The 56,476-nt window shown below is 67.3% G+C and carries 49 protein-coding genes, 1 other RNA gene and 1 riboswitch (2 of these 51 only partly in view); of the genes, 13 read left to right on the top strand and 37 right to left on the bottom strand.

Translation table 11 applies throughout. From position 1 onward, the window contains the following. The 14 genes from ftsZ to mraZ form a co-directional block, all read right to left on the bottom strand. A protein-coding gene (gene ftsZ, locus XcuCFBP2542_RS04150) for a cell division protein FtsZ (protein ID WP_104602348.1) crosses the window boundary here: on the bottom strand, window positions 1–1,216 show its 5' portion. 17 nt of this gene lie to the left of the window's left edge; the window shows 1,216 of its 1,233 coding nt (coding positions 1–1,216); its start codon is at window positions 1,214–1,216; its stop codon lies off the left edge, out of view. 289 nt (window positions 1,217–1,505) lie between these two features. Further along, on the bottom strand, window positions 1,506–2,741 hold the full coding sequence (gene ftsA / locus XcuCFBP2542_RS04145; RefSeq protein WP_003485272.1) for a cell division protein FtsA: 1,236 nt from the start codon (window positions 2,739–2,741) through the stop codon (window positions 1,506–1,508). Next, entirely contained in the window at window positions 2,738–3,574 is an 837-nt protein-coding gene (locus tag XcuCFBP2542_RS04140) for a cell division protein FtsQ/DivIB (protein ID WP_104602347.1), read from the bottom strand. Before XcuCFBP2542_RS04140 ends, ftsA begins: the two co-directional genes overlap by 4 nt. A 106-nt stretch (window positions 3,575–3,680) precedes the next feature. Next, the gene (locus XcuCFBP2542_RS04135) at window positions 3,681–4,637 is read right to left on the bottom strand and encodes a D-alanine--D-alanine ligase (RefSeq protein WP_104602346.1); all 957 of its coding nucleotides are present in this window, start codon (window positions 4,635–4,637) and stop codon (window positions 3,681–3,683) included. Then, entirely contained in the window at window positions 4,634–6,067 is a 1,434-nt protein-coding gene (gene murC / locus XcuCFBP2542_RS04130) for a UDP-N-acetylmuramate--L-alanine ligase (RefSeq protein WP_104602345.1), read from the bottom strand. The genes XcuCFBP2542_RS04135 and murC overlap by 4 nt, the downstream gene beginning before the upstream one ends. After that, window positions 6,064–7,344 carry an undecaprenyldiphospho-muramoylpentapeptide beta-N-acetylglucosaminyltransferase gene (gene murG / locus XcuCFBP2542_RS04125; protein WP_104602344.1) on the bottom strand — a complete coding sequence of 427 codons (1,281 nt, stop codon included), beginning with the start codon at window positions 7,342–7,344 and terminating at the stop codon, window positions 6,064–6,066. Before murG ends, murC begins: the two co-directional genes overlap by 4 nt. Beyond that, the gene (gene ftsW / locus XcuCFBP2542_RS04120) at window positions 7,341–8,720 is read right to left on the bottom strand and encodes a putative lipid II flippase FtsW (RefSeq protein ID WP_104602343.1); all 1,380 of its coding nucleotides are present in this window, start codon (window positions 8,718–8,720) and stop codon (window positions 7,341–7,343) included. Before ftsW ends, murG begins: the two co-directional genes overlap by 4 nt. Continuing rightward, a complete protein-coding gene (gene mraY / locus XcuCFBP2542_RS04115; RefSeq protein ID WP_104602342.1) occupies window positions 8,720–9,805 on the bottom strand; it encodes a phospho-N-acetylmuramoyl-pentapeptide-transferase in 1,086 nt (361 codons plus the stop codon). Before mraY ends, ftsW begins: the two co-directional genes overlap by 1 nt. Continuing rightward, window positions 9,795–11,315 (bottom strand): UDP-N-acetylmuramoyl-tripeptide--D-alanyl-D-alanine ligase, encoded by a 1,521-nt coding sequence (locus XcuCFBP2542_RS04110; protein ID WP_104602341.1) that lies wholly within the window; start codon window positions 11,313–11,315, stop codon window positions 9,795–9,797. The genes mraY and XcuCFBP2542_RS04110 overlap by 11 nt, the downstream gene beginning before the upstream one ends. Further along, the gene (locus tag XcuCFBP2542_RS04105) at window positions 11,312–12,787 is read right to left on the bottom strand and encodes a UDP-N-acetylmuramoyl-L-alanyl-D-glutamate--2,6-diaminopimelate ligase (RefSeq protein WP_208800616.1); all 1,476 of its coding nucleotides are present in this window, start codon (window positions 12,785–12,787) and stop codon (window positions 11,312–11,314) included. Before XcuCFBP2542_RS04105 ends, XcuCFBP2542_RS04110 begins: the two co-directional genes overlap by 4 nt. 8 nt (window positions 12,788–12,795) lie before the next feature. Continuing rightward, entirely contained in the window at window positions 12,796–14,658 is a 1,863-nt protein-coding gene (locus XcuCFBP2542_RS04100; protein ID WP_104602339.1) for a peptidoglycan D,D-transpeptidase FtsI family protein, read from the bottom strand. 142 nt (window positions 14,659–14,800) lie between these two features. Then, a complete protein-coding gene (gene ftsL / locus XcuCFBP2542_RS04095) occupies window positions 14,801–15,064 on the bottom strand; it encodes a cell division protein FtsL (RefSeq protein ID WP_055850917.1) in 264 nt (87 codons plus the stop codon). Beyond that, window positions 15,061–16,119, bottom strand: a complete 1,059-nt coding sequence (rsmH, locus tag XcuCFBP2542_RS04090; protein ID WP_170066945.1) for a 16S rRNA (cytosine(1402)-N(4))-methyltransferase RsmH — start codon at window positions 16,117–16,119, stop codon at window positions 15,061–15,063. The genes ftsL and rsmH overlap by 4 nt, the downstream gene beginning before the upstream one ends. 14 nt (window positions 16,120–16,133) lie before the next feature. Beyond that, on the bottom strand, window positions 16,134–16,589 hold the full coding sequence (gene mraZ, locus XcuCFBP2542_RS04085; protein WP_005910933.1) for a division/cell wall cluster transcriptional repressor MraZ: 456 nt from the start codon (window positions 16,587–16,589) through the stop codon (window positions 16,134–16,136). A gap of 312 nt (window positions 16,590–16,901) precedes the next feature. Here mraZ and XcuCFBP2542_RS04080 point away from each other — a divergent pair, with 312 nt between their 5' ends. From XcuCFBP2542_RS04080 to XcuCFBP2542_RS04070, 3 genes are read left to right on the top strand one after another with little or no spacing between them, the layout of a single operon-like run. Continuing rightward, window positions 16,902–17,690 (top strand): NRDE family protein, encoded by a 789-nt coding sequence (locus XcuCFBP2542_RS04080; RefSeq protein ID WP_104602376.1) that lies wholly within the window; start codon window positions 16,902–16,904, stop codon window positions 17,688–17,690. 26 nt (window positions 17,691–17,716) lie between these two features. Continuing rightward, window positions 17,717–17,968 (top strand): type II toxin-antitoxin system CcdA family antitoxin, encoded by a 252-nt coding sequence (locus XcuCFBP2542_RS04075; protein WP_029219051.1) that lies wholly within the window; start codon window positions 17,717–17,719, stop codon window positions 17,966–17,968. Continuing rightward, a complete protein-coding gene (locus XcuCFBP2542_RS04070) occupies window positions 17,965–18,282 on the top strand; it encodes a CcdB family protein (RefSeq protein WP_104602338.1) in 318 nt (105 codons plus the stop codon). Before XcuCFBP2542_RS04075 ends, XcuCFBP2542_RS04070 begins: the two co-directional genes overlap by 4 nt. Before the next feature lie 497 nt (window positions 18,283–18,779). Here the strand turns inward: XcuCFBP2542_RS04070 and rnpB are convergent. Continuing rightward, window positions 18,780–19,209: RNase P RNA component class A (rnpB, locus tag XcuCFBP2542_RS04065), an RNA gene on the bottom strand. A 130-nt stretch (window positions 19,210–19,339) separates the two neighbouring features. Beyond that, on the bottom strand, window positions 19,340–20,161 hold the full coding sequence (gene rsmI / locus XcuCFBP2542_RS04060; RefSeq protein ID WP_104602337.1) for a 16S rRNA (cytidine(1402)-2'-O)-methyltransferase: 822 nt from the start codon (window positions 20,159–20,161) through the stop codon (window positions 19,340–19,342). An 82-nt stretch (window positions 20,162–20,243) separates the two neighbouring features. Here rsmI and XcuCFBP2542_RS04055 point away from each other — a divergent pair, with 82 nt between their 5' ends. The 3 genes from XcuCFBP2542_RS04055 to XcuCFBP2542_RS04045 are packed head-to-tail and all read left to right on the top strand — an operon-like array spanning window position 20,244 to window position 23,763. Then, window positions 20,244–21,974: a penicillin-binding protein activator gene (locus XcuCFBP2542_RS04055; RefSeq protein WP_104602336.1), complete on the top strand. Its 1,731-nt coding sequence runs from the start codon at window positions 20,244–20,246 to the stop codon at window positions 21,972–21,974. Window positions 21,975–21,979: 5 nt separating this feature from the next. After that, window positions 21,980–22,348, top strand: coding sequence for a YraN family protein (locus XcuCFBP2542_RS04050; RefSeq protein ID WP_104602335.1), 369 nt, complete (start codon window positions 21,980–21,982; stop codon window positions 22,346–22,348). 29 nt (window positions 22,349–22,377) lie between these two features. Next, entirely contained in the window at window positions 22,378–23,763 is a 1,386-nt protein-coding gene (locus tag XcuCFBP2542_RS04045; RefSeq protein ID WP_104602334.1) for an FAD-binding oxidoreductase, read from the top strand. Window positions 23,764–23,890: 127 nt separating this feature from the next. Here XcuCFBP2542_RS04045 and XcuCFBP2542_RS04040 read toward each other — a convergent pair whose 3' ends face one another. Beyond that, window positions 23,891–24,592, bottom strand: coding sequence for a TetR/AcrR family transcriptional regulator (locus XcuCFBP2542_RS04040; RefSeq protein ID WP_104602333.1), 702 nt, complete (start codon window positions 24,590–24,592; stop codon window positions 23,891–23,893). 50 nt (window positions 24,593–24,642) lie between these two features. Between XcuCFBP2542_RS04040 and XcuCFBP2542_RS04035 the strand changes: the two genes are divergently transcribed. The 3 genes from XcuCFBP2542_RS04035 (at window position 24,643) to XcuCFBP2542_RS19790 (ending at window position 27,163) form a co-directional block, all read left to right on the top strand. Further along, complete coding sequence (locus tag XcuCFBP2542_RS04035) at window positions 24,643–25,725, top strand: aldo/keto reductase (protein WP_208800454.1); 1,083 nt, start codon at window positions 24,643–24,645, stop codon at window positions 25,723–25,725. Between the two features lie 280 nt (window positions 25,726–26,005). After that, window positions 26,006–26,533: a hypothetical protein gene (locus XcuCFBP2542_RS19795; RefSeq protein ID WP_211292974.1), complete on the top strand. Its 528-nt coding sequence runs from the start codon at window positions 26,006–26,008 to the stop codon at window positions 26,531–26,533. 12 nt (window positions 26,534–26,545) lie between these two features. After that, on the top strand, window positions 26,546–27,163 hold the full coding sequence (locus XcuCFBP2542_RS19790) for a metallophosphoesterase (RefSeq protein ID WP_211292973.1): 618 nt from the start codon (window positions 26,546–26,548) through the stop codon (window positions 27,161–27,163). A gap of 150 nt (window positions 27,164–27,313) precedes the next feature. Here XcuCFBP2542_RS19790 and XcuCFBP2542_RS04025 read toward each other — a convergent pair whose 3' ends face one another. The 11 genes from XcuCFBP2542_RS04025 to XcuCFBP2542_RS03975 form a co-directional block, all read right to left on the bottom strand. Next, window positions 27,314–28,030, bottom strand: coding sequence for a response regulator (locus XcuCFBP2542_RS04025; protein WP_104602331.1), 717 nt, complete (start codon window positions 28,028–28,030; stop codon window positions 27,314–27,316). After that, on the bottom strand, window positions 28,020–30,680 hold the full coding sequence (locus XcuCFBP2542_RS04020) for a sensor histidine kinase (protein WP_104602330.1): 2,661 nt from the start codon (window positions 30,678–30,680) through the stop codon (window positions 28,020–28,022). The genes XcuCFBP2542_RS04025 and XcuCFBP2542_RS04020 overlap by 11 nt, the downstream gene beginning before the upstream one ends. A 56-nt stretch (window positions 30,681–30,736) precedes the next feature. Next, complete coding sequence (gene kdpC / locus XcuCFBP2542_RS04015; RefSeq protein ID WP_104602375.1) at window positions 30,737–31,366, bottom strand: potassium-transporting ATPase subunit KdpC; 630 nt, start codon at window positions 31,364–31,366, stop codon at window positions 30,737–30,739. Between the two features lie 30 nt (window positions 31,367–31,396). After that, on the bottom strand, window positions 31,397–33,445 hold the full coding sequence (gene kdpB / locus XcuCFBP2542_RS04010; protein WP_104602329.1) for a potassium-transporting ATPase subunit KdpB: 2,049 nt from the start codon (window positions 33,443–33,445) through the stop codon (window positions 31,397–31,399). Between the two features lie 9 nt (window positions 33,446–33,454). After that, window positions 33,455–35,242: a potassium-transporting ATPase subunit KdpA gene (gene kdpA / locus XcuCFBP2542_RS04005; RefSeq protein WP_104602328.1), complete on the bottom strand. Its 1,788-nt coding sequence runs from the start codon at window positions 35,240–35,242 to the stop codon at window positions 33,455–33,457. A 15-nt stretch (window positions 35,243–35,257) separates the two neighbouring features. After that, entirely contained in the window at window positions 35,258–35,350 is a 93-nt protein-coding gene (locus tag XcuCFBP2542_RS04000; protein WP_006452907.1) for a potassium-transporting ATPase subunit F, read from the bottom strand. 461 nt (window positions 35,351–35,811) lie between these two features. Continuing rightward, window positions 35,812–36,786, bottom strand: a complete 975-nt coding sequence (gene thiL / locus XcuCFBP2542_RS03995; RefSeq protein ID WP_104602327.1) for a thiamine-phosphate kinase — start codon at window positions 36,784–36,786, stop codon at window positions 35,812–35,814. 115 nt (window positions 36,787–36,901) lie between these two features. Then, window positions 36,902–37,381, bottom strand: a complete 480-nt coding sequence (gene nusB / locus XcuCFBP2542_RS03990) for a transcription antitermination factor NusB (RefSeq protein ID WP_104602326.1) — start codon at window positions 37,379–37,381, stop codon at window positions 36,902–36,904. Then, complete coding sequence (gene ribH, locus XcuCFBP2542_RS03985) at window positions 37,378–37,842, bottom strand: 6,7-dimethyl-8-ribityllumazine synthase (protein WP_104602325.1); 465 nt, start codon at window positions 37,840–37,842, stop codon at window positions 37,378–37,380. The genes nusB and ribH overlap by 4 nt, the downstream gene beginning before the upstream one ends. A 219-nt stretch (window positions 37,843–38,061) precedes the next feature. After that, on the bottom strand, window positions 38,062–39,201 hold the full coding sequence (gene ribB, locus XcuCFBP2542_RS03980; RefSeq protein ID WP_104602324.1) for a 3,4-dihydroxy-2-butanone-4-phosphate synthase: 1,140 nt from the start codon (window positions 39,199–39,201) through the stop codon (window positions 38,062–38,064). Continuing rightward, window positions 39,198–39,800, bottom strand: coding sequence for a riboflavin synthase (locus XcuCFBP2542_RS03975; RefSeq protein WP_104602323.1), 603 nt, complete (start codon window positions 39,798–39,800; stop codon window positions 39,198–39,200). The genes ribB and XcuCFBP2542_RS03975 overlap by 4 nt, the downstream gene beginning before the upstream one ends. A 167-nt stretch (window positions 39,801–39,967) precedes the next feature. Continuing rightward, a riboswitch (FMN riboswitch) is annotated at window positions 39,968–40,138 on the bottom strand. A 220-nt stretch (window positions 40,139–40,358) separates the two neighbouring features. On the opposite strand from XcuCFBP2542_RS03975, the gene XcuCFBP2542_RS03970 reads away from it, so the two are divergent. Next, on the top strand, window positions 40,359–40,982 hold the full coding sequence (locus XcuCFBP2542_RS03970; RefSeq protein WP_104602322.1) for a hypothetical protein: 624 nt from the start codon (window positions 40,359–40,361) through the stop codon (window positions 40,980–40,982). An 87-nt stretch (window positions 40,983–41,069) separates the two neighbouring features. On the opposite strand, the gene ribD is transcribed toward XcuCFBP2542_RS03970, so the two are convergent. The 5 genes from ribD to XcuCFBP2542_RS03945 form a co-directional block, all read right to left on the bottom strand. Then, window positions 41,070–42,134, bottom strand: a complete 1,065-nt coding sequence (gene ribD, locus XcuCFBP2542_RS03965; RefSeq protein WP_104602374.1) for a bifunctional diaminohydroxyphosphoribosylaminopyrimidine deaminase/5-amino-6-(5-phosphoribosylamino)uracil reductase RibD — start codon at window positions 42,132–42,134, stop codon at window positions 41,070–41,072. 41 nt (window positions 42,135–42,175) lie between these two features. After that, a complete protein-coding gene (locus XcuCFBP2542_RS03960) occupies window positions 42,176–42,661 on the bottom strand; it encodes a GNAT family N-acetyltransferase (RefSeq protein ID WP_104602321.1) in 486 nt (161 codons plus the stop codon). Next, entirely contained in the window at window positions 42,658–43,182 is a 525-nt protein-coding gene (nrdR, locus tag XcuCFBP2542_RS03955) for a transcriptional regulator NrdR (protein WP_104602320.1), read from the bottom strand. The genes XcuCFBP2542_RS03960 and nrdR overlap by 4 nt, the downstream gene beginning before the upstream one ends. Before the next feature lie 94 nt (window positions 43,183–43,276). Next, entirely contained in the window at window positions 43,277–44,530 is a 1,254-nt protein-coding gene (gene glyA / locus XcuCFBP2542_RS03950) for a serine hydroxymethyltransferase (protein WP_104602319.1), read from the bottom strand. 187 nt (window positions 44,531–44,717) lie between these two features. Further along, window positions 44,718–45,230: an RcnB family protein gene (locus tag XcuCFBP2542_RS03945; RefSeq protein WP_104602373.1), complete on the bottom strand. Its 513-nt coding sequence runs from the start codon at window positions 45,228–45,230 to the stop codon at window positions 44,718–44,720. Between the two features lie 226 nt (window positions 45,231–45,456). Between XcuCFBP2542_RS03945 and ettA the strand changes: the two genes are divergently transcribed. Beyond that, window positions 45,457–47,118 (top strand): energy-dependent translational throttle protein EttA, encoded by a 1,662-nt coding sequence (gene ettA, locus XcuCFBP2542_RS03940; RefSeq protein ID WP_039408257.1) that lies wholly within the window; start codon window positions 45,457–45,459, stop codon window positions 47,116–47,118. Between the two features lie 95 nt (window positions 47,119–47,213). Here ettA and def read toward each other — a convergent pair whose 3' ends face one another. Next, window positions 47,214–47,729 carry a peptide deformylase gene (def, locus tag XcuCFBP2542_RS03935; RefSeq protein ID WP_104602318.1) on the bottom strand — a complete coding sequence of 172 codons (516 nt, stop codon included), beginning with the start codon at window positions 47,727–47,729 and terminating at the stop codon, window positions 47,214–47,216. 442 nt (window positions 47,730–48,171) lie between these two features. On the opposite strand from def, the gene XcuCFBP2542_RS03930 reads away from it, so the two are divergent. Then, window positions 48,172–48,594, top strand: a complete 423-nt coding sequence (locus XcuCFBP2542_RS03930; RefSeq protein WP_104602317.1) for a post-PEP-CTERM-1 domain-containing protein — start codon at window positions 48,172–48,174, stop codon at window positions 48,592–48,594. Further along, window positions 48,587–50,245: a PA domain-containing protein gene (locus XcuCFBP2542_RS03925; protein ID WP_104602316.1), complete on the top strand. Its 1,659-nt coding sequence runs from the start codon at window positions 48,587–48,589 to the stop codon at window positions 50,243–50,245. Before XcuCFBP2542_RS03930 ends, XcuCFBP2542_RS03925 begins: the two co-directional genes overlap by 8 nt. Before the next feature lie 194 nt (window positions 50,246–50,439). Here the strand turns inward: XcuCFBP2542_RS03925 and XcuCFBP2542_RS03920 are convergent, their stop codons facing one another. The 3 genes in view from XcuCFBP2542_RS03920 to bcsB are tightly spaced (each overlapping or abutting the next) and all read right to left on the bottom strand, a layout consistent with a single transcriptional unit that may run on beyond the window. After that, window positions 50,440–54,966, bottom strand: coding sequence for a cellulose synthase subunit BcsC-related outer membrane protein (locus XcuCFBP2542_RS03920; RefSeq protein WP_104602315.1), 4,527 nt, complete (start codon window positions 54,964–54,966; stop codon window positions 50,440–50,442). Then, window positions 54,948–56,129, bottom strand: coding sequence for a cellulose synthase complex periplasmic endoglucanase BcsZ (gene bcsZ, locus XcuCFBP2542_RS03915; protein ID WP_104602314.1), 1,182 nt, complete (start codon window positions 56,127–56,129; stop codon window positions 54,948–54,950). The genes XcuCFBP2542_RS03920 and bcsZ overlap by 19 nt, the downstream gene beginning before the upstream one ends. Continuing rightward, window positions 56,126–56,476 carry the final stretch of a cellulose biosynthesis cyclic di-GMP-binding regulatory protein BcsB gene (gene bcsB, locus XcuCFBP2542_RS03910; RefSeq protein ID WP_104602313.1) on the bottom strand. 1,950 nt of this gene lie beyond the right edge of the window, so 351 of the gene's 2,301 nt are visible here — the last part of the coding sequence; the start codon falls outside the window, past its right edge; its stop codon occupies window positions 56,126–56,128. The genes bcsZ and bcsB overlap by 4 nt, the downstream gene beginning before the upstream one ends.

The following is a 56,476-nucleotide window of genomic DNA, read 5'->3' as shown; positions in this document are numbered from 1 at the left end:
GCAGGAACGCCGGGATATCCAGGTAGTCGTTGGGCAGATCGGCTGCCGGCGGCGCCGAGTTGCCGGCAGAACTGCTGCCGACCGAGTCGCTGCTCGGACGACGCAGGCCCAGGCCCATGCTGCCGCCGACGGCCTTGGACACCGCGTCGCCGCTGCTGGTGTCGAAGTCGCCGAATTCCGGCTGGCCGGTGGTGGCATTGCGCACCAGCTTGATCGGCGCGCGCTGGTCCGGACGCTGGGTCTGGCGGGCAACCGCACGGTTCAGGCCGGTGGCGACCACGGTCACGCGCACTTCGTCCTGCATGTCCGGGTCGAGCACGGTGCCGACGACCACGGTGGCATCTTCGGAAGCGAACGCTTCGATGGTGCGGCCGATTTCGTCGAACTCGGACATGGTGAAGTCCGGGCCGGCGGTAATGTTGACCAGGATGCCGTTGGCACCGGCCAGGTTCACATCGTCCAGCAGCGGATTCTGGATGGCCGCTTCGGCAGCGGCCTGCGCGCGGTCGTCGCCGCGTGCCGAACCGGTGCCCATCATGGCCAGGCCCATTTCCGACATCACGGTGCGCACGTCGGCGAAGTCGACGTTAATCAGGCCCGGACGCACGATCAGGTCGGCGATGCCCTGCACGGCGCCCTGCAGCACGTCGTTGGCAGCGCGGAAGGCCTGGATCATGGTGGCGTTGCGGCCCAGCACGGTGATGAGCTTTTCGTTGGGGATGGTGATGAGCGAGTCGCAATGCTGGCTCAGTTCCTCGATGCCCTTCAGTGCCACCTGCATGCGGCGGCGGCCTTCGAACGGGAACGGCTTGGTGACCACCGCCACGGTCAGGATGCCCATTTCCTTGGCCAGCTGCGCAACGACCGGTGCAGCACCGGTGCCGGTACCGCCGCCCATGCCGGCGGTGATGAACACCATGTCCGCACCCTGCAGCGCGTCCATGATGCGCTCGCGATCTTCCAGCGCGGCCTGACGGCCGACTTCCGGATTAGCGCCCGCGCCCAGGCCCTTGGTGACGTTGGTGCCGAGCTGCAGCTGCAGCTTGGCACCGCAGTTCTTGATCGCCTGCGAGTCGGTGTTGGCGGTGATGAATTCCACGCCATCGACGTTGGTGTTGACCATGTGCGCCACCGCGTTGCCGCCGCCGCCGCCCACGCCCACGACCTTGATGACCGCGTTGGGAGCCATTTTTTCAATCAGTTCGAAATGTGCCATGTCAGTGTCCTCTCTAGATGCCGTGAATGGGGAATCGGGAATGGGGAATCGGATTGCTCCGTTCGCCAGCCCAACACCCGCATGTCGGCGAATGTTGTTGTTTGAATGCCGGGAATCGGGAATGGGGAATGGGGAATCGCAACAGCGAATCACCTCCACACCAACCACTGCCTCCTCGGCGGAAACACAAAAAATTACGCCCTATCCGCTCTCGCCGCTCTCCACTCAAACCTGCTGCAACCGCTTTGCTTTTGCTTCAACCGATTCCCGATTCCCGACTCCCGATTCGTCAGAATTCGCCGCGATACCAATTCTTCAATTTCTTGAACAAGCTGCCCGCACGCCCGGTCGGGATCGACGGGCGACGCGGATGTTCGATCTGGCTGCCCATCAGCAACAGGCCCACGCCAGAGGCGTGCACCGGGTTGCCGACGACTTCACCCAGGCCGGTGACGTGTTGGGGAATGCCCACGCGCACCGGCATCTGCAGCATTTCTTCGGCCAGCTCCACCACGCCTTCCATCTTCGAGGCGCCACCGGTGAGCACCATGCCGGCGCGCACCATTTCCTCGAAGCCGGAACGGCGCAGTTCGGCCTGCACCATTTCGAAGATTTCTTCGTAACGGCCCTGTACTGCCTGCGCCAGCGCGTGGCGCGGCATGCGACGCGGTGGGCGGTCGCCCACCGACGGCACCTGGATGCTTTCTTCGGCCGTTGCCAGCTGTGCCAACGCGCAGGCGTAGCGGACCTTGATCTGCTCGGCTTCCGGCGTCGGCGTGCGCAGCATGTGCGCGATGTCATTGGTGACATGGTCGCCGGCAATCGGCAATGAAGCGGTGTGGCAGATCGCGCCCTGCACGTACACCGCCAGATCGGTGGTGCCGGCGCCGATGTCCACCAGCACCACGCCCAGCTCGCGTTCGTCGGCGGTCAGCACCGCCACCGAGGAGGCCAGCGAAGACAGCACCAGATCGTCCACCTGCAGGCCGCACTTCTGCACGCACTTGGTGATATTGGCGGCGGCCGACTGCGCGCACACCACCAGGTGCGCATGCACCTCCAGGCGCACGCCGGTCATGCCGACCGGGTTGCGGATGCCTTCCTGCGAATCGTCCAGCACGTACTCACGCGGAATCGCGTGCAGAATGCGCTGATCGGCCGGAATGGCCACCGCCTTGGCCGCATCCAGGACGCGTTCCAGATCGCTCCAGGTCACTTCGCCATCGCGGATCGGCACGATGCCGGGCGAGTTCTTGCACTGCACGTGGTTGCCGGAAATGGAGGCATACACCGAGCGGATCTCGCAGCCGGCCATCAGCTCGGCCTCTTCGACCGCGCGCTGGATCGACTGCACGGTGGACTCGATGTCCACCACCACGCCGCGCTTGAGGCCGCGCGATTCATGCGAACCGATGCCGATCACTTCGATCGGATTGCCGGGCGAATACTCGCCGACCAGCGCAACGACCTTGGAGGTGCCGATGTCCAGTCCAACGATGAGGGATTTGTCGCCTTTGCGATTCATGTCTTAAAGCCGGGAATAGCGAATGGGGAATGGGGAATCGTCAACAGCGGTGCACGAATGCGGGGAGAATTCAGAACAAGTGCATGAGGCGCAGCGGGCGATGCCTGCTTGGGCTTCTTCTCCATTCCAGATTCCCCATTCTCCATTCGCCGTTCAACGGTAAATCCGTTGGTGTAGCGCAGGTCGGCACGCGCGATCGGGCGCTGCGGGTCGGCCAACTGCGGCAACACGCGGGCAAACCGCTGCAGGCGGGCGCGCGCATCGTCGCGGCCGATCATGATCTGCACGCCATTGCTCAGCCCCAGCGACCAGCTGCCGCGTGCGTCCATTTCCAGACGTTCCACGTCCAGGCCGGTCGGTGCGAACAGCGCGCGCGACTCGTTGTACAGCGCCACCACGTCCTGGGTCTTGCTGTCCGGGCCACCGAGTTGCGGCAACTTGAAATCCTTCAACAACGGCGGGGTGCGGAACAACCGGCCCTGTTCGGACAGCATGCGGTCGGTGCCCCAGCGCGCGAACGGCTTGTGCTCGGTGACATGCACTTCCAGCACGTCCGGCCAACGCTTGCGCACCTGCGCGCTTTCCACCCACGGCAGCCGGGCGATGGCGTCCTGCGCCTGTTGCAGCTTCACCGCAAAAAAGCCGGCGCGCGCATACGGCAGCACCACCGCGCGCAACTCTTCGGCCGGCACCCGCTTGAAATCGCCGGACACCCGCAACTTCGCCAACGGCCAGCGCTCGGCACCGACCCAGCCATTGAGCACGGCCACCACCGGCAACGCGACCAGCGCCACCGCCAGCAGCCAGGCGAGGATGCGCAGGGTGGCGTTCATTGGTGTGCTCCGCACACTGGAATTGGGAATCGGGAATAGGGAATCGCAACGGCAACAGCGCATCCGCTGTTACCCATTCCCGATTCCCGATTCCCGATTCCCGGCTTCACAGCGTCTGCTCCAACACGCGCCAGACCAGTTCTTCGAACTCGATGCCGAGCTGGCGGGCGGCCTTGGGCACCAGCGAGTGGCTGGTCATGCCCGGGGCGGTGTTCACTTCCAGCAGATAGAGCTGACCACTGGCGCGATCGCGCATGACGTCCACGCGGCCCCAGCCGCGGCAGCCGGCAGCACGGAAGGCGTCCAGGGCGAGCTGGCGGATCTGCGTTTCGGCCTCGCCTTCCAGACCCGGGCACAGATACTGGGTGTCCTCGGCGATGTACTTGGCGTTGTAGTCGTACCACTGCCCCTTGGGCACGATGCGGATCGACGGCAGCGCGGTGTCGCCGAGCACGGCCACGGTGAGTTCGTCGCCCTCGATCAATTGCTCCATCAGCAACGCGCCGTCGTAGCGCGCAGCCAGCCGCACCGCTTCTTCGAGCTGGGCCTGGTCGAACACGCGGCTGACGCCGACGCTGGAGCCTTCATTGGCCGGCTTGACGATCACCGGCAGGCCGATCTGCCGGGCAGCGGTGTGGATGTCGGCGGCGCTGGCACCGGCAGCCAGCCGCGCATAGCGCGGCGTGCTCAGGCCCAGCGACAGCCACACCTGCTTGGTGCGGATCTTGTCCATGCTCAGGGCCGAACCCAGCACGTCCGAGCCGGTGTACGGGATGCCGAAGGCTTCCATCAAGCCCTGCACGATGCCGTCTTCGCCGCCGCCGTTATGGCCATGCAGCACGTTGAACACGCGATCGAAGCGGCCGGCGACCAGCGCCTGCGCCAGCGCGGGAATGCCGTCCACCGGCTGCGCATCGACACCGCGGGCGCGCAAGGCGTCCAGCACGTTGCTGCCGGAATTCAACGACACCTCGCGCTCGGACGAGGTACCGCCCAGCAGCACGGCGACGCGGCCGAACACGGCCGGACCGTTGCTGCGTGCGGCGGCGATGGCCGCGCTCATGCCTGCTCTCCGACAAAGCCGTGATGGATGATGTGCTGCGCCACGTAACCGATGTCGCCAGCACCCATCATCAGTAACAGGTCGCCATCCTGCAGCACGTCCGGCAACACTTCGGCCAGGCCGGCGATCTGCCCGACCACTACCGGCTCGCTGCGGCCGCGTGCGCGGATCGCACGCGCCAGTGCGCGCGAGTCGGCGCCGGGAATCGGCGCTTCGCCGGCCGGGTAGACCTCGCTCAACACCAATGCATCGACGGTGCTGAGCACGGCGGCAAACGCATCGAACTGATCGCGGGTACGGCTGTAGCGGTGCGGCTGGAAGGCCACCACCAGGCGTTTGTCCGGCCAGCCGCCACGGGCGGCGGCAAACACCGCTTCCAGCTCGCGCGGATGATGGCCGTAATCGTCGACCACCCGCACGCGTGCGCCGTTGCTGGTGGTGACTTCGCCCAGGTCGTTGAAGCGCCGGCCGATGCCGGCGAAGTTTTCCAACGCGCGCGCAATGGTCTCCGGTGCCACACCCAGCTGCCAGCCGATCGCGGCAGCGGCCAAGGCGTTGAGCACGTTGTGGCGGCCCGGCAAGGCCAGCGTCACCGGCGTGGTGGTGCCTTCGGGCAGGCGCAGGGTGAAGCGCATGCGCGGGCCATCCTGCACCACGTCTTCGGCGCGCACGTCGGCGTTCTCGCTCATGCCGTAGGTCATCACATGACGCGGCGTCTTGCCGGCCAGTGCGGCGACTTCCGCATCGTCGATACACAGCAGCGCCAGACCGTAGAACGGCAGGCGCTGCAGGAATTCTGCGAATGCCGCCTGGATACGCGAAAAATCGTTGCCGTAGTTTTCCAGGTGGTCGGCGTCGATGTTGGTGATGACCGCCATCAACGGATTCAGGCGCAGGAAGCTGCCGTCGCTCTCGTCGGCTTCAGCCACCAGCCATTGGCCGCCACCGAGCTTGGCGTTGGCACCGGCGGCCAGCAGCTGGCCACCGATGACGAAGGTCGGATCCAGCCCACCTTCACTCAACACCGCTGCGGCCAGGCTGGTGGTAGTGGTCTTGCCGTGCGTGCCGGCGACGGCGATGCCGCGACGGAAGCGCATCAGCTCGGCCAGCATTGCGGCGCGCGGCATGATCGGAATGCGCTGGCTGCGCGCTTCCATCAGCTCTGGGTTGTCTTCGCGGATCGCGCTGGACACCACCACGCAATCGGTTCCCAGCACGTTGGCGGCCGAATGCCCACGCATCACGCGCGCACCCAGCTTGGCCAGCCGTCGCGTGGCCGTGTTATCGGAGTTGTCGGAGCCGGACACTTCATAGCCCAGCGTCAGCATCACCTCGGCGATCCCGCTCATGCCGGTACCGCCGATACCCACGAAATGCACGCGCGGGAATGCACGCACCAGATCGCCACTATCCTGCAGACGGCGGATCACTGGGCACCTCCGGTGGAGGTGGGAATCGGGAATCGGGAATCGGGAATCGTGTGGAGCGGAGCGCCAACGGCAACGGATGCTTGGTCGGTGCGCTTGTCTGCGTGCATCGAGATAGGTTCCTGCAAGTGTTCTGAGCTCTGCCGATTCCTCATTCCCGATTCCCCATTCCCGGCCTCTTGCAGAATGATGTCGGCAATGCGCTCGGCGGCATCTGGCTTGGCCAGGGTGCGGGCAGCTTGCGCCATCGACAGGCGGCGTGCGGGGTCGGCGAGCAGGGTCTGCAGGACCTGCTGCAGGCGCACCGGCAAGCTGTCGTCCTGCTTGAGCAGCACCGCGGCATCCGCGCCGACCAGGTATTCGGCATTGCGGGTCTGGTGATCGTCCACGGCGGCGGCAAAGGGTACCAGCACGCTGCCGACACCGGCGGCGCATAGTTCGGCCAGCGTGGAGGCGCCTGCACGGCACACCACCAGATCGGCCCAGGCGTAGGCAGCGGCCATGTCGGCAATGAACGGTTCGACGCTGGCATCGACGCCGGCCTGTGCATACGCCGCATCGGCTTCGCCGCGCAGCTTTTCGCCGCACTGGTGGCGCACCTGCACGTCGGGGTGAGCGAGCGCGGCCAGCGCCAACGGCACCGCTTGATTGAGCACGCGTGCGCCCTGGCTACCGCCGAGTACCAGCACACGTACCGGCCCACTACGACCGACCAGGCGCGTGGCCGGCGCGGGCAGCGCGGCGATTTCCGCGCGCACCGGATTGCCCACTGCCTCTTCGCCTGCGAAGCTGCCGGGAAATCCGGTCAGCACGCGGCGCGCAAACCGCGACAGCACCTTGTTGGTCATGCCGGGCGCGCGATTCTGTTCGTGCACCAGCAAGGGCACGCCAAGCAGGCGAGCGGCCAGGCCGCCCGGGCCGGCGGCGAACCCGCCGAAGCTGACCACCGCGCACGGCTGGCGCTTGCGCAGCGCGAAGCCGGCCGCGCGCACTGCGCGCATCACTCGTACCGGGGCACCGAGCAGTTTCAGCACACCCTTGCCACGCAGGCCGCTGATGGCCAGCGTGTCGATGGCGATCCCATGCTGCGGAACCAGGCGCGTTTCCATCGCGCCGTCGGCGCCCAGCCAGGTCACCGGCACGCCACGCGCGCGCAGTACCTTGGCCACGGCCAGACCAGGGAAGATATGCCCACCGGTGCCGCCGGCCAGAATCATCACTGGTTGATTCCCCGCACATGCATGTGCGGGCTCTTGCGAGGGATTCGCATGAACGCTCACGCAATCCTCCCGAATGTCGGTTCCACGCGCGGCTGCATGCGGCTGGTGCCGCGCAGGATCGCCGACGCCGGTGCCACTGAAGGTGCTGCAGGTGACGCCGCCGCCACCGGTGCCGGCGCTGCCGCCGTCTCACGCTGCGGCTTGCGTCCCGCGGTATACGCCGGCGGAGCCGGGTCGGCCGCCGGCTCAGCCGGCTCGGAGGGTGCAGTGCCCACGCCCTGCGGCGACAGCTTGCTGCGCAGCCGCTCGGCACGGTCCATTTCATAGGACACGCGCAGCAGCAGGCCCATCGCCACGCAGGTCATCAGCACCGATGAACCGCCGGAAGAAATCAGCGGCAGGGTCAGGCCCTTGGTCGGCAGAATTCCCAAGTTCACGCCGACCGAAACGAAGCTCTGCAGGCTGATCCACAGGCCGATGCCGAAGGCGATGTAGCCGGAGAAGTGGCGCTTCATTTCCACGCAGCGCATGCCCAGCCAGAACGCACGGCCGACCAGCAGTGCATACAGTGCGATGACCCCGCATACACCGACAAAACCCAGCTCCTCGGCAATGACCGAAAAGATGAAGTCGGTATGCGCTTCGGGCAGATAATTGAGCTTCTGCACGGAGGCGCCCAGGCCGGCACCGGTCCACTGGCCGCGGCCAACCGCCATCAACGCATTCGACAGCTGGTAGCCAGAACCCAGCTGGTCGGCCCACGGATCCAGGAACGAGGTGATGCGACGCAGGCGGTACGGCTCCAGGATCGCGATGAAGGCGAACACCGGCAGGCCGATCACGATCGGCATCGACATGCGTGGCAGGTTCACGCCGCCCAGCACCAGCATGCCGGCAGTGATGGCCAGCAGCAGCGTGGACGAACCGAAATCCGGCTGCATCAGCAACAGGCCCACCAGCGCGACCGCCACGCCCAGCGGCTTGAGCATCGCCGGCCAGGTCGCGTTGACCTCGTCGCGGAAGCGCACCAGGTAGCTGGACAACCACACGATATAGAGCACCTTGACCGCTTCGACGGTCTGGAACTTGGACACGCCCAGGTTGATCCAGCGCTTGGCGCCATTGACGCTGCTGCCCAGCCCAGGCACGAACACCACCACCAGCAGACCGAAGCAGGCCAGCAGCAGGACCTGGTTGTACTGCTCGATGGTCTTGAGTTCGGTGCGCATCGCCCAGAACGCCAGGCCCACGCCGATGCCCAGAAACAGCAGGTGGCGGGTGAGGTAATAGAACGGGTTCTCGGACAGCTCGATCGAGCTGGAGGCCACCATCACCACGCCCAGCGAGGCAAGCGTGGCCGCCGCGCCGAGCAGCCACGGGTCGTAACGGCCGCCAATGGCGTCCAGTCGCGTGGCCTGGCGGGATAGGTCGTTCATCAGCGTACCTTCAACGTAGCCAGGCCGATCAGCACCAGCACCACCGAAATGATCCAGAAGCGCACGATCACGCGCGGTTCCGGCCAGCCTTTGAGTTCGAAGTGGTGGTGGATCGGCGCCATGCGGAACACGCGTTTGCCGGTCAGCTTGAAGCTGGCCACCTGGATCATCACCGACAGCGTCTCGATCACGAACACGCCGCCCATGATGACCAGCACCATTTCCTGGCGCACGATCACCGCGATGGTGCCCAGCACCGCGCCCAGTGACAGCGCGCCGATATCGCCCATGAACACCATCGCCGGATAGGTGTTGAACCACAGAAAGCCCAGCCCTGCCCCGGCAATCGCCGCACAGATGATGATGAGCTCGCCAGCTCCGGGAATCAGCGGGATTTTCAGGTATTCGGCAAACACCACGTTGCCCGAGGCGTAGGCGAACACACCCAGCGCGCAGGCCACCAGCACGGTGGGCATGATCGCCAGGCCGTCCAGGCCATCGGTGAGGTTGACCGCATTGGAAAAGCCCACGATCCAGAAGTAGGCAATCACCACGAAGCTCACGCCGGCCAGCGGCAGCGCGATCGACTTGAACATCGGGATGTAGAAGGTGATCGCCGCCGGTACGTCGGCGGTGTAGTACAGGAACAGGCCGGCGGCCAGGCCGAAGATGGACTGCAGCAGGTACTTCCAGCGCGACTTCAGGCCGTTGGGATCGCGACGCACGATCTTGATCCAGTCGTCGTACCAGCCGATCGCCCCGAAGCAGAGCATCACCGCCAGCACCAGCCACACGTAGCGGTTGCGCAGGTCGCCCCACAGCAGCACCGACAGGGTCACGGTAAGCAGGATCAGCGAGCCGCCCATGGTCGGCGTGCCGGCCTTGGAGAAATGCGTCTGCGGGCCGTCCTGCCGGATCGGCTGGCCACCCTTGAACTGGGCCAGCTTGCGGATCACTGCCGGGCCCATCCACAACGACAGGAACAGCGCGGTCAGCGCCGCCAGGATGCCGCGGAAGGTCAGGTAGTTGAACAGCCCGAAGAAACTCTCCAGTTGCTGCAGCCAGCGTGCCAATTCAAGCAGCATGGGAGGCCTTCCCCGCAGCGGCGAGCAACGCGGCGACGATGCGGTCCATGGCGCTACCACGGGAACCTTTCACCAGGATGGTGATGGAGCCGGGAGCCGGGAGGGCATCCGTAGACTGCGTTTGCTGATGGTGACTCAAAACAGTTCCCTGCGTATTTTCTGGTACTTGCTGTTGCGTATCCCGGGTCCCCGGTCCCCGCTCCCCGGTCCCGGCCAGATCCCTCTGCAACGCATCGATCAATTCGGCGTGCGTGGCGAACACCCGCCCACCGGCGCCGAACGCCTGCGCAGCCGCGGCACTGAGCTCGCCCAGTGCGTACAGGCGCTGCAGCTTGGCCGCGCGTGCGCGCCGACCGGCAGCGGCATGCAATGCGGCGCCTTCCGGGCCGAGTTCACGCATGTCGCCCAGCACCAGCCAACCCTTGCCCGGGGCGGTGGCCAGCGCATCGATGGCGGCATCCAGCGAACCGGGGTTGGCGTTGTAGCTGTCGTCGATCAGCAGCGCGCCACCGGGCAGCGGGTGGGCAATCTGCCGGCCCGCCACCGGGCGCGCCTGCGCCAGGCCGGCGGCAATGACCGGCAAGGCAATGCCCGCACCCAGCGCCAGGCCGGTGGCGGCCAGCGCGTTGAGTACGTTGTGGCGACCCGGCAGCGGCAGCGCAATCTGCGCCTGGCCTTGCGGGGTCACCAGCGTGAACTGCGCGCCCTCGGGATGTAGCCGCAGCCCGCGCGCGGTGATCTCGGCGCTGGCCTGCAGGCCGTAGCGCAGCACGCGACGGCCGTGCACCGGCTGCGCCAGCACTTGCTGCTCGAACCAGGCGCCAAAGGCATCGTCGGCATTGACGACCGCCACGCCATCGGCCGGCAGCGCGGTGTAGATGGCGCCCTTGGTCCGTGCCACGCCAAGCAGGCTGCCCAGGCGCTCCAGATGAGCCGGGGCGATATTGTTGACCAGGGCCACGTGCGGCCGCGCGATTTCGGTGAGATAGGCGATATCGCCGGGCTTGCCGGCCCCCATTTCGTATACCGCCACATCGGCATCGTCCGGCGCGGCGATCACTGCCAGCGGCAGGCCGATTTCATTGTTGCGATTGCCCGGCGTGGCGTAGACGGTGGTGCCATCCACCCGCCCGGCTTCGGTCAGGATCGCCAGCAGCAGCGCCTTGACGCTGGTCTTGCCGTTGGAGCCGGTCAGCGCGATCACGCGGGTGGCACGGTCGCGCTGCAGGCCGGCAGCAATGCGCGCCAGGGCCAGTTCGGTGTTGGCCACCAGGACCTGCGGCACGCCCAGCGCCGGCAGCAGGCGCTCGACCAGCACACCGCTGGCACCCCGCGCCACCGCGTCGGCGGCAAAGTCGTGCCCGTCGAAACGCTCGCCACGCAGCGCCACGTACAGGCTGCCGCTGGCGAGCGTGCGGGTATCGTTGCCGACCGCATCGATCATGGCGTCCTCGCCATGCAGTTCGCCGCCGGCAAAATGCGCGATCAGCGACAGCGGGGTGAGCTTCATGCGCGCACTCCCAGTACGGTGCGTGGCAGCAAGGCCTGCGCCGCCACCACTGCATCATCGAAGGCATGCTGCACGCCGGCCACTTCCTGGTAGGGCTCGTGGCCCTTGCCGGCGATCAGCACGATATCCGAGGCACTCGCCATGCCGATGGCCTGGTGGATGGCCGCGGCGCGGTCGCGCTGCACGATGGCCGCATCCGGACGCGCGAAACCGCGCAGGATGTCGGCAACGATCGCATCGCCTTCTTCGCCGCGCGGGTTGTCGTCGGTGACGATCGCCACGTCGGCGTTGACTTCGGCAATGGCCGCCATTTGCGGGCGCTTGCCGGCATCGCGTTCGCCACCGCAGCCGAACACGCAGATCAGCCGGTCCTGCGCATGCGCGCGCAGGCTGCTCAGCGCCTGCTCCAGCGCATCGGGGGTGTGTGCGTAATCGACCACCACCAGCGGTGCGCCATGCGCGCCGCCGAGGCGATTCATGCGGCCGTGGATCGGCTGCAGTTGGCCAAGCACCTGCGCGATCTGTGCCGGGGCGTAGTCCAGCGCATGCAGCGCGCCGGCCACCGCCAGCAGGTTGTCCACGTTGAAGCGGCCCAGCAACGGCGAGTGCACCGGATGCACCGCGCCAGCGAGATGCAGCGCGAAACCAATCCCGTTGTGGTCCAGCTGCAGGGCTTGCGCACGCACGCCTGCCTGGGCCTGCCCACGCGAACTCACCCCGACCGCGCGCAGTGCCGGATCGAGCGAGGTAAACAGGCTGCGGCCGAACGCATCGTCCAGATTCACCACCGCCGCCTTCAATCCGGCGCGGGAGAACAGCTTGGCCTTGGCGGCGCCGTACTGCGCCATGTCGCCGTGGTAATCGAGATGGTCGCGGGTGAGGTTGGTGAACACCGCCACGTCGAAATGCACCGCATCCACGCGGCCCTGATCGAGCGCATGCGAGCTGACTTCCATCGCCACCGCCTGCGCGCCTTCCTCGCGCAGCTGCGCCAGCAAGGCGTGCATGGGCAGCACCAGCGGCGTGGTGAATCCGGTGGGCACGGTCGCGCCGTACAGGCCTACGCCCAGCGTGCCCAGCGTACCGGTCGGTGTGCCGAGCAAGGTCAAGGCCTGCGCCAGCAGCTGCACGGTGGAGGTCTTGCCGTTGGTCCCGGTGACGCCAACCGTGCGCAGCGCACGCGAGGGGTGACCATGAAACTGATCGGCCATCGCACCCAGGCGCATCCGCAGGCCGGGCACCGCGATCGCATCGGCAGGCACAGGCAGCTCGGCCGGCGCCGGTGGTTCGAACAACACCGCCACTGCGCCATTGGCGCGCGCCTGCGCGACAAAACCCAGCCCATGCGCACCGAACCCGGCGATGGCCACGAAGGCATCGCCCGGACGCACCGCACGGCTGTCCATCACCAGGCCGGAGACCTGCACATCGCGCACAAGCGTCAGGTCCGGCAATAGCTGCGACAGCGGCATGCTGCGGCTCACTGGCGGGTCTCCTGCAACGGCGCCGGCTGCGCGGGCGCGGCCGGCGCTGCGATCGCCGTCGGAATGCCGGCGGACACTTCGTCCACCGGGTCCGGCACCAGTGCCGGATCCAGATCGGCCGGCTGCGGCTTGACCACCGGCTGACCGGTCTTGCCTGCGGCCTGTGCGGCCAGCCACGACTGGATGTCGTCCGGCGGCACGTCCATCAGGCGCAACGCACCTTCCATCACCTTGTGGAACACCGGCGCCGACACCAGGCCGCCGTAGTACACCTTGCCTTGCGGATCGTTGATGACGATGACGGTGGCAAAGCGCGGGCGAGTCGCCGGCACCAGGCCGGCAAACAGCGCATTGTAGTGGCCGCGCTCGTAGCCGCCGGCGCCGTTCTTGCGCGCGGTACCGGTCTTGCCGGCCACGTGATAGCCCAGGATCGCCGCGCCCTTGGCGCCGCCCTGGGTGACCACGGTTTCCATCATGTCGATGACTTCGCGCGCCACTTCCGGCGTGACCACCTGGCGCGATTCGTTATGTTGGCCACGCACGAAGGTTGGCGGCGTCAGCTTGCCGCCATTGCCCAACGTGGCATAGGCCTGCGCGATCTGCAGCGGTGTCACCGACAGGCCGTAGCCGTAGGACATCGTCGTCTTGGACGGGCCGCTCCACCGCTGCGGCTGCAGCACCACGCCGGACGATTCGCCCGGAAATCCGCTATGCGGCGCGCTGCCGTAACCAAAGTTGCGGATCGACTGGTAGAAGGTCTGGTCCGGCACCTTGGCCGCGATCTTGGCCGCGCCGATGTTGGAGCTGCGGGTAATGACCCCGGTCACGTTGAGCACGCCGTTGTTGCGCGGCACATCGCGAATGGTGAAGCGCCCCACCGACATGTAGCCGGGGTTGGTGTCGATGACGGTGTCCTTGGTCACCACGCCGGCAGTCAGCGCGGTGGCCACGGTCAGCGGCTTCATCGTCGAACCCGGCTCCACCAAATCGGTGACCGCGCGGTTGCGGCGCGCCGACGGATTGATGCCGGTCACCGAATTGGGGTTGTAGGTGGGCAGGTTGACCATCGCCAGCACTTCGCCGGTGGCCACGTCCATCACCACCATCGAGCCGCCGGCGGCGTTGTTTTCGACCAGCGCGTTGCGCAGTTCCTTGTAGGCCAGGAACTGGATGCGGCGGTCGATGCTCAGGGTCAGGTCCTTGCCCGGCTGCGCCGGACGCACCAGGTCCACGCTCTCCACGATGGCGCCGCGCGCATCGCGCACCACCTTCTTGGAGCCGGGTTTGCCGCGCAACCATTCGTCGAAGGCCAATTCCAGCCCTTCCTGGCCGCGGTCGTCGATGTTGGTGAAGCCCAGCACGTGGGCCATCGCCTCGCCTTGCGGATAGAAGCGGCGGAACTCGCGCTGCGAGAACACACCGGGGATCTTCAGATCGACAATCGCATGCGCCTTGTCCGGGTTGATCCGGCGCTGCAGGTACATGAATTCCTTGCCGGCCTTCTGCGCCAGCCGGGCATTCAATTCGTCCAGCGGCTGGCCGAGCGCGGTGGCCAGCTCGGGGATGCGGTCCGGGTTGCGCAGCAATTCCTGCGGATTGACCCAGATCGATTCCACCGGCGTGGACACCGCCAGCGGCTCGCCGTTGCGGTCGGTAATCATGCCGCGCGAGGTGGCGATGGGCAGTTCACGCAAGTAACGCGCTTCGCCCTGACGCTGGTAGAAATCGCGGTTGACCAGCTGCACGAATGCCGCGCGCCCGATCAGGGTGACCGAACACAGGCCCAGCGCGATGCCGACCAGGGTCAGGCGACCGCGCAGGTTGAAATTGCTGCGGGGGCGGTTGCGGCCAGCCTTCATGGCGCACCTCCGTGTGCGCCACCCTGCGGGCGGCTACGCCGTGCAAAACGGCTGTCCTGCCGTTTTGTCATGGGCGCAGCACCATCCAGTGCGCCACCCTGCGGGCGGCTACGCCGTGCAACCGAGCTGTGCTGCCGCTGGATCATGGACGCACGACCACGATGTCGTTGGTCTCCGGGAACTTCATCCCGATGCGCGCGCGCGCGACCTGATCGACCCGGTTGCTTTCCGCCCAGGTGGCTTGCTCCAGTTGTAGCCGGCCGAATTCGATATTCAGTTCATCGCGCGCGTGTTCGAGCTTGGACAACTGCACGAACAGCTTGCGATGCATGTGGCGCATGTACACCACCCCGATGGCCGAGGCGATGCTGCAGGCCAGCAGCACGATGAGCAGCAGGCGGCTCATGCAGCGTCTCCGTTCGGAAACGCCGGGAATCGGGAATCGGGAGTCGGGAATCGGGAAGCAGCGGCGCTGTCGCCTTTACCCATTCTCGATTCCCCATTCCCCATTCCCAGCTTCTCAGCCACCCGCAACACCGCGCTGCGGGCGCGGGGGTTGATGTTCAATTCGGCGTCGTCGGCCTTGATGGCGCCGCTCACCAGCTGCAACGTGGGCACGAACGGCTGCGCTTCGGGCAGGCGACGGTTGCTCGGCGGGGCCTTGGCGTAGCGGGCCATGAATTGCTTGACGATGCGATCTTCCAGCGAATGGAAGCTGATGACCGCCAGGCGGCCGCCCGGCTTGAGCGCGTCCAGGGCGGCGTCCAGCCCGGCTTCCAGATCGGCCAGCTCGCGGTTGATGTGGATGCGGATGGCCTGGAAGCTGCGCGTGGCCGGATGCGTCTTGCTGTCGCCGCGCGGCATGACCGAGGCGATCAGATCGGCCAGTTGCGCAGTCCGCAGCAGCGGCTGTTCGGCGCGACGCGCCACGATGGCCCGCGCAATGCGCCGGCTCTGACGTTCTTCGCCGTAGGTCCACAGCACATCGGCGATCTCTCGATCGGTCGCCTGCGCCAGCCACTGTGCCGCGCTCTGGCCGTTGTCCGGGTCCATGCGCATGTCCAGCGGGCCGTCCTTGCCAAAGCTGAAACCGCGACCGGCCACGTCCAGCTGCGGCGAAGACACGCCGAGGTCCAGCAGGATGCCGTCCACTGTTGCGGCCGCAACCATCTGGCCCAGCGTGGCGAAACTGCCGCGACGGATGGACACGCGCGCATCGCCACCGAACCGCTGTTCGGCCACCGCGATCGCTTCAGGGTCCTTGTCCATCACCAGCAGTCGACCTCCCGGCCCAAGGTGTTCCAGCACGCCGCGTGCGTGCCCGCCACGACCGAACGTGCCATCGAGGTAAGTTCCGGCTTCGGTCACCTGCAGGCCCTCTAGAACCTGCGTGTACAGCACCGGCACATGCGCCGCCGGCGGCTGCGACACCGGGTGACCGGGCTGCGCTTCACCGCGCATCCGGGCACCCCGGCTCACAACCTGAGATCGAGCAATTCATCGCCCAGATCCCCGTCAGACAAGGTCTGCTGGATCAGTGCGCGATGTGCCTGCTCGCTCCAGAGTTCGAATTTGTCGCCCATGCCGAGCAGCACGGCTTTCTTCTCGATGCCGACCGCATTGCGGTGGCTGGCCGGAATGCTCAGACGGCCATTGGCATCGAGTTCCAGCACGGCCGATGAACCCACCAGCTTCTGCTGCAGCGTGCGCACCACGCGCTGGGTGTTGGGCTTGGACATCACATCGTCGCGCACCCGTTCCCACTCCTTCTCCGCGTACAGCCACAGACAGCCGGCTTCGAAGGGGTTGTAGGTGAGCACCAGGCGATTGCCGCTCACGCGCGCGACCAGGTCGCGATACGCGGTAGGAACCGCCATGCGCCCTTTGTCGTCCACCGTGATGGCAGTTTCGCCTTGAAACACCGAATGCAACCTCGAATACCGCTAGGGGTTATTGAACCACGAAAAACCACAAAACACCTGGTTTTCCCTCCGATGCCCACAGTAGCAGTGCGCCCAAGGTTGTCAACAACTTTGACGGCCGCAAATCGCTAGTCACATCAATGAGTTGCGCCACTCTTTAGAGACTTGTTCAAAGCTTATCCACAAGTTGCTGTTTCATCTCATATTTTGAGATTGAACGGAAATTCAGCGCTGTGAAGGCCATGTAAACTCGACCTGGATCTCACTTCACGCTGCGCCAGCGCCACGCCGCAACTGCGCAAACCGGCGACAATGGCCGGCATGTGCCTGGTCGCCCTTGCCTGGAAAACCCACCCGCGCTGGCGCCTGCTGCTGGCCGGCAACCGCGACGAATTCCACGAGCGGCCCACCGCCCCGTTGGCGCGGTGGGCGGCGCCTGCCGACAGCGTGCTGGCGGGCCGCGACCTGCGCTCGGGCGGCAGTTGGGTCGGACTGGGCAGCGACGGCCGCGTTGCCGTGGTGACCAACGTGCGCGATCCGCTCGCCACCGCCTCGGGCCGCTCGCGCGGGCATCTGATCGCGGACTACCTGTCCGGCAGCCCAGGCGCCGCCGCCTACGCCGACGACCTGGCCGGCGCCGCACACGCCTTCCCACCCTTCAATCTGTTGCTATGCGACGCCGAGCGCTGCGCGCATCTGAGCAATCACCCGCCACTGGCACGCCTACTGGCACCGGGCATCCATGGCATGTCCAACGGTCCGCTGGACATGCAGTGGCCAAAGACGCGCGCATTGACCGGCGCCCTGCACAACTGGTGCACCCACGACAGCGACGACCTGCAACCGCTGTGGGACGCGCTGGGCGACCGAGCCACCGCGCCCGATCACGCCCTGCCCGACACCGGCGTGGACCTGCCTACCGAGCGCCTGCTTTCGGCCGCCTTCATTGCCGGCCCGACCTACGGCACCCGCGCCAGCACCATCGTAGCGGTGGACCATCACGGCGGCGGTTTCATCCACGAGCGCCGCTTCGGCCCGAATGGCATCTTCCAGGGCGAAACGCGGCTGGACATCCCCGAACACGTTGACAACCCACAATCATGCGCATAGCGTGCGCATGACCTAGGAGGCAACGCATGAACCGCTATTACGATGCTTCTGCACAGAAGAAGCCGCTGAACCTGACCATCAACGCTGACTTGGCCTCCCAGGCCCGCGCGATGACCGGCAACCTGTCGGCCAAGGTGGAGGAACTGCTGGCCGAGTACGTGACCAGGGAGCGCGACACCCACAGCGCCAGGGCGATGGAGTTGCAGCGCGCCGCGAGCGAATGGAAAACCTTCACCGACGCGCACGGCTCCTTCGCCGACGAGTTTTCCACGCTATGACCGACCAGTTCGATGTCTACGCCAACGTCGGACGCAACAAGAACATTCCTTATGTGGTGGTCGTGCAGTCGAAGATCTTCGGTGCCTCCCCGCGCCGCGTCGTCGTGCCATTGGTCAGCAAGTCTGCGCACTCCCCGACCCCCTCCCGCTTCACTCCCGAATTCGTGGTCGCCGGCCACCGCGTCATCCTGCAACCGCTGGAAATGACGTCGGTCCCGCTCGCGGTACTCACCCAGCCGGCTGGCTCACTCAAGGACGAAGGGCGGCGCATCGTCGACGCCCTGGACGAGCTGTTCACCCGCTCGTTCGGCTAGCACCGGACACGGCTGCGAGGGGTATGGAATGCCCGGAGCCGGGGCCGGCACCTGGTACTGCTGAAGCCTGCGCTAAATGCTTGCCCCCATCCGCCCTTCGGGCACCTTCCCCCGCAGGCGGTGGAAGGGAGTTGATCGCGTAGCGAGAGTTCCTCGACCAACCAACTAACTGCAAGCCCCCTTGAGTCAAGGGGGCGCGGCGACAGCCGCGGGTTTTGGCATGCCCGGAGCGGAAACCGCGCCTCGTACTGCTGAAGCCTGCGCTAAGTGCTCGCCCCCATCCGCCCTGCGGGCACCTTCCCCCGCAGGCGGTGGAAGGGAGTTGATCGCGTAGCGAGAGGCCCTCGACCAACCAACTATCTGCAAGCCCCCTTGAGTCAAGGGGGCGCGGCGACAGCCGCGGGGTTTTGGCATGCCCGGAGCCGGGACCCGCGTTTTGTACCGCCATAGGCGGTACGAAGCGTGGGCGCCTTTTTTGGGCCTACGCCCAAAAAAGGCGGCGAAGCCGGCCGATAAGCCGGGTTCTGTCGTGGACAGTCATTCGTCTAGGCGCTACGTCACCGCAGCGCTCAAGCAACCTACCCGGATCCAGCGCGGGCCACGCCAATGGATCCCTATTTGGTCTTGCTCCAGGTGGGGTTTGCCGTGCCGGTCCGTTACCGGACTCGCGGTGCGCTCTTACCGCACCATTTCACCCTTACCGGCCCCTCGCCACCCCTCTGCGGCCTCCGAGCGCACTTGGCGATGCGATGCATCGCTGGCACGTTCCAGTGGCGGCAGAGGAGGGGTGACGAGGGACGTAGGCGGTATCTTTCTGTTGCACTTTCCGTCGGCTTGCGCCGCCCAGGCGTTACCTGGCACCTTGCCCTATGGAGCCCGGACTTTCCTCGGCACTCTTACGAGTGACGCGACTGTCTGGCCGACTCCGCCGGGGCGCATTCTACGCTATCGCCGCCATGCAAAACGGCGCAGCGCACATCGTAGGAGCGCACCCGGGCGCGACGGGCTTGATCGGGAACGCTCCCTCGCGCCCGGGTGCGCTCCTACCACGGCAAGATTAGCCGCCGTACAGGGCCTTGCGCGGCGCACCGGTCAGTTCGGCGGCCAGCTTGGCCGCGGTGGACGGCGGCAGGTGTTCGGCGAGCGTGGCGTAGACGCGGCGGCCTTCGGCCAGTTGGCCGTCGGCGGCATCGGCAGCACCCTGCACCATCACCACGAACTCGCCCTTGCGCTGGTTGTCGTCGGCTTCGACCTGGGCCTGCAGCTGCGCCAGGCTGCCGTCGAGCACGGTTTCGAACAGCTTGGTCAGTTCGCGGGCGATCACCGCCGGGCGCTCGTCGCCGAAGGCCAGGCGCAGGTCGGCCAGCGATTCGACGATGCGGTGGGAGGATTCGTAGAACACCAGGGTGCGGGTCTCGCCGGCCAGGTGCGCCAGGCGCTCGCGGCGGGCGGCGCTCTTGGCCGGCAAAAATCCCTCGAAGCCGAAGCGGTCGCTGGGCAGGCCGGCCACGCTGAGCGCGGCAATCGCCGCGCACGCGCCCGGCACCGGGCTGACCTTGATGGCGGCAGCGCGGGCGGCGCGCACCAGCTTGAAGCCCGGGTCGCTGACCAGCGGGGTGCCGGCATCGCTGACGATGGCCAGCGATTCGCCCTCACGCAGGCGCGCGACGATGCGCTCGGACATGGCCTCTTCGTTGTGATCGTGCAGGGCCAGCAGCGGGCGGTCGATCCCAAAGTGGCTGAGCAACTGGCGGGTGTGGCGGGTGTCTTCGGCGCAGATCGCGGCCACGCCACGCAACACCTCCTGCGCGCGGGGCGACAGGTCGGCCAGGTTGCCGATCGGCGTGGCGACCACGTGCAGGGTTCCAGGGGACATCATCAGCGGTCTTCCAGGGGCAAAGGGTAGAATCGTAGCGGTTTTCCACGGACCGCCCTGGCGGCCCCTGTCCAATGGATCTGAAATGAACAAGCGTGTTGCAAGGATCTCCGCCCTGTCGCTGCTGGTCATGCTGGCCGCCGGCTGTGCCACCAGCAGCATCACCCAGACTGCCTCGCCGACGCAGAGCGCGGCGCTGGCGCTGCTGGACCAGGGCAAGCCGCGCGAGGCGGCGCAGCAGCTGGAAGCCGACGCCGCCAGCGCCAGTGGTGCGCAGCGCAGCCGCCTGCTGGCCGCCGCCGCCTTCGGCTGGCACGACGCCGGCGACGATGCGCGTGCCCGCACGCTGCTGGCGCAGGTCAACGCACGCCACCTGAGTGGCGAAGACCGCGCCCGCTTCGGGCTGCTGACCGGCGAACTGGCGGTGATCGACAAGCAGGGAGCGCAAGCGCTTCAGGCCCTGGGCGACAGTCCACAGGGACTACCCCAACCGCTGCAGACGCGCTGGCTGGTAGCCCACGCCGCCGCGCTGGAAGCCACCGGCGACCTGTTCGGCGCGGCCGCAGTGCGTGCGCGTGCCGATGCCAGCCTGACCGGCACCGCGCGCAGCGAGAACCAGCGCGCCATCGTGCGCCTGCTGGCCGCGCTGGACGATGCCACCTTGAAGGGCCGCACCACCGCGCTGCCGGCCGGCGACCCGCTGTACAACTTTGCTGGGCGCGCCCTCATCAGCCGCGGCCTGGCGCTGCCGCGCGCGTTCGAGCGTGATGCGCAATGGGGTTTCGACACCAGCAAGCGGCCGCCAGCCGAACGCGACGGCTATCGCCCGCCGGTCAAGCTGGGCGTGCTGTTGCCGCTCACCGGCAACCTGGCCACCGCCTCCGCGCCGGTGCGCGACGGCTTGCTGGCCGGCTACTACGCCGAAACCCGCCGCCGCCCGGAGGTGCAGTTCTTCGACACCGCCGGCACCGCCGCCGGTGCCAATGCCGCCTACGACAAGGCCGTGGGTGCCGGCGTCGATTACGTGGTCGGCCCGCTGGGTCGCGACGAGGTCAGCGCGTTGTTCGCGCGCGGCCAGCTCGCGGTGCCGGTGCTGGCACTCAACCGCCCCACCGACAACAAGGCACCGCCGACCGGCAGCGCGGGCTTCTCGCTGGCGCCGGAAGACGACGGCATCATGGCCGCCGAATACCTGCTCTCGCGCGAGCGCCGCAACGTGCTGATCGTCGGCACCAGCGACGACAACGGCAAGCGCACCATCAAGGCCTTCCGCGACCGCTTCAGCGAGCGCGGCGGCGCTGTCGCCGGCAGCATCAGCGTGGCCGATGCGCCCGGCGACATTGGCGCGCAGCTGCGCAATTACGGCACCGCCGACGCGGTGTTCCTGGCCGTGCGCGGCAACACCGCCCGCGCGCTGGCACCGCAACTGGCGCTGGCGGGGTTTGCCGGCAAGTCGCGCGTGGCCACCTCGCAGCTGATCGCTGGCACCGGCAAGGCCGAGGACGACCTGGCACTGGACGGCATCATCTACCCCAGCGAAACCTGGACCGCGCTCGGGGTGTCCGGCCTGCCGGCGGCCAGCCAGGTGGCCAGCACGCTGCCCAGCGCGCGCGGACCGGCCGCACGCCTGTTCGCGTTCGGCTACGACGCCTGGAAAATCAGCGCGTATCTGGAAAAACTCGCCACCGGTAGCGATGGCGGGCTGCGTGGCGCCACCGGCACCCTGCATCTGGACGGCTTCGGCAACGTGCTGCGCACGCCGGCCTGGTCCACCTTCAACGGTGGCCGCCCGGTACCGATCGCCGACGGCCGCTGAGGCCCATGCCGGCAGCGCGCCAGCAACGCGGGGCGGCGGTGGAAGCGGCGGCCTGCGCGTTGCTGCAGCAGGCCGGCTTGCTGCTGGTGGTGGGCAATGCCAACTACCGCGGCGGCGAACTGGATCTGGTGATGCGCGACGGCCAGATGCTGGTGTTCGTGGAAGTGCGCTACCGCCGCGATGCCCGCTTCGGCAGCGGCGCGGCGTCGGTGGATCTGCGCAAGCGCCGCAAGCTGGTATTGGCCGCGCAATTGTTCCTCGGCGCACACCCGGCGCTGGCATCGCTACCTTGCCGCTTCGATGTGGTGGACGCCAGCGGCGAGCCGCCGGTGCTGAACTGGATCCGCGACGCCTTCCGCGCCGACGATTGCTAGATGACTCCCAACGCACGTAGCGACCTGCGATGACCGACCTACTTCCCACCATGCTGTCCGGGTTATTGGCGACCCGGCTTGGACCCGACGGCTGGCTGACCGGCGACGACGCGCGCCGCCGTTATGGCGAAGACGATTCGCGTCGCTGGGCATTGCCCGCCGCCGTGGCGCTGCCGCGCGATACCGAGGATGTTGTGGCCATCGTGCAGGCCTGCCGCGCGCATGCCGTGCCGATCGTGGCGCGCGGCGCGGGCACCGGCACCACCGGCGCGGCGGTGCCGTTTTCCGGCGGCGTGGTGATCTCGATGACGCGCATGAATCGCATCGTGGCCTTGCGCCCGGAAGACCGCTGCGCCGTGGTGCAGCCCGGCGTGCTCAATGGCGATCTGCAGCAGGCCTTGCAGCCGCATGGGCTGTTCTGGCCGCCAGATCCATCGAGTGCGGAGATCTGCAGTATCGGCGGCAATCTGTCCACCAACGCCGGCGGCCCGCGCGCGGTGAAGTACGGTACTACCCGTGACAACGTGCTCGGCCTGGTGGCCGTCACCGGTGCCGGCGAAGTGATCCGCTGCGGCGGTGCCTACACCAAGAATTCCACCGGCTACGACCTCACGCATCTGTTGATCGGCAGCGAAGGCACCCTGGCGATCATCGTCGAAGCGACCTTGAAGCTGACCCCGCGCGCGGTGGCGCAGGCGGGGCTACGCGCGTTGTATCGCGACGCAGCCAGCGCGGCGGCGGCGGTGTCGCGGGTGATGGCGCAACCGACCACGCCGACGATGCTGGAATTCATGGATGCCAGCGCGATTGCGCTACTACGCCGCAACGGCAGCGATGTGCCCGAGGCCGGCGCGATGCTGTTGATCGAAGCCGATGGCGATCACGACACCTTGCCCTACGCACTGCAAGCACTGCACGCCGCCGCCGATGGCGAGGGCGTGCTGAGCCTGGACATCGCCGCCGATGGCAGCGCGCGCGAAAAACTGTGGGCCGCGCGCCGCGCGCTGTCGCCGGCACTGCGCACCATCAAGCCCGGCAAGATCAACGAAGACGTGGTGGTACCGGTCTCGCGCATTCCCGACCTGGTGGCCGGGGTGGAGGCGCTTGCTGTGGAATGCGCGCTGCCGATCGTCGCCTTCGGCCATGCCGGCAACGGCAACCTGCACGTCAACATCATGTACGACCCCGCCGATGCCGACGAAGATGCACGCGCACACACTGCATTACCGCGGCTGTTCGCATTGGTGCTCTCGCTGGAAGGTACGCTCTCCGGCGAGCATGGCATCGGCGTGGCCAAGCGCGATTTCATGACCCAGGCCTTCAACCCGGCCACGCTGGCGGCGATGCGTGCGATCAAGGCCGCGCTGGATCCGGATGGGATCTTGAATCCGGGGAAGGTGCTGCCGGACGCTTGAGCCACGACATGCACAGTTGAGCGACGATGCAGCCGCGGTCATGCGTTCGTGCACTGCGGCGCGGCCTGGAATCGTGACCGTCCGAACGTCATCGCCAGGCACCCAACTAAACTGGCACCTCAACCGGCTAGCGCTCGCCCTGGACGTGGCGGTCGCCTGGCTCGCTCGCCGCCGGCGCATTGCACAGCGCCGGCAGCAGCAGGCCATCGAGCATGCGGACCAGGAACGCCAGGTCGAACGGTTTGCGCTGGATCAGCACCCGATACGCGGCCATCGACGGCACCACCTGCGCGGCGCACTCGATGTCGGCATGCGCAGACAACTCGCCGCGCGCGAGTGCGCGCCGCATCAAGACACGATTGGCCACCACCCACGGCTCGACGATGGCGGCATTGCCCGCGTCGGCCAGCTCCGGGTGCTGTGCCAGCACAGCCGCCAGCCCGGCCATCAGTTGCAGCGTGCGCTCCCCCTCCTTGACCGAGCTGGGCTTGAACAGGGCGAGCAGGTCTCCACGCAGCGTTCCGGTGTCGGGTAGCGCGGCGGGATCAACCTGGCCGCGCTTGGCGTGCGCAACCGCGTCCACCACCAGGTCGGCCTTGGATTTCCAGCGCCGGTAGACCGTGGCCTTGCCGGCCTTGGCGCGCTGCGCCACCAGATCCATCGTCATGCCCTCGTACCCGTGCTCGGCAAGCACGTCGATCACGGCATCGAGGATGACAGCGTCGCGCCCGTGGTCACGCCTGCGGCCGCGTGCTGTTGCGACGGCTGCGGGGTCGTGCGGCGGCGATGGAACATGCAACGGGTTGTCCAACGGTGTTGTCTTTTTCATGAATAAATACGGTACCGATTAGTTCCGGAACTTGCAATTCTCGTTTATGCATGTCTTCATGGCGCCACTCACCAACGACCGGAGACACGGAAATGCGCTACAACAGATTAGGAACGACAGGGCTGTTTGTCTCCGAACTGAGCCTTGGCTCGATGACTTTCGGCATTCCGGAAGCCAAGTATGCGGCCGCCGGCGGCCTGGACCAGGCTCAGGTGGACGCGCTGGTCCGCCGCGCGTACGACGCCGGCATCAACCTCATCGACACCGCCAATGTCTATTCCAACGGCCAGTCCGAAGCCATGATCGGGCGGGCGCTGCAGCGGCACGGTATCGCACGGCATGAGGTGGTGCTTGCGACCAAGGCTGCGCACGCCACCGGCGCCGGGCCCAACGACGCCGGCACCTCGCGGCATCACCTGATGCATCAGGTCAAGCAAAGCCTGAAGCGCCTTGGCACCGACCACATCGATCTGTATCAACTGCATGGCTGGGACCCGGCAACGCCGATCGAAGAAACCTTGCGTGCACTCGACGATCTGGTGCGGCAGGGGCATGTGCGTTATGTCGGCGTGTCGAACTGGGCCGCGTGGCAGGCGGCCAGGGCACTGGGAATCGCCGAACGCCTCAACCTGACCCGCCCACAGGTCTATCAAGGCTACTACTCGCTGGCCGGCCGCGATGCCGAGCGCGAGCTGGTGCCGCTGCTCGCCGCCGAGCAGATGGCGCTGCTGGTCTTCAGCCCGCTGGCGGGCGGCTATCTCACCGGCAAGTACCGCCAGGGCCAGCAGGCAGGCCGTCGCGCCACCGTCCCCTTTCCTCCGGTGGATGAGGCCAGGGGCGAGGGCTTGCTCGCAGTGATGGATGAGGTGGCCAGCACGCATGGCAGCACACTCGAAGCGGTCGCGCTGGCCTGGCTGCGGCAGCAGCCGGTGGTGACCAGCATCGTGCTGGGCGTCACCTCGGTGCAGCAGCTGGACGCCAACCTGCTGGCCAGCGATGTGACGTTGAGCGCGGACGCATTGGCTGCCCTGGACCAGGCAAGCGCACTTCCCCCCGAATATCCTGGCTGGATGATCGCCAATGGCAGTGCTGCGCGCGATGCATTACTGGCGACCGGCATGCTGCCCGGCTAGCGCATGTCGTGTCAGGTGAGAGGCCTGTGCTGGCCTTCGGCGCAGCAGGCATCGCATCGCTGACACGTTCGACCTCTGCCGCGCCGCTACCGCATGAGGCGTCGTGCGCGGCGGCCGGGTCGATCGCGATCCGTGGCGCACCTTGGCTTGGCGCGCACAGACCGCTTGCCGCTGCATTTGGCATATCCCTACCGCAGGCAGTTTTCGCCAGCGACCCGGAAATGGCGCACGCACGCATCCGGCCCACACCTTCGCAGCCCAAGGCCGACCATCCGACTGCATGGCCTGCGCCATCCTTCGCCTCCAACCGACGAAACCTCCAATGTTCCATATAGTCTTTGCGCTCCCGTCCATCTACGTCATCGGCAGATTCCTCTGGCCGCTGCCATGGTCACCGGCACTGAAACTGGCTGTCGCGGCGGCATTGCTGCTGGCCTCGCAATACCACCTGTATTGCCGGCTCTCTTCCGGCAGCGTGTTTTCGCCGGAGATGCCGCGCAGCCTGGTGATCTTCTTCAACTGGGCATTTGCCGCGATCCTGCTGCTGGCGTTGCTGCAACCCCTGCTCGATCTGGTCGCGCTGGCCGGCTGGCTACGACGCCACCCGCTCACGGTGCCGGCGGGCCTGCGCTACGCCATCGGCCTTGGCGCCTGTGTTCTGGCTGCCGTGGGCGTGCACCAGGCGATCCGCGTGCCGGCGGTCAAGCAGGTCGAGATCCGGATCAGGAACCTGCCGCCGCAGTTCGACGGCTACACACTGCTGCAATTGACCGACCTGCACATCAGCCGGCTGTTCGACGCGTCCTGAGCCCAGGAGGTGGTGAAACGCGGCAACCGTCTGCAGACCGATCTGATCGTGGTCACCGGCGACGTCATCGACGGCAGCATCGAACACCGTCGCCAGGACGTGGAGCCGTTACGCGCGCTGCACGCACGCGACGGGGTCTACTTCATCCCCGGCAATCACGAATATTTCTTCGAGGCCACGGCATGGACGCGCTACCTGAGCACGCTGGGCATGATTCCGCTGGAAAACAGCCATACGGTGCTACGTCGCGGTGATGCCGCGCTGATCATCGCCGGTGTCACCGATCTGTCCGCGCCCGAGGCGGGCCTGCCGCCACCGGACCTGCACGCCGCCCTGCACGGGGCACCGCCGCACACGCCCATCGTGCTGCTGGACCATCAACCCAGGCAGGCACGCCAGGCAGCGGCGCAAGGCGTGGACGTGCAACTGTCCGGCCACACGCATGGTGGTCTGATCCTGGGCGTGGACCGGTTGTTCGCGTTGGCCAACGCGGGCTTCGTGTCGGGGCTGTACGAGGTCGCGGGCATGCAGCTGTACGTCAACAATGGCACTGCACTCTGGCCTGGACTGGCATTGCGGTTGGGTCGCCCATCGGAGCTGACCCGGATCACGCTGCGTCGCGCACCGTAGACAAGCGTGCGCGCTCCATAAGCACGTAGCAGCACTGCTTGGCCGGGGCGGCAGCCATCTCGGTCGGGCAGCATCGACGCGGCGGCAACTGCATCCGGTCTGCGCGCGTATCGCCGCAGGCTGATTCCTGCGTGCCATCCACGCCTGCGCTCAGCGCGCCACACCGATAAACCGCAGCCCCACGCCCGGTTCGGTGACGATGTAGTGCGGGTCGGCGGCATCGTCGTGCAGTTTCTGGCGCAGCTTGCCGACCAGGATGCGCAGGTAATGGGTGTCGTCTTCGTGGGTGGGGCCCCACACTTCGCGCAGCAGTTGCGGCTGGGTGACCACCCGGCCGGCGTGCTTGAGCAGCAGCGCGAGCAAGGCGTATTCCTTGCGGCTCAGCGGCACCGCTTCACCATTGAGGCTGACTTCGCGCAAGCCCAGATGGATATGCAGGCGGCCGTCGTCGAACACGCTTTCTTCCACCGTGCTGCCGGCACCGGACTGGCGCAGCAATGCGCGGATGCGCGCCATCAATTCCTGCACGCCGAACGGCTTGGTCACGTAGTCGTTGGCACCGGCGTCCAGCGCGGCGACCTTTTCGGTTTCGCCCGCGCGCACGGTCAGCATGATGATCGGCACGCTGGACCACTGGCGGATCTCGCGCAGCACCTCGTGGCCGTCGCGATCGGGCAGTCCGAGATCCAGCACCACCAGTTCGGCGCCCTGCCCGGCCAGCGTGGCCAGGCCTTCTTCGGCGGTGCCGGCCTGCAGCACGCGGTAGCCCTGGGCGCGCAGGCTGATGTCGAGAAAACGGCGGATCTGCGGCTCATCGTCGATGATGAGGACACGGGCGGGGGGGATGGCAGTGGCGTCAGTCGGCATCAGGGCGGGGTGGCGCGGCAGGAACGAGCAACGGCAGCGTAATGCGAATCGTGGTGCCCTGACCATGCGCACCGGCCAATGCCTCCACGCTGCCGCCGTGCGCGCCGATCATGCCCTGGCAGATGGTCAGGCCCAGGCCGGTGCCGTGGCGGCCGCGGTCGCCGCGCTCCACGCTGTAGAACATGTCGAAGATGCGTGCACGCTCGTCTTCGGGAATGCCCGGCCCCTGGTCGCCGATGTCAATCTGCAGGGCACCGCTGCGCAGTTGCGCCTGCACGGTGACGGGCATGCCTGGCGGCGAAAATTTCGCCGCATTTTCCAGCACGTTGAAGATGGCCTGCTCCACCAGCGCCGGGTGCACCCAGATCGCCGGCAGATCGGTGGCCAGCTCCAGTTGCAGGCGCACCTCAGGCTGGTAGCGCTGCAGGCGGCGGGTGGCCGAGCCGATCAATTCGTCCACGCCGATCCAGTCGCGATTCAAGGTCAGCCCGGTGTGGCCGAGCCGGGTCATGTCCAACAGGTTCTGGATGTAGCGGTCCAACCGTTCGCCTTCGAGCTGGATGGTGTCCAGCAGCGCGTGGCGATCCTGCGTGTCCATCGCATCGCCATAGCTGGCCAGGCTGCTGGCCGAGCCGATCATCGAGGCCAGCGGCGAACGCAAGTCGTGCGAGACCGACGACAGCAGCGCCGAGCGCAGGCGCTCGGTTTCGCCGCTGACGCGCGCGCCTTCCAGGTCGGCGACCAGGCGCGTGCGCAGCGCGGCTTGACCGATGTCTTCCACCATCGCTTCGGCCAGCCGACGCTGCTCCAGCCCCGGCCGCTGCACGCCCTGGCGCAGGCGCAGCGCGGCCACGCCGAGGGTGCCGCGCTCATGGCGTACCGGCAGGCACCACCATTGCGCGCCGGCCAGGGTGTCGGTGAAGCGCCCGGCCGGCTGGCCGTGGCGCTGGGTCCAGTCGGCAGCGCTGCGATCCAGTGCACCCAGGCTGGCCGGCGCCTCGCTTTCGCGCTGTTCCAGCCGCAACCACACCTCGGCGTCCAGTGCGGTAGTCAGCGCACGCCGCCCGGCCTCCAGCACCTGCCCCAGGTCGGCGGCGGTGCTGAGCTGGCGGCCCAGCGCCTGCAATGCATTGGCGTGCGCATTGGCCGCGCGCAGCGCCAGCACCTGGCTGCGCAGGCGCGAAGCCAGCCGCCCGGCCACCAGCGCGGCGAGCAGAAACAGGCACACCGTGACCACGCCCTGGCGGGCGCTGATGTGCAGGGTGAAACGCGGTTCGATGAAGAAGAAGTTGTAGGCGACAAAACTCAGCAGCGCCGCGATCACCGCTGCGGCCATGCGCGTGCGCGAGGCGACCAGCACCACCGCGACGATGAACACCATCGACAGATCGTCGATATCGGTCCAGCGTTGCAGCAGCCAGGCCACGCCGACCGCACCGGCGGCCGCGATCGCCGCAAACGCCAGGTCGTAGCGTTGCAACCAATTGCGCGGATTACGCCAGCGTTGGCGTGCGCGTGCGCGCGCGTCGGCGGAGCTGACGATGACCAGTTCGTAATGCGCGCCTCGCTGCAACAACTGCTGGGTCAGCGTGCGATTGAACATGCGCGCCAGCGGGCGTTCGCGCGTGCGCCCCAGCAACAGCGTGGACACACCATTCTGCGAGGCGTAATCCAGCAGGGCCTCGGCCACGTTGGCGCCGTGCAGCAGCGCGGTATCGCCGCCAAGCCGGCGCGTGAGCGCGAAGGCGCGGTCGATCTCCAGCTGCCAGTCGGCATCGGTGACGGTGCGTGTCTGTACCGTCACCACCGTCCACGGCGCATCGCGGCGTTCGGACAGGCGCCGCGCCACCCGCACCAGATATTCCGAACTACCGCGCCCATCGATGGCCACCACCACGCGGCGACGCAACGCGGCCGTGCCGGGTAGCCCGCGCGCGGCCTGGGTGTCGCGCAGATCGCTGTCGACGCGGTCGGCGGCGGTCTGCATCGCCAGCTCGCGCAAGGCGGTGAGATTGGACGGCGAAAAAAACGCCTGCAGCGCCTGGGTGGCCTGTTCGGGCAGATACACCTTGCCCTGCTGCAGGCGCTCGATCAGTTCGCGCGGCGGCAGGTCCACCAGCACGATGTCGCGCAGGCGGTCGAAGACCGCGTCGGGCACGGTTTCGGACACGCGTACGCCGGTGATGCGCAGCACGATGTCGTTGAGGCTTTCCAGGTGCTGGATGTTGACCGTGGTGTAGACATCGATGCCGGCATCGAGCAATTCCACGATGTCCTGCCAGCGTCGCTCATGCCGGCTGCCGGGCACGTTGCGGTGGGCCAGCTCATCGATCAACGCCAGCTGCGGTTTGCGCGCCAGCAATGCATCCAGATCGAGCTCTTCCAGTACCCGACCCTGGTAGTTCACGCGCATGCGCGGCAGCAGCGGCAGACCCTCCAGCAGCGCAGCGGTTTCGCTGCGCCCATGGGTTTCCACCACCCCGGCCACCACGTCCATGCCCTGCCGCAGACGCTCGCGCGCCCGCGACAGCATGGCGTAGGTCTTGCCCACGCCCGGCGCAGCACCCAGGAAGACCGTGAGCCGCCCGCCGTGTTCGCGTTGCAGTTCGCCGATCAGTGCGTCGGCTTGTTGGGTGCGGGCGTCGGACATTCGGGAATCGGGAATCGGGAATCGGGAATCGAAGAGCTTATCGCGGCCCGGCAATGCTAGCGCTGTTGCGTTGCCCCATTCCCGACTCTCGATTCTCCATTCCCAGCTTCATCCAAAGCCAGATTCAGCGCCAGCACATTCACTCGTGGCTGCCCAAGCAGGCCGAACTGGGGTTGCTCGGTGGTGGCCTGCAGGAGTGAGGCGACGCGTTGTTCCGGCCAGCCGCGGGCGGCGGCGATGCGGCGGACCTGTACCTGTGCGCCGGCCGGACTCAGGTGCGGGTCCAGGCCGCTGCCAGACTGGGTCAGCAACTCGCCGGGCACCGCGTCCGGGGCGATGCCGTCGCGTGCGGCGACTTCTGCTCGGGTGGTGGCAATGCGCGCCTGCAGGTCCGGATTGGAACGCGCCTGGTTGCTGCCGGAGGCGGCGGTGGGATCGTACTTGGCCGCCGACGGGCGCGGCTGGAAGTAACGCGCATCCGTGAAGGGCTGCGCCACCAGCGCCGAGCCCACCACATGCGCTTGCGAGCGCACCAGCGAGCCCTGCGCCTGCGCCGGGAACAGCGCGCCGGTGATGCCGGTGGCCACCAGCGAATACGCCAGGCCCAGGCCGAGCAGCGTGAACGCGGCAAGGCCAATGGAGGCGCGCAGGACGCCATCGTCGCGCAATGGCAGGGAGATAGACACGGCAGTGCTCTTGGAAGAAGTGGTCATGACTCAGGCTCCCAGGGTGGCGGCCAGCGCCAGGTCGATCAACTTGATGGCCACGAACGGCAGCAACACGCCGCCCAGGCCGTAGATCAGCATGTTCCGGCGCAACAGCGCGGTGGCGCTGGAAGGACGAAAACGCACGCCGCGTAGCGCCAGCGGAATCAATGCCGGAATAATCAAGGCATTGAAGATCAGCGCCGCCAGCACCGCATGCCGCGGGCTGGAAAGCTGCATCACGTTGAGCGCGGTCATCGACGGAATCGCCGCGGCAAACAGCGCCGGCAAAATCGCGAAGTACTTCGACACGTCATTGGCCAGCGAGAAGGTGGTCAATGCGCCGCGGGTAATCAGCTGCTGCTTGCCCACTTCGACCACCGCCAGCAGTTTGGCCGGATCCGAATCCAGATCGACCATGTTGCCGGCCTCCTTGGCCGCCTGCGTGCCGGAGTTCATTGCCAGGCCAACGTCGGCCTGCGCGAGCGCCGGTGCGTCATTGGTGCCGTCGCCAACCATCGCCACCAGCCGCCCGCCGGTCTGCTCGGCACGGATGCGTGCCAGCTTGTCTTCCGGGCGTGCCTGCGCGATGTAGTCGTCCACGCCGGCTTCGGCGGCAATTGCGGCGGCGGTGAGCGGGTTGTCGCCGGTAATCATCACCGTCTTGATGCCCATCGCCCGCAGTTGCGCGAACTTTTCCTTGATGCCCTGCTTGACCACGTCGCTCAGTTCGACCACGCCCAGCACGTGCCGGCCTTCGGCCACCACCAGCGGCGTGGCGCCGCCGCGTGCGACTTCCTCGATGCGGCCCTGCAGTTCCGGCGACACCGTGGCGCCCTGCGCCTGCACATACGCCACGATCGCATCGCCGGCACCCTTGCGGATGCTGCGACCGCCCAGATCCACGCCGGACATGCGGGTCTGCGCGCTGAAGGCGATGAAGTGCGCGCCATCCGGCTCCACGCCCACCGCACCCTGCTGGCGCGCCAGCTTGACGATGGACTTGCCTTCCGGCGTGGGGTCGGCCAGCGAGGCCAGCATGGCCGCATCACGCAGTTGAGCCCGGTCGATGCCGGCCAGCGGATGGAACACGGTGGCCTGGCGGTCGCCGTAGGTGATGGTGCCGGTCTTGTCGAGCAGCAGCACGTCCACGTCGCCGGCCACTTCCACGGCCTTGCCGGACTTGGCCAGCACATTGGCCGACAGCGCACGGTTCATACCGGCAATACCGATCGCCGGCAGCAGGCCACCGATGGTGGTGGGAATCAGGCACACCAGCAGGGCGATCAGCAGCAACGGATCCAGCGTGACGCCGACAAAGCCCGCAATCGCCGGCAGCGAAGCCACCACGATCAGAAAGGTCAACGTCATCGCCGCCAGCAACAGGGTCAAGGCGATTTCGTTGGGCGTCTTCTGCCGGTTGGCGCCTTCCACCAGCGCGATCATGCGGTCCAGGAAGCTGTGGCCGGGCTCGGCCGTCACCTTGAACACGATCTCGTCGGACAGCACCCGCGTGCCGCCGATCACGCCGCTGCGGTCGGTGCCGGCTTCGCGCAGCACCGGTGCCGATTCGCCGGTCACCGCCGCTTCGTTGATGGTGGCAAGACCGCGCACGATCTCACCATCGGCCGGGACGAATTCGCCCTCGGACACCATCACGTAGTCGCCGGGGCGCAGCTCGGCCGCCGGCACCCGCGTTTCGCGGCCGCCCAATGCGGTTTCCACACGCCGCGCCACCAGGTCCTTGCGTGCACGGCGCAGTGATGCCGCCTGGCCACGGCCACGCGCTTCGGCGATGGCTTCGGCGAAATTGCCGAACAGCACCGTCACGAACAGGATCGCAGTCACCGCCCAGCCAAAGCCGGCATGGCCATGCCCGCTGGCGGTAATGACCGCCGACAGCAGCGTACCGCCCATCACCACCGCCATCACCGGGCTGCGGATCAGATGCCGTGGCGACAACTTGACGAAAGCCGCACGCATCGCCGAGGCCAGCACCGCCGCATCGAACAGCGCGATGTCACCGCGCTCGCGTTTTTCCATTGTATTGATCGTAGACATTGCTCAGTCTCAGGACGCCGCCAGGGCGAGATGTTCAGCGATGGGGCCCAGCACCAGTGCCGGCATGAACTGCAGCACGGTCAGCACGAGCACGATCGCCATCAGGGTCAACGCAAAGGTGGGCGTTTCGACATGCAGGCTGCCGGCCGATTCGGGCGCGCGCCGCTTCACCGCCATACGCGCGGCCACCATCAACGGCAGGATCAACGCCGGGTAACGGCCCAGAACCAGCACCACCGAGCAACTCAGGTTCCACCAGTACGTGGCATCGCCCAGCCCTTCGAATCCCGAACCGTTGTTGGCGAACGCCGAGGTGTACTCGTAGAACACCTGGCTGATGCCATGGAAGCCGGGATTGGAGTTGGCCGTGACCGCAGGCACCGCCAAGGCCACCGCAGTGAAGCCCAGGATCACCAGCGGCTGCAACAGGATCAGCAACGCCAGCAGTTGTACTTCCCGCGCTTCGATCTTGCGGCCGAACAGCTCCGGCGTACGCCCGGTCATCAGGCCGGCCAGGAACACGCTCAGCAACAGATACACCACGAACTGCTGCAGGCCGCAGCCGATACCGCCCCAGATGGCATTGATGAGCATGTTCACCAGGGTGACCAGGCCGCTCAACGGCGCCAGTGAGTCGTGCATCGCATTGACCGACCCGTTGGAGGTCTGCGTGGTCAACGCCGCCCACAGCGCCGAGGCATCGGCACCAATGCGTACTTCCTTGCCTTCCATCAAAGCCGGCGAGGCGACACTGCCCGCATGCGATTCGGACCACAGCAGCAGCCCCGTACTGGCGGCCGACAGTGTCAGCATGGTGCCGAATACCAAGGCGGTGAGCCGCTTGCGTCCGGTCAGATAGCCGACCATGAACACCACGCTCATCGGCAGCAGGACGATCGCCAGGGTTTCGAGAAAATTGCTCAACGGCGTGGGGTTTTCCAGCGCCACGCTGCTGTTGGGACCATACCAGCCACCACCATTGGTACCGAGCTGCTTGACCGCCACCATGGCCGCCACCGGGCCTACCGGGATGGTCTGCTTGGCCATGCCGGCGCGGCTGTCCAGCGGCGTGGCGGTAGTGGCGCCCTGGAAGGTGGACGGCACGCCCTGCCAGCCCAGTAGCACGGTCCACAGCAGGCACAGCGGCAGCAACACGCGCACGCTGGCCCGGATGACATCGGCCCAGTAATTACCGACGTCCGCTTCGGGCAGCGCCTCTGCGCGGGAAACCGACGGCTGACGACCCTGGCGCGCCAGCGCCTTTGCATCGCCGAGCCCGGCCGTGGTTGCCTGGCCGCTGGTCTCCGATGCCACCCCAGCGGCTCGCCCACCGAACAACGCACGCAGCGTCGCCACCGCGAGCGCCAGGCCCATCATCGGCGTCACCACCTGCAGACCGACGATGCCGGTCATCTGCGACAGGTACGACAGCTGAGCCTGGCCCGAGTAGTGCTGTTGGTCGGTGTTGGTGACGAAGGACACCATGGTGTGCAGCGCGGTATCCCACCGCATGTTGACGATGCCATCCGGGTTGAACGGCAGCCACGCCTGGGTCATGAACACCCCCCAAGTCAGCAGACCGACCACCAGATTGCTGACCAGGAACGCCACGGCGTACCCACGCCAGGACATGCCCTGCTGCGGACGGGTGCCGAGCAAGGCGTACAACGGCCGCTCGATCAGCCCGAACACGCCATCGCCCCGCATGGGGGCACCACGCATCACCGCCGCCAGATACCGGCCTGCGGGCCACGCCAGCACGATGGCCAGCGCGTAAACAAGAAAGGTCTCAGTCATTGCAGCGCACTCGCATCAAAAGTCTTCGGGTCGCAATACCACGTACAGCAGGTACGCAGCGGCAACGAGTACGGCCACGCCGCACAGCAGGGACAACCAGGCAGGCATGTCGTTTACTCCCCGGAACGCGCGCAACGGCGCGAAAAAGTGAGACGGCCCGCGCATTCAGGCAGCCGGGGCATGAAAACAGGGCAAGGCGCTGCCGCACCGCGCGCGCAGCGCCGGTGGAGCAGACTGGTCAAGGGATGCATCGGGATCGTCCACGGCGGAACCGCTCCGCCAACTCGCGCAGTGTCTTCCCGTGCTGCGTAAAGTCGCTAGGACCTGCCGTGGGCAGTGCGTAAATTCTGCATAAAAGCCGCTCGACGGCGGATTAGCCGCTGCACCCGAAGGGCGGATGCGGGCAGCCGTCGTGCGCGGATGCAAGATCGGCCCGACGTCAAACCAGGCGCTACCGCCTCAGCTGCAGCGCACCCAGTGATTCGCTCTGCGGCACCGTCTCAACACAGCGCTCCAACGCACCGCGACCCACCGCAGCATCCACGCTGCACACGCGCCCACCCCACGTATCAGCCGACGAAATGCTGATACCCGCGCTGGGCTGGCTGCCAGGGCTTGCCATCGGCGTCGTGCACCACCACGCCCGATGCGGCCACGATCCGGCCGATGCGCGTGGCGGTCACGCCGGCCATCGCCATCGCCTGCGTCACGGCATCGCGCTGCGGCGGGGCGGCGGTGAAGCACAGCTCGTAATCGTCGCCGCCGCCAAGCTGCCAGCCGAGACAGGCCAGCGCATCGATGCCATCGCTGTGCAACATGGGCGGCAGCGTTGAAGAAAGTATCTGCGCGCCCACACCGCTGCGCTCGCACAGGTGGCCCAGATCGGCCAGCAGGCCATCGGACACATCCACGCAGGCATGCGCAAGCCCACGCAGCTGCAAGCCGGCCTGCACGCGCGGCTGCGGACGCAGCAGACGGCCACGCCAGGTTTCATGCAATGGATCGGCCGCCACCTGGGTGACATCCAGCCGACCGGCCTGCCACAGCGACAATGCCGCGGCGGCCTCGCCCGGCGCCCCCGTGATCCACACGTCATCGCCCACGCGCGCGCCATCGCGACGCAACGCCGCGCCCGGCGGCACGCTGCCGATGGCGGTCACCGCGCACGACAACGGCCCGCGCGTGGTGTCGCCACCGACCAATGCAATGTCATGTGCATCGGCCAGCGCAAAGAAGCCATCGGCAAACCCGTCCACCCAGGCCAGATCGTCGCTGGGCAGCGACAGCGACAAGGTGCACCAGCGCGGCTGCGCGCCCATCGCGGCCAGATCGGAGAGATTTACCGCCAGCGTCTTCCAGCCCACATCGGCGGCCAGCGTCTCACGCGGAAAATGCACCCCGGCATTGAGCGTATCGGCGGTGATCGCCAACTGCTCGCCGGCCGGCGGCTGCACCAGCGCCGCATCGTCGCCGATGCCCAACGGCACATCGGCGCGCGCGGCAATACGGGCGCGCAGACGGGCGATCAGATCGAATTCGGGCATGGTGACGGGAATGGGGAATCGGGAATGGGGAATCGCAACTGCATCGGGACATCGCGGAAACGCAGGCTTTTACGATTCCCGATTCTCCATTCCCGATTCCCGATTCCCGCGGCGCTCAGGCGCCGCTGACGCCCGACTCGACCTTGCGCCACTCCACCGCAGCGCGATCCAGCACGCCGTTGACGTAGGTGTGGCCGTGTTCGGAGCCGAAGCGCTTGGCGGTTTCGATCGCTTCATTGATGACCACGCGGTACGGCACGTCCTGCCGGTACAGCAGCTCATAGGCGGCCAGGCGCAGCACCGCGCGCTCGATCGCATCGACTTCTTCCACGCCACGGTCCAGGTACGGCGCCAGCGCGGTGTCCAGTTCGGCACGGTTGGCGATCACGCCATCGACCAGGCTTTCGAAGTACGCCAGATCGGCCACTTCGTGCGCCTGCTCATGCGCGAACTGGGCGATCACCTGCTTGGCGAATCCGCCGGAAATCTGCCAGGCATACACCGCCTGCAAGGCGCGGCGGCGCGCACGCGAGCGCAGCACCGGGTCGATGCCGTCGCGACGGCCGTGGCGGGCATGTCCACCGGACTTGCTCATGGCAACAACTCCATCAGGTTCACCAGTTCCAGCGCGGCCAGCGCGCATTCCTCGCCCTTGTTGCCGTGGCTGCCGCCGGCACGCGCCTCGGCATCTTCCACGCGCTCGACCGCCAGCACGCCGTTGAGCACCGGCACGCCGGTCTGCAACTGCACGCTCATCAGGCCTTCGGCGCACAGGTCGGCCACGTGTTCGTAATGGCGCGTATCGCCACGGATCACGCAGCCCAGCGCAATGATCGCGCCATGCTGGCCGGATTGCGCCACGCGGTTGGCGGCGATCGGGATTTCCCAGGCGCCGGGCACGCGGATCACGTCGATGGCGTCCTCGCCAATGCCGTTGCCGGCCAGGCTCTGGCGCGCGCCGGCAACCAGGACGTCGGTGATGCGGGCGTTCCAGCGGCTGGCGATGATCGCAAAGCGCGTGGTGGTGGGGCGAAGATCGCCTTCGTAGTGGGTCATGCGGGTCGGCAACTCGAGGGGGCGGGAAGTTTAACAGCTGCCGGGGTCAGCCCCGACGGGCAGCGGCGCAGCACGGCCTGCCCAAGCAGGCCCGGCCTGAGTGCCAGATGTGGCCACGCCGTGGATAACCACGACCGGCCGATGGCCGGGAATGCAGGGTGGCCGGCGTGAGGGCTCCAGGACTGCGCCAGGGTCAGGCCCTGGCGCAGCAAGCGTTGCTTACGGCACCGCCTCGGGCGGTACCGAGCGCATGCCTTCGCCCGGATGGCATTCCAGGTACTCCACCACTTCCAGCCCGAAGCCGGCCAGGCCGACCTGACGGCGCGGCGTCCCCAGCACGCGCAGCTTGCCCAGGCCCAGTTCGGCCAGGATCTGCGCACCGGCGCCGTTGCGCCGCCACTGGCTCACGTCCTTGGCGTTGGCAGCGGCCTCCGGCTGCTGGCGCAAGCGTGCCAGCAACGATTCGCTGTCGCGCGGGGCCGACAGCACCACCATCACGCCCTGCCCTTCGGCGGCGATGGCACGCAAGGCGTCGGTAGCGGCCACGCCGAAATCCTCGCGCTGCCAGTGCAGCAGGTCGGCCAGCGGGTTCTCCACCTGCACCCGCACCAGCGTGGGCGTGTGCGGATCGGCCGTGCCGCGCACCAGGGCGAAATGCAGGTCGTGGGCGATGCGGTCGCGGTAGGTCACCAGCTGGAACGGCCCGAACTCGGTGGTGATCGCGCGCGCATCCAAGCGCTCGACGGTGTGCTCGTTGGCCAACCGGTAGGCGATCAGGTCGGCGATCGAGCCCATCTTCAGCCCATGCTCGCGCGCGAACACTTCCAGCTGCGGGCGGCGCGCCATGCTGCCGTCGGGGTTGAGCACTTCCACCAGCACGCCGGCCGGCTCCAGCCCGGCCAGCATCGGCAGGTCGCTGGCCGCTTCGGTGTGGCCGGCACGGGTCAACACGCCGCCGGGCTGGGAAATCAGCGGAAAGATGTGCCCCGGCTGGCTCAGATCCTGCGGCTTGGCATCCGGACGCACCGCGGTGCGCACGGTGTGTGCGCGGTCGTAGGCGGAGATGCCGGTGGTCACGCCTTCGGCCGCTTCGATGCTGACGGTGAAGTTGGTCTGGAACTGCGCGGTGTTGTTGCGCACCATCGGCGCCAGCCCCAGTTGCGCGCAGCGTTCGCGCGTCAGCGACAGGCACACCAGGCCACGCGCATGGGTGACCATGAAGTTGATGTCCGACGGCTTGACCAGCTCGGCGGCCATGATGAGATCGCCTTCGTTTTCGCGGTCTTCGTCATCGACGATCACCACCATGCGCCCGGCACGCAATTCTTCGATCAGCTCGGGAACCGGTGCGAAGTTCATGCCGCACCCCGCGTACCAAGCAGGCGTTCGACATAACGCGCCACCAGGTCGATTTCCAGATTCACCGCCGCGCCCACCGCAGTGGCGGAAAACGCCGTGTTGGCCACGGTATGCGGGATCAGCGCGACCTCGAAGCCGGCATCGTCCACCGCGTTGACGGTGAGGCTGACGCCATCGACGCAGATCGACCCCTTCTTGGCGACATACCGCAGCACCTCGGGCGATGCGGCAAAGCGCCAGCGCTGCGCGCGGGCGTCGCCGTGTACCGATTGCACCTGCCCCAGGCCATCGACATGCCCGCTGACCAGATGGCCGCCCAGCCGGTCGGTGGGACGCAGTGCGCGTTCGAGATTCAGCACCGCGCCTTCGGGCAGCGCGCCCAGCGTGGTCAGCGACAGGGTTTCGGTAGACGCATCGGCCTGGAAGCTGGTGGCATCGAACGCGATCACGGTCAGGCACACGCCATTGACCGCGATGCTCTCGCCCAGTTGCACGGCGTCGAACGGCAGGCTGCCGGTCGCGAAGGTGAAACGCACATCGCCGCCCTGCGGCTGGCGCGCGACCAGGCGGCCGACGCCTTCGATGATTCCGGTGAACATCAGCGCGCCCCCATCTGCAGCAAGCGCTGCGCGGACGTGGGGCGGTGGAAGGGTGCAGTAAAGCGCAACAGGTGATGCAAAGACATCGTCGTTTCTCGCAGGAGTTGAGCGAAAAACGCCACCAGGCAAAGCAAACAGGCGCGCGCGCAGCCGCAGGGCTGCACGTTGGCCGTCTTCTTTCATCCGGACTATACCGTCGGCTCCGGCATCGGACCGGATCTGCTGACCTTGGCCATCATGCCCTCACAGGGGCGGATCGACGGCCAAGCGCTCGCGGGCTCGCACGCTTGCGCGTGCCTACCGCCGGTGGGGAATCGCACCCCGCCCTGAAGACGTTCGTAAGTGCCGGCAAACCGGCAGGCCAAGTCTACCAGCGCTGCAGCAGCGCCATGCCTGCCCAGGAGGGCATGCCTGACAGAACGCTGTGTCATGTCGGGAAATCCCCCATAGCCAGCATTGTGAAGGTTCTGTTAAGTTACGCGCCGCGACGGGAGACGTCGCCCACTCGTCCCGCCTTCGAGATGAAGACACGGACATCCAATTCGGAGAGACCACTCAATGCGTACCACCTTGATCCTGGCCGCCCTGCTGGCCGCCGCGCCGTTTGCGGCATCTGCTGAAGGCCTGAGCTACAGCTACGTCGAAGGCGGCTGGAACCGCACCCACATCAGTGTCGATCAGGATTCCGACGAGATCGACGGCGGCTACATCCGTGGCTCCTGGCAGATTGCCCAGCCGGTCTACCTGCTGGCTGGCTACACCCGCGCCAGCAAGGATTACAACCTCGGCGGCGGCTTTGTCATCGAAGGCACCCTGCAGCAGGCCAACCTTGGGATCGGGTACCGCCAGGAAATGACCGAGCGCGTCGAATTCACTGCCGACATCAGCGTGCTGCGCACCAAGGTCGATTCCGACCTGCGCCTGCGCGGCCGTTCGATCGACAACGCGTCCGACGCCACCAACCTGGGCTTCGGCAACCTGGGCCTGCGCGGCAAGCCCTCGCCGCGCACCGAAGCCTGGGTCAAGGCTGGCTACATCGATGGCAGCGATGTGGACAAAGGCGAGTTCGTCGGCACCTTGGGTGGCCAGGTCAACTTCACCCGTACCTGGGGCCTGGTGGCCGAAGCGCAGTTCATCAACGACGCCAACCAGTACAAGGTTGGCGTGCGCGCAAGCTTCTGATCGTTGCGTCTCGGCGATGACAAGGGGCCCCGCGCGTGCGGGGCCTTTTTGTTTTCGGCGCTTGCAAGCCAAGCCATGACGCGACACCTAGCCGATAGGCATTGGCGTATAACGCAGGCGCACATCCTGCCCCACCTGACGCACATCGAGCAATTGCAGCTGCTGACGCTGCGCCAGCGTTTCGATCTGCAAACCTGCCAACAACGGTCTTGCGGTATCGCCCAGCAACACCGGCGCCAGGTAGACCAAGAGTTCATCGACCAGCCCGGCCTGCAGTAGCGCGCCGCTTAGGGTGGCGCCGGCCTCCGCATGCACCTCGTTGATGCCGCGCCCGGCAAGCATGGCCAGTACGGCCTCCAGATCAAGACGGCCGTCGTGCAGTGGCACCCCGACGAATTCGGCACCGTCGAGCGCTGGCGGCATCACCGCTTCGCCATGCACATACAGCGTCGGCGCATCGCCCTGGCGGATGGTGCTGCAGGCAAGCGTCCGCAGGCCGGCATCCAGGACGACCCGCAGTGGCGGGACGACCGCCGTCTCGTCGCCTAACCGCACCGTCATCGATGGATCGTCGGCCAGCACCGTGCCGGCGCCGGTCAGGATCGCGCCGGCGCGTGCGCGCCAGCGCTGCACGTCGGCACGCGCGTCGCTCCCGGTGATCCATTTGGACTGGCCACTGGCCAGCGCGGTGCGGCCATCCAGGCTGGCGCCCAGCTTGACCCGCAACCACGGCCTGCCCCGCTCCACCCGCGACAGGAACCCGCGATTGAGTGCGCGCGCCTGCGTCTGCAGCACGCCACTGACCACGGCGACCCCCGCTTCGCGCAGCAGCGCAAAGCCGCCGCCGTTGACCTGCGGAAATGGGTCGGCCATCGCGGCCACCACGCGTGCCACGCCGGCCTCGATCAAGGCCAAGGCGCAGGGTGGCGTGCGTCCGTAATGCGCGCACGGCTCCAGGGTGACATAGGCGGTGGCCCCACGCGCCTGTTCGCCGGCAGCGCGCAGTGCGAACACTTCGGCGTGCGGGCCACCGGCACGTTGATGGAAACCTTCGCCCACACAGACGCCATCGCGCACGATCACGCAACCCACCATCGGGTTCGGCCGCGTGGTGTAGGCGCCACGTTCGGCCAGGCGCAGGGCGTTCGCCATCCAGCGGTGGTCGGCGGCGCTGGCGAGGTAGAGGGTGTCAGTCACGGGGGCGTCGTCTCCGGCACGATGCACATCACCACGATCTGCATCGGCCGTAGTAAAAGCGCGGTGTGCGTCTGCCAGCCCAGGCGTCGATAGAACGGTACCAGGACCGGCTGGCAATACAGATACAGCAGAGGGATGCGCAACCCTGCAGCGGCCCGCACGCAGTGCGCCACCAAGGCCTTGCCGATGCCCTGCCCGCGTGCGGCCGGCTGTACGTACAACGACGCCAGCCAGGGCGACCATTGCCCGAGACCGGCGTCATCGCTGTCCAGCAGGCTCACCGAGCCCAGCCAGTGCGAGCGGGCATGCGCAACCCAGGTCGTGGGAATGCGGTCGTCGCGGGTGTGGCTGCGCAGTTCGTCCAACGCTTCGTCCAAGGTCCAGTCGGGCGACAATGCCCCGAACGCCTGCAAGTGCGCCCGGGCAATGGCCGGCAGATGCTCCGGCGTTTCCGCCACGCAGGCGATGCGCATTGCGCTCAGCGCTTGCCGGGTTTGCCGGCACGTTCCAGCGCCGCTTCCAGCAACGGCAGCTGCTCGCTGCCAACCGGAAGTTCGCGTTCGAGCTTTTCGATTTCCTCGCGAAAATCGGCCACGTCCTGAAAACTGCGGTAGACCGACGCAAAACGCACATAGCCCACATGATCGAGCTTGCGCAGCTCGACCATCACGTATTCGCCCACCCGCAGCGAGCCCACTTCGCGTTCGCCGGACATGCGCAGCTGGTGCACCACCGCACGCACCGCCGCTTCGATCTGCTCTTCGGCGACGGCACGCTTCTGCAGCGCGCGGTCGAAGCTGGTACGCAGCTTGCGCGCATCGAAGGCCTCGCGCCCGCCGTCGCTCTTGACCACGGTCGGCAACTTCAGCTCGATCGTTTCCAGGGTACTGAAACGCTCACCGCACGCCTCGCACTCGCGGCGCCGACGAATCGTCGTTCCGTCTTCGGACACGCGCGAATCGATCACGCGGGTGTCGTTGTGCTGGCAGAAGGGGCAGTGCATCAGACGTCCGGGAATAGGGAGAGGGGAATGGGGAATCGGAACAGCAGAGCTATTGCAGCGTTGCTTTTACCATTCCCGATTCCCGATTCCCGCATCAGCCATACACCGGAAATTGCTTGCACTGCGCGGTGACCGCGTCGCGCACCTTGGCCAGCACGGCTTCGTCGCTCGGGGCGTCCAGCACGTCGGCGATCCAGTTGGCCAGGTCGATGCTGTCCTGTTCCTTGTAGCCACGCGTGGTGATGGCCGGGGTGCCCAGCCGCAGGCCGGAGGTGACGAACGGCGAGCGCGGGTCGTTGGGCACCGCATTCTTGTTGACGGTGATGTGGGCCTTGCCGAGCGCGGCTTCGGCATCCTTGCCGGAGACGTCGCGACCGATCATGTCCACCAGCATCAGGTGATTTTCGGTGCCACCGGAGACGATCTTGTAGCCGCGTGCGATCAGCGTGTTGGCCATGGCCTGGGCGTTCTTCACCACCTGCTGCTGGTAGGTCTTGAACGCCGGCTCCAGCGCTTCCTTGAACGCCACTGCCTTGGCCGCAATCACATGCATCAGCGGGCCGCCCTGGATGCCGGGGAACACGATCGACTGCAGCTTCTTCTGCAGCTCTTCGCTCGCCCCCTTAGCGACGATGATGCCGCCACGCGGGCCGCGCAGGGTCTTGTGGGTGGTCGAGGTGACCACATGCGCATGCTCCATCGGGCTGGGATACACCCCAGCGGCCACCAGGCCGGCGACGTGGGCCATGTCCACGAACAGATACGCACCGACGCTGTCGGCAATGGCGCGGAAGCGCGCCCAGTCGATCTTCTGCGAGTAGGCAGAGAAACCGGCCACCACCATCTTCGGCTGGTGCTCGGTGGCGAGACGCTGCACTTCGTCGTAGTCGATCAGGCCCTGCGCGTTGACGCCGTATTGCACCGCGTTGAACAGCTTGCCGGACACATTGACCTTGGCGCCGTGGGTCAGGTGGCCGCCATGGGCCAGGCTCATGCCCAGGATGGTGTCGCCGGGCTGCAGCAGCGCCAGATACACCGCCTGGTTGGCCTGCGAGCCGCTGTGCGGCTGCACGTTGGCATAGTCAGCGCCAAACACCTGCTTGATACGGTCGATTGCCAGCTGCTCGGCAATGTCCACGTACTCGCAGCCGCCGTAGTAGCGCTTGCCGGGGTAGCCTTCGGCGTACTTGTTGGTCAGCTGGCTGCCCTGCGCTTCCATCACCAGCGGGCTGCAATAGTTTTCGCTGGCGATCAGCTCGACATGATCCTCCTGGCGGCCAGCTTCAGCGGCGATGGCCTTGGCCAGTTCGGGGTCGTAGGTTTCCAGTCGGACGTCGCGCGAGAACATGCAAAGCTCCGGGGCAGCTGCAGCCAGTAGGGCCGCCGATTGTAAGCCCCTGCCGCACGGGTGACCAATCGCGCGGATCACCTGGGCGGTGCGCTTGCGCGGCAGACATGGCAAAGGCGCACCCGAAGGTGCGCCTTGTGTGATGACCGGCGCGATTGCCCGGTCGCGGCCAGGCGCTGGCGCCGGGTCAGTGGTTGAGCACCAGGTCGGCAATGATGCCGGTGGCGATGGCCACCATCAGCAGATTGCCGCGGTCATCGCGCTGCCAGCGGTAGCCGTACGGCGGGCGACGCAGGTCGTAGCGGTCGTAATCGTTGATGACGTAGACCGGGCCGTGATAGCGCTGGCCGCGGGCCCAGTACGGACGCGGCGGCGGGCCGGCGCGGTAATAGGCCGGACGGTCGTAGACATACACCCGGTTGCCGTAGCGGCGATCCTGGTAGCGCGCGTCACGATAGCCCTCGCGGTATCCGCTGTTGTAGTGGCGACGGTCATCGCGCCACTCGCGGCGGTCGGCCCGGCGATCATCGCGCCATTCACGACGATCGGCCCGGCGGTCATCACGCCAGTCGCGCCAGTCGCGGTCAGGGCCGCGCCGATCACGGTCGCGGTCCCAGTCCCCGGCAACAGCGGCCGGAGCTACGGAACCCAGCAGCAGGATGGAGGAAAGCACGGCGGTAACAATGCGTTTGCGGTTCATGACCAGCTGCTGTTCGCGATGTCGCAATTTCATTAAGACGCTGCCCGCCTTAATGCATTCTTTCTGGAATCGGTTACGAAAATCCCTATTCAGGTCATAGGTAGGCTGCCATTTAGCTGCAGCTCGGCGTGCCGCGGCCTCCGCCACTTGCCCGTATAATCGAGGTCATCCCTTTTCCGCTGCCTCCGGCCTCGGCCGGCGGGCTGCCTGCGTCCACGGAGCCCCAATGTCGCAATACATTTACACCATGAACCGCGTCAGCAAGGTAGTCCCGCCCAAGCGGCAGATCATCAAGGACATCTCGCTGAGCTTCTTCCCGGGCGCCAAGATCGGCCTGCTGGGTCTGAACGGCGCCGGCAAGTCGACGGTGCTGAAGATCATGGCCGGCGTGGATACCGATTTCGAAGGCGAAGCCCGCCCGCAGGCCGGCATCAAGGTCGGCTACCTGGCGCAGGAACCGCAGCTCAATCCCGAGCACACCGTGCGCGAAGCGGTCGAAGAAGGCGTGGGCGACGTGCTGCAGGCCCAGGCCGCGCTGGATGCGGTGTACCTGGCCTATGCCGAGGAAGGCGCCGATTTCGACGCGCTGGCCAAGGAACAGGAGCGCCTGGAGGCGATCCTGGCCGCCGGCGATGCCCACACCCTGGAAAACCAGCTGGACGTGGCCGCCGATGCACTGCGCCTGCCGCCATGGGAGGCCATCGTGGGCAAGCTGTCCGGTGGCGAAAAGCGCCGCGTGGCGCTGTGCCGCCTGCTGCTGCAGAAGCCGGACATGCTGCTGCTCGACGAACCCACCAACCACCTGGACGCCGAGTCGGTGGAATGGCTGGAGCAGTTCCTGGCGCGCTATACCGGCACCGTGGTGGCAGTCACTCATGATCGCTACTTCCTGGACAACGCCGCCGAGTGGATCCTGGAACTGGACCGCGGCCGCGGCATTCCGTGGAAGGGCAACTACACCGACTGGCTGACCCAGAAGGACGAGCGCCTCAAGCAGGAAGACAACCAGGAAAAGTCACGCCAGAAGGCGATCCAGAAAGAACTGGAATGGTCGCGGCAGAACGCCAAGGGCGGCCGCACCAAGGGCAAGGCGCGTCTGGCCCGCCTGGAAGAGCTGCAGTCGGTGGATTACCAGCGCCGCAACGAGACCAATGAAATCTTCATCCCGCCGGGCGAGCGCCTGGGCAACTCGGTGATGGAATTCAAGAACGTCTCCAAGAAGTTCGGCGACCGCCTGCTGATCGACAACCTGTCGATGATCGTGCCGCCGGGCGCCATCGTCGGCATCATCGGCCCCAACGGTGCCGGTAAGTCGACCCTGTTCAAGATGATCACCGGCCAGGAGAAGCCCGATTCCGGCGAGATCGTGGTCGGCCCGACCGTGCAGCTGTCCTACGTGGACCAGAGCCGCGACGCGCTGGAAGGCAACCACAACGTGTTCCAGGAAATCGCAGGCGGCCTGGACATCCTCAACATCAATGGCGTGGAGATCCAGTCGCGCGCCTACATCGGCCGCTTCAACTTCAAGGGCCAGGACCAGCAGAAGATGGTCGGTTCGCTGTCCGGCGGTGAGCGCGGTCGCCTGCACATGGCCAAGACGCTGTTGCAGGGCGGCAACGTGCTGCTGCTGGACGAACCGTCCAACGACCTGGACATCGAAACGCTGCGCGCACTGGAAGATGCGTTGCTGGAGTTCCCCGGCAACACTTTCGTGATCTCGCATGACCGCTGGTTCCTGGACCGTATCGCCACGCATATCCTGGCGTTCGAAGGCGACTCGCACGTGGAGTTCTTCCAGGGCAACTACCGCGAGTACGAAGAAGACAAGCGTCGCCGCATGGGCGACGATGCCGGCCCGAAGCGCCTGCGTTTCAAGGCGCTGAAGTAAGGGCGTTGCAGCAGCAAGGACAGGGCGCCATCAGGCGCCCTGTCTGTTTGTGATTAGCGTGCGGGTAGACGGCACGCGGCGGTCGTCGCCAGGCGCTACAGCTCGTACGACAACACGTCTTCGAAACCGAAGGTGTCGAAGTTCTCGATGCGTGAGGGGTACAGGCGACCGACCAGATGGTCGTATTCGTGCTGCACGACGCGCGCGTGGAAGCCTTCGGCCTGGCGATCGATCGGCGTGCCGTCGGGCGCGAAGCCGCGGTACCGGATACGGCGATAGCGCGGAATCACCGCGCGCAACCCGGGAATCGACAGGCACCCCTCCCAGCCGTTCTCCATCTCTTCCGACAGCGGCTCGATCTGCGCATTGGCCAATGCGGTACGCGGCACGGCAGGCGCCTCGGGATACCGCTCGCTGGCCTCGAAGCCGAACACCATCAATTGCAGGTTCACCGCGATCTGCGGCGCCGCCAGCCCCACGCCGCGCGCGTCGTCCATGGTGTCGAACATGTCGGCCACCAGCGCCTGCAATTGCGCGCTGCCCAGGTTGGTCACCACAGGTGCCACGCGCAGCAGGCGCTTGTCGCCCATGCGGATGATCTCGCGAATCATGCCGATGCTCCCGAAAAAACGATGCCGCGATCTTAGGACGTGGGGCCAGACCGTGCGGTGAGCGAAACGGCCGGCGCCGTGTCGAGACAGGCTGGGCGCCTGGCCGAAGCCGGCCACTGGACAGCTGCGCACGGCCATGTCGACGCGCCAGGCCAGCGGCAAGACGGCGCGGGCGACACGCAACGGCCAGCAGCAGCCGCGTCAAATTCCCGGCTAGGCACCAGTGAAAAGGCAACTCCCTGGTGAACGGGTAGCCGGACGCATCCACAGAACTGACTTTTTCAGCACATCGATTCGCCATTTGCTCCCTTCCCGTCAAAATTTTGACACAAATCACGGATTCATGATTCAGTCATCAACAGACTAAAACGGAAGGATCCACCCGAACACCGCTCCCTCGCACCACTTTCTTTCTGCCGTTGGACCCAAGGAAACCCCAACAATGATGAGCTTTCGCAAGCCTGGATGGATGTTGTCCGGTGCGCTGTGTCTGGCCTGCCTGCCGGCAATTGCCGCGGCGCAGGATGTCGCCGCCAGCTCCAAGGTCGGTATCGATCCCGCCACCGGCAAGTTGCGCCCGCTGACCGACGCCGAGAGCGCGGCGCTGGATCAGCAGGCCGCCTCTGCCGCCGCCCGCAGCGCCACCGGCCGGGCGACTCCCGCCGCGCTGCCACAGAACGAAGCCGCCGCCCTGGCCAGTGTCCGTCGGCTGCCCAACGGCACCGTGGCGCGCAAGTTGCCGGCCACGCAAATGAGTTCGCTGACCGCCACCCGCCAGGCCGATGGCCGCATCGTGATCGAACACGGCGATGACGCCGACACCCAACCCGCCCACGCCGAGCACGGGGCGCTGCCGCATGAATAAGCCCTTGTTGCTGTTGTCCCTTGCGGTGGGTGCGGCACTCGCGACGGCGCAGGCGTCGGCTGCCACCGTCACGCTCATCAATGGCGATGCCGGCACCGTCGTCGGCTTGAACGACCCGACCGCCACTGCCCCGCTGGGTGGCAATCCCGGGCGCTCGGTGGGCGAGCAGCGTCGTATCGCCTACCAGTACGCCATGGACCTGTGGGGCGCGGTGCTGCAGAGCACTGTGGAGATCAAGGTCTACGCCTCGTTCGCGCGGCTGACCTGTACCGCCACCGGCGGCACGCTGTGCCAGGCCGGCCCGAACTGGATCGTCAACAACTTCCCCGGCGCCAAGCCCAATACGCTGTACCCGTCTGCGCTGGGCGATGCGATCGCCGGGCAGGACCTGGTACCGGATCCGGCCGATCCGGCCGACGTGTTCTCGCAATTCAACGGCGACCTGGGCAAGGACGACTGCCTGGCCGGCTCGGGCTGGTACCTGGGCCTGGACGGCAAGACGCCGCAGGGCCAGATCAACTTCCTCAACGTGGTGATGCACGAGATCGGCCACGGGCTGGGCGCTGCCGGCTTCCTCAACAAGACCACCGGCGTACTCGGTTCGGGCAGCGGGCTGACCGACGTCTACACCTCGCAGGCCTATGACAACGTGCAGAACAAGCGCTTCGACGACCCGGCCATGACCAATGCCCTGCGTGCCGAGGCGATGCGCACGCCGGGCCGCACGGTGTGGGCCGGCTCGGGGGTCAACCGCGAGGCGGCGTTGGTCCTGGATCCGCGCACCCTGCTGCAGGTCACTGCACCCAGCAGCGCTGCCGGCAAGTTCGAAGTGGGCTTTGCCAGCTTCGGGCCGCTGGCGACCGCCAGCAATTTCCCCGCCCGCGCGGTGGTGACCGTCAACGATGGCGTTGCGGCCGCCTCGGCCACCGATGGCTGTGAGACGCCATTCGCCAACGCCGCCGAGGTGACCGGCAAGGTGGCGCTGATCGACCGTGGCACCTGCGCCTTCGCCATCAAGGCCAAGAACGCCCAGCTCAATGGCGCAGTGGGCGTGATCGTGGCCAACAACGCCGCCGGCGTGCAGACCATGGGCAATGCCGCACCGCCGATCACCGACATCACCATCCCCGCGATCATGGTGTCGCAGGTCGATGGCGCGCGCCTGAAGGGCAGCACCGGGGTCGTGGCCGGGCTGTACGAGGATCCAGAGCTGCTGCAGGGCACCGACAGCGCGGGGCGCACGCGCTTGTATGCACCCAGCGTGGTGGCCGGCGGTTCGACGTTCTCGCACTTCGACACCGACCTGCAGCCGAACGCGCTGATGGAGCCGTTCGATACGCCGGAAGTGCAGGCGCAGCTGAACATCGACCTGACCCCGGCGATGTTTGCCGACATCGGCTGGACCTTGAACCGTGGCCTGACCCGGCTGGGCAACTGCAATACGCTGGTACCGACCGTGGAGACTGGCGGCCTGATCGTCGGCGCCAACCTCACCGCCGAGAACAGCCTGTGCAAGACCCAGAATGCAGGCAACCGCCTCGGTTACCTGAGCTGCATGAACGACCATCTGCGTGAGCTGGAAGACCAGGGTGCGATCAGCCGCGTGCAACAGGCGGCCACGTTCGTCTGCGCCACCAAGGTTCGCCCGTAAGGCAAGCGTGTACCAGGTGATGGGGATGCGGACGGCGCCGGAAGGCGCCGTTCGTTTGTGTGATGCCGCCTGCCGTCACCGGCATCGCTGCACGCGGCGTGGCAGGTAGCAATGCCACCTGCCACGCCGCGCGCCGGCCGGCCACGCCGCGGCAACTACCCGCCGCGTAGCGAACCGGCAGTGCCGCGATTGCCTCAGCGATCCGCCGCGTACGGCGAGGTCAGCACCTGCGGTGCGCGGCCCAGCGCGGCGCCCAGGCGATCCATCACGAAACGCAGATAGAGATTGCTGCTGAACTGGTTGTAGTCGCGTGCGTTGTTGAAGGTCAGGCGCCCGCCCAGGAACAACTGCGGCGCCACCTGCCACTCGGCCGCGCCGCTGAGGTTGTAGGACACCCCGGTGCGGCTTTCGCCCGCGTACACCGGGTCGGTGTAGCGGTCGACCAAACCGAGCAGCGCCGCCAGCGACGCGGCATCGTAGGCAGCCTGCTGCAGGGTTGGGTCGGTGGGGAAATACGGCGTGGGATCGGTCTTGAAGTGCTGCACGCCGATGCTGGCATCGACCTTCCAGTTGACGCTCTGCCCGACGCTGCGGCCGCTCCAATGCACCGGGAATCCGAGGTCCACATACTCCTGCGGGCTGAAGTAACCGCCGTGCCCGTAGGTGAAGCCGCTGAGGTTCTTGGCGTACTGCATGGCGGTCAGATTGACGCCGGCGGTCAGCGACTGGTTGCGGGTTTCCAGCGCATGCACGTAGAAACCCAGGTCGGCCTGACGGTGGTCGTTGTCGGCCACGTTGTTGCCGGTCAGGCGGTGTGCGGCGAGATTGGCGTAGCCACCGAGCAGGCCGTTGTCGGCAGTGGCCGACAGCGCGATGCCGTTGCTGCTGACACCGCCCCATTCGCGGCCGCTGCGGCCGTCCTGTACGCCGGCGAACGACAGCACGCTGTCGGTGACCGCGCGCCGCGAGGCATCGGCCGACCAACTCACCGTCTCGCCGAGCTCGCCGCGATAGCCGACCCCGCCGACGATGTTCTGCTCCTGGAATCCGATCGGCGTGCTGCCGACATCGGCGCTGAAACCGCCGTTGCGATAGCGCACACCGACGCCGACGCCGGTGTCGTCCTGGCTGAGCCGGCGCGCACCGTTGCCGGTGGCGGCCATGCTGTTGAGCGTGGCCGCCAGCGAGGTCGGCGTCTGCTGCGCGGCGGCGGAACTGCTGGCCAATGCCTGCAACGCGGCGCCGTCGCCGGCGGCCAGCTGTTCGCTGATGGCGGTGTTGCTGAGGATATCCCGCGCCAGCTGCGCGATCGGCGTGTTGGACGCATTGACGCTGAGCAGGTACGCCGGCAACGGTTCGTTGGCCAGCGCGGCCAACGCCGCCGGCGTGCTGTTGTTGTTCTCGGTGAGCAGCTCGCCGAACAGGCCGGTATTCAAGGCATAGCGACGCAGGCGTTCGCGCGTGGCGGCGGTGTTGCCTTCGGTGGCGAGCAGTTGATACACCGACGAGCTGGTCAGCGCGTCGATGGGGCGGCGATCAGCGGCAAGCGCGTCGTTGACCGCCGTCTGCGGGCCGCTGCCGAAGCGGCTGGCGGTGGCGTAATCGGTGGTCAGGGTGCCGGCATCCACCACGGTGGGCGTCAACGTGACGCCGAGCTTGCCGTCGCCCACCGCGAACTCGGCCTGCACCGGCATTTCGATGTCGTCCAGGCGGCCCAGGCCGTCTTCGCCATCGCGCGAGCGGTACAGCGCGCCACCGGCGAGGTTGTCGCTGTTTTCCGACTGCACGGCGCGCAGTTCGTCGAGCACGCTGTTGCCGCCGTTGACCGGCGGCAGTGACTGCGCCGCGACGCCGCGCGGGCGCAGGTCGTCGGCCGGTGCCAGCGTCGGCACGCTGCGTGCGGGCAGGCGCGAACGGCTGGCCGGCGCTGGCAGCACCGCCGGCGCGGCGCTGGCGCTCACCGGCGGCGGCAAGGGATCGGCACTATTGCCGGCGTAGGCATACGCGTCGGCAGTGACAGGCGCGGGGACGGGCGCAGCGAAGCGGGCAGCGGCCGGTTGCGCGGGCAGCGGCGCCAGCGCGGTCTGCGCGTAGGCGTTGCCTGCGTCCATGCGCTCGGACAGCACCGCCGGTGAGCGCGGCATGCCGCCGGTCATGCCGGAGAACGGATTGAGCGGGCGACCGGACGAGGCCACCATGGCGGGGCCGCGTGCCGAAGGCAGGCCGTTATCGAGTTGGCCGGCCTGGCGCTGCTGGGCGGCCAGCGAGGCGCGGAAATACTGCTCGGCCTTGCGGTTCTTGCCGGCGCTGCGATACACCCGGCCGGCCGCGGCCAGCACGTCCGGCGACTCCGGCGCCTGCGCCAGCGCGCGTTGCAGATAACCCTCGGCACTACGCAGATCCGACTGCGCGGCGGCGCTGTTGGCGGCGGCAGTGAGCGTGTCCAGGTCGTCGGGATGGCGCTGCAGGATCTGTTGATACAGCGCCAGCGCCTGCGGCTGGTCGCCGGCGGCGGCATACAGCCGCGCCAGCGCGGCCTGCGCGTCGCGGTTGTCCGGTTGCTGCGCCAGGATCGGCGACAGTGCGTCAAAGGCGCCTTCCAGATTGCCCAGCTCGCGCAAGGCATCCACCTGGCGCAGCGTGTAGGCGCTGCGCAGGGTCTGATAGCGGCGCAATTGTTCCGGCGTCATGGTGGTGGCTTGCAGCTGGCGCAGCACCGCCGACAGCTCGGCGTCCTGCTGCGCACGTAGCAGCACGTCGGCATAGTGCAGGCGGTCTTCGGTACGCGGGTTGGCGCCGGTGACCAGGCGCTGTGCCAGCACCAGCGCGCGCGGGGTGTTGCCGGCGTCGGCATGTGCACCGGCCAGCGCGGCCAGCAGTTGCGGGTCGTCGAGCTGATTGCCGAGCGCGGTTTCGGTACGCGCCAGCAGTTGCTGGGCCTCGCCCACCCGACCCTGCTGCACCAGCCTGCGCGCCTGGCGTGCCTGCAGTTCGATCCAGGCGGTGGTGCGCAGCTGGGTCATCTCCGGCGTGCGCGCTGCAACCGGGATGCGATCCAGACTGTCGTAGGCGCCCTGCCAGTCGCCGCTTTCCTGGGCGAACAAGGCATGGGCATGCAGCGCTTCGGGTTGATCGGCATGCACGGCAAGCAGGCCGTCCATGACGCTGCGCGCCTGATCGGGGCGGCCGGCCTGTTGGTAGAGACGCGCCAGATCCAGGCGGATCCAGGCATCGCCGGGGCGTTCGACCATGGCCGCTTCCAGCTCGGCCTGCGCGCTGACCGCATCGCCGGCATCCAGCGACTGGCGGGCACGCGCACGCTGCACGTTGGAACGCAGCAAGGCCTGTCCCCCGGACTTGGCGCGTTCGGCGGCCGGCAGGCGGTTGAACAACTCGGTGGCTTCCTGCATGCGGCCCTGGCGGCTGTACAGCCCGACCAGGCCCTGCAGGGCGCCGGCATTGTCGGCATCGCGCGACAGCGCCTTGCGATAACTGGCCTCGGCCGCGACCGGGTCGCCGGCGGCCTGCAATCCGCCCAGCGCCACATGGCCTGCCGGCTCGTTGGGCAGCAACTGCACCGACTGTTCCACCAACTGGCGTGCCTGCGCCAGATCGCCGCGCGCACGCGCGGCCTCGGCCTGCTGCAACTGCTGCCAATAGCGCGCGCTATCCAGCGCAGGTTTCCATTTGCCATTGCTGGCCGCCGCCGGGCGCAGCAGCTCCTGCGCTTCGGAGAAACGTTGCTGGCGCAGACGCACCGAGCCCAGCCCACCCAGTGCCTCGGGGTCGCGCGCACGCGCACGCAGCACCTGGGTGAAGCGTTGTTCGGCCACCCCCAGGTTGCCGGCGTTGAGCGCGCGGAAGCCTTCGCCGAGCGCAATGCCATTGGGATCGGCCGGCGTGGTCTCGGCGCTGCGGCGGTTGCTCAGCTGACCGAGTTTGGCGGTGACGTCCGCATCGTTCGGGGTGCCGGCCAGAAACGCCTGGTACAGCGGCGCATCGGCGGTGTTGGCATTGAGCCACAGCAGCGCCTGGCGCCAGCTGATGCGCGCCGGGCCGCCGACGTCGGCACGCTGCGCCAGCGTGCGCAGCTGCGCGATGCCGTCGCGGCGGGTGGGTTCGCGGTAGCTCAGCACCTGGGCCAGCGCCAGCTGCAGCGACGGATTGCCCGGTTCGCTGGCCTGCAGCTTGCGCAGACCGTCACGGGCGCGCTCCCAGCCGGTGGGCGTGCCGGCCAGCGACTGGTAGTACTCCAGCGCCAGGGTCGGCGGCGGTGCCTTGCCGGCGAACACGGCCTCGTAGCTGCGCGCGGCTTCGACATACCGCCCGGCGGCAGAAGCGCGGCGCGCGTTGCGCAGATTGGGGTCTTCGCCGGCGGCGGCGCTGCCGCGCGCGCCGATCGCCACGCGCAGGCGCTGGGCCTGCGGCGACTGCGGGTGGGCGGCTTCAAGTTGCTGCAGGCGCTTGCGCGCTTCGGACTGGCGGCCCTGCGCCAGGTCGATCTGGGCCAGGCCGAGCAAGGCGTCGGGCTGGTCCGGGTCGATGCCGAGCAGCTTTTTCCAGGTATCGGCGGCCAGGTCGTCGCGGCCCTGGTCATGCCAGTAATTGCCCTGCCCGACCAGTTGCTGGGTGGCGCCGGTCTGCGCATGCACCGGTGAGGCGAGCAGGCACAGGTCGATCATGCCGGCGAGGTAGAGCGGCGTCAGGTTTTTGCGGAGCATGCAGGCGTTCTCCAGGCGGGCAGCAGGCGCCCGTCTGCGGCAAAGCGGTAGCGGTTCTCAAGCCAGCCCTGTCCAAACAGGGCCAGCGTGCGTTCGTAGTACGGCAGGGCGGCGGCCGCAGGCTGGGCGGCGGCGGGAATGCGCTGCGCCTGCGCCTTGAGCAATGCGGGCTGGCCCAGGGCACTCAGGTACGGCAGCAGCGCAGCGGAAAACCCCACCGGCACCGGGCCGGTGCCCACGCCGCGTGCGGTGTCGATCTTTTCGGCGAAACCGGTGCCTGCTGCCAGCAGGTCGGCCGGGCCGGACAGGTCCTGCAGCAACCTGGCGCGCAGCGGTTCGCCAGCATCGAGCATGCCGGCCCACAGATACACGCGGATGGCGTCATAGCTGCCGACAGTGCCGCGCTTGGGATCGGCGCTGAAGCGGGTGCCGTCCCACACCGTCCAGTCCGGGGCGAACCCCACCGGCGCACTCTCGCGCAGCACGCGCGCGCTGTTGGCGGCAATGGCGGCCCAGGGACCTTTGGGATCGGCAACGACGCAGCGACGCAGCAGTTGGATCGGCAGGTAGCTGGGGTTGAGCGTCCAGCGGCCGTTGTCCGCGAATCCGCTGCGGCCGGGCAACAGCATCGGGCCGATCCCGGGCAGCGTGGCCACTTCCTGCGCACGCATCAGCTGCAGGATCTGCTGGCCGGCCTTGACGTAGCCGGGGCGGTTCCACAGCCGGCCGGCTTCCAGCAGGGCGTAGGCGATCCACAACTCGCCGTCGCTGGCGGTGTTGGGGTCTAGCACCCGCCAGTTGCCGCCCTCGTCGCGGCCCCACAGCCAGGCCGGCAGGTTCAGGTCCGGGCGGCCGCCGCACAGGTTGTGCCGGGTCCAGCCCAGCACCTTGTCGAACAGCACCTGGTCGTTGGCCACCAGTGCGAAGAACAGCGCATACGACTGGCCTTCGGAGGTGGAGCGCTGGTCGGCGTTGAGGTAATCCACCACCCGTCCATCGGGCTGGATGTGCCTGGACACGAAGGCATTCCACAACGGCCAGCTGCCGCACTGCGCCGGTGCCGGCTTGGCGCCCGCCGGCAGCACCGCGGCCAGGCCAGCCAGCGCGCCGGCGCGCAGCAGGCGGCGGCGGATCATGCCGCTGGCGGTGGGATGTGCGCTCATGTGCTCGTTCCTTCGTTGAGTCGCTCCGCAGTGTGCCGGCGCAGCAGCACGCGGGCGGCCAGGGCCAGCAACAGCGCCAGCAGCACCACGGTGAACGCCAACCACACCGGGTGGTGCGAGAAGTACCAGCGCAACCAGGTCGGCAGCGGCAGGTGGCCCACGTAATAGGTCTGGTTGCCGACCAGGCTGGTGACCTTCTTCTGCTGCAGCAAGACCACGCTGCCCTGGAAGTCCTTGAGCAGGGCCGGGTCGAACCAGGCATCGAACAGGCGGCTCATGTTGGCCGGGTCTTCGGTCTGGAACGCGACCACGCTGCGGCCGGATGCCAGCGGCGATTCGAAGCCCAT

The organism is Xanthomonas cucurbitae, from assembly GCF_002939885.1.
Lineage (GTDB): Bacteria > Pseudomonadota > Gammaproteobacteria > Xanthomonadales > Xanthomonadaceae > Xanthomonas > Xanthomonas cucurbitae.
The sequence above is the reverse complement of the archived record's forward strand: the minus strand, read 5'-3'. Positions and strand labels throughout refer to the sequence as shown.

Coding starts and splice junctions, on each gene's coding strand:
- nusB (WP_104602326.1), bottom strand. CDS start 37,381: ATGAGCAAGTCCGGTGGACATGCCCGCCACGGCCGTCGCGACGGCATC.
- kdpB (WP_104602329.1), bottom strand. CDS start 33,445: ATGTCTACGATCAATACAATGGAAAAACGCGAGCGCGGTGACATCGCG.
- XcuCFBP2542_RS03970 (WP_104602322.1), top strand. CDS start 40,359: ATGCGTACCACCTTGATCCTGGCCGCCCTGCTGGCCGCCGCGCCGTTT.
- XcuCFBP2542_RS03925 (WP_104602316.1), top strand. CDS start 48,587: ATGAATAAGCCCTTGTTGCTGTTGTCCCTTGCGGTGGGTGCGGCACTC.
- thiL (WP_104602327.1), bottom strand. CDS start 36,786: ATGCCCGAATTCGATCTGATCGCCCGTCTGCGCGCCCGTATTGCCGCG.
- ftsA (WP_003485272.1), bottom strand. CDS start 2,741: ATGAATCGCAAAGGCGACAAATCCCTCATCGTTGGACTGGACATCGGC.
- XcuCFBP2542_RS04135 (WP_104602346.1), bottom strand. CDS start 4,637: ATGAGCGCGGCCATCGCCGCCGCACGCAGCAACGGTCCGGCCGTGTTC.
- XcuCFBP2542_RS04025 (WP_104602331.1), bottom strand. CDS start 28,030: ATGCCGACTGACGCCACTGCCATCCCCCCCGCCCGTGTCCTCATCATC.
- ribH (WP_104602325.1), bottom strand. CDS start 37,842: ATGACCCACTACGAAGGCGATCTTCGCCCCACCACCACGCGCTTTGCG.
- ftsW (WP_104602343.1), bottom strand. CDS start 8,720: ATGAACGACCTATCCCGCCAGGCCACGCGACTGGACGCCATTGGCGGC.
- XcuCFBP2542_RS04070 (WP_104602338.1), top strand. CDS start 17,965: ATGACCGACCAGTTCGATGTCTACGCCAACGTCGGACGCAACAAGAAC.
- XcuCFBP2542_RS04105 (WP_208800616.1), bottom strand. CDS start 12,787: ATGCCGCTGTCGCAGCTATTGCCGGACCTGACGCTTGTGCGCGATGTG.
- XcuCFBP2542_RS03945 (WP_104602373.1), bottom strand. CDS start 45,230: ATGAACCGCAAACGCATTGTTACCGCCGTGCTTTCCTCCATCCTGCTG.
- rsmI (WP_104602337.1), bottom strand. CDS start 20,161: ATGATGTCCCCTGGAACCCTGCACGTGGTCGCCACGCCGATCGGCAAC.
- ettA (WP_039408257.1), top strand. CDS start 45,457: ATGTCGCAATACATTTACACCATGAACCGCGTCAGCAAGGTAGTCCCG.
- XcuCFBP2542_RS04020 (WP_104602330.1), bottom strand. CDS start 30,680: ATGTCCGACGCCCGCACCCAACAAGCCGACGCACTGATCGGCGAACTG.
- XcuCFBP2542_RS03975 (WP_104602323.1), bottom strand. CDS start 39,800: ATGTTCACCGGAATCATCGAAGGCGTCGGCCGCCTGGTCGCGCGCCAG.
- XcuCFBP2542_RS04000 (WP_006452907.1), bottom strand. CDS start 35,350: ATGCCTGCCTGGTTGTCCCTGCTGTGCGGCGTGGCCGTACTCGTTGCC.
- XcuCFBP2542_RS04040 (WP_104602333.1), bottom strand. CDS start 24,592: ATGAAAAAGACAACACCGTTGGACAACCCGTTGCATGTTCCATCGCCG.
- XcuCFBP2542_RS04075 (WP_029219051.1), top strand. CDS start 17,717: ATGAACCGCTATTACGATGCTTCTGCACAGAAGAAGCCGCTGAACCTG.
- mraY (WP_104602342.1), bottom strand. CDS start 9,805: ATGCTGCTTGAATTGGCACGCTGGCTGCAGCAACTGGAGAGTTTCTTC.
- XcuCFBP2542_RS04055 (WP_104602336.1), top strand. CDS start 20,244: ATGAACAAGCGTGTTGCAAGGATCTCCGCCCTGTCGCTGCTGGTCATG.
- XcuCFBP2542_RS03930 (WP_104602317.1), top strand. CDS start 48,172: ATGATGAGCTTTCGCAAGCCTGGATGGATGTTGTCCGGTGCGCTGTGT.
- XcuCFBP2542_RS04050 (WP_104602335.1), top strand. CDS start 21,980: ATGCCGGCAGCGCGCCAGCAACGCGGGGCGGCGGTGGAAGCGGCGGCC.
- ftsL (WP_055850917.1), bottom strand. CDS start 15,064: ATGAGCCGCCTGCTGCTCATCGTGCTGCTGGCCTGCAGCATCGCCTCG.
- ribB (WP_104602324.1), bottom strand. CDS start 39,201: ATGAACTTCGCACCGGTTCCCGAGCTGATCGAAGAATTGCGTGCCGGG.
- XcuCFBP2542_RS04045 (WP_104602334.1), top strand. CDS start 22,378: ATGACCGACCTACTTCCCACCATGCTGTCCGGGTTATTGGCGACCCGG.
- XcuCFBP2542_RS19795 (WP_211292974.1), top strand. CDS start 26,006: ATGGCCTGCGCCATCCTTCGCCTCCAACCGACGAAACCTCCAATGTTC.
- XcuCFBP2542_RS04100 (WP_104602339.1), bottom strand. CDS start 14,658: ATGAAGGCTGGCCGCAACCGCCCCCGCAGCAATTTCAACCTGCGCGGT.
- rsmH (WP_170066945.1), bottom strand. CDS start 16,119: ATGCGCGGTGAAGCGCAGCCCGGTCACCCGGTGTCGCAGCCGCCGGCG.
- bcsZ (WP_104602314.1), bottom strand. CDS start 56,129: ATGAGCGCACATCCCACCGCCAGCGGCATGATCCGCCGCCGCCTGCTG.
- XcuCFBP2542_RS04035 (WP_208800454.1), top strand. CDS start 24,643: ATGTCTTCATGGCGCCACTCACCAACGACCGGAGACACGGAAATGCGC.
- kdpA (WP_104602328.1), bottom strand. CDS start 35,242: ATGACTGAGACCTTTCTTGTTTACGCGCTGGCCATCGTGCTGGCGTGG.
- nrdR (WP_104602320.1), bottom strand. CDS start 43,182: ATGCACTGCCCCTTCTGCCAGCACAACGACACCCGCGTGATCGATTCG.
- XcuCFBP2542_RS04140 (WP_104602347.1), bottom strand. CDS start 3,574: ATGAACGCCACCCTGCGCATCCTCGCCTGGCTGCTGGCGGTGGCGCTG.
- glyA (WP_104602319.1), bottom strand. CDS start 44,530: ATGTTCTCGCGCGACGTCCGACTGGAAACCTACGACCCCGAACTGGCC.
- XcuCFBP2542_RS04080 (WP_104602376.1), top strand. CDS start 16,902: ATGTGCCTGGTCGCCCTTGCCTGGAAAACCCACCCGCGCTGGCGCCTG.
- XcuCFBP2542_RS03920 (WP_104602315.1), bottom strand. CDS start 54,966: ATGCTCCGCAAAAACCTGACGCCGCTCTACCTCGCCGGCATGATCGAC.
- ribD (WP_104602374.1), bottom strand. CDS start 42,134: ATGGCGAACGCCCTGCGCCTGGCCGAACGTGGCGCCTACACCACGCGG.
- def (WP_104602318.1), bottom strand. CDS start 47,729: ATGATTCGCGAGATCATCCGCATGGGCGACAAGCGCCTGCTGCGCGTG.
- XcuCFBP2542_RS04110 (WP_104602341.1), bottom strand. CDS start 11,315: ATGAAGCTCACCCCGCTGTCGCTGATCGCGCATTTTGCCGGCGGCGAA.